A 54,114-nucleotide genomic window follows, 5' to 3' on the forward strand; every position below is an offset into this window, starting at 1 on the left:
CGTCGAAGGCATAGACCAGCCGGGCCACGCCGGTATCCGCTGCGAAGTCGCAGCGGACGAAGCGGAAGCGGGAAACCTGGTGTTTGTCGAAAGCAGTCATGGTGTATCCGGTCAGGCACGGGCCCGCGCGAGGGCGCGGGGCGTGTCGGTGGGCGGGTGCAGGACGCGTGCGGTGGTCATTCGATCACGTCTTCGCGCGGCAGCATCCGCTGGTTGTAGGTGTTGGCCATCACATAGCCGTAGGCACCGGCATCGGCGATCAGCATCACGTCGTCCGGCGCGGTCGACACCGGCAGCTTGCGGCGCTTGCCGAACACATCGCTGGATTCGCAGATCGGCCCGACCACATCGAACGCCGCTTCGGCATAACCGCCCTGGCGGCTGAGATTCTCGATGTCATGCCAGGCGTCGTACAGCGCCGGGCGCATCAGTGCGTTCATGCCGGCGTCCAGGCCCACACGGCGCACACCGTCCTTTTCCACCACCTGGGTGGCATGGGTCAGCAGCACGCCCGATTCGGCCACCAGGTAGCGGCCCGGCTCGATCGCCAGGCGGAATGCCGGGTGCAGTGCCTTGACCTCGGCCAGGCCCTCGGCCCAGGCGTCCAGGTCGAAGGGTTCGTCTTCGTCGCTGTACGGAATCGGCAGGCCGCCCCCGATATCGATGGTCTGTACGCTGCCGATGCGGCGAGCGAAACCGGCCAGCTCATCGCACATCAGGCGCCAGTGCTGCGCGGTTTCCACGCCGCTGCCCAGGTGCGCATGCAGGCCCACCACGCGGCTGCCCAGTTCGGTGGCCGCGCGCACGAACTCGTCGACGCGGGCGATCGGCAGGCCGAACTTGGACTCCTTGCCACCGGTACGGACCTTGGCGTGGTGGCCCTCGCCCCGGCCCAGATCGACGCGCAGCCACAGCTCGCGGTTGCGGAACAGGTCCGGCCAGCGCTGCAGCGCTTCCACGTTGTCGACGGTCACGGTCACGCCCAGCGCGAACGCCGCCTCGTACTCGCTGCGCGGGCAGAAGCTGGGGGTGAACAGCACGCGCTTGGGCGACAGTTCCGGCAGGTGCTGGAACACATGCTTCAGCTCACCGTGCGACACGCACTCCAGGCCGAAGCCCTCCGCTTCCAGCAGCTGCAGGATGGCCGGGTGGCTGTTGGCCTTGATCGCGTAGTAACGCTGGTCGATCGGCTTGATCGCGGCCAGCGCACGGGCGCGGGCACGCACCGTCGGCAGGTGGTAGACGTAGCGCGGCGTACCAGCATCGGCCAGCTGCAGCAGGTGCGCACGCTGGCCGCGCCACCACGGCGTGCCGCGCGGGCGCACGGTGCCGGCAATCTCGCGCCAGCGCGGGCCGAACACTTCGGTCTCTTCCACCGGCATCGCGCCGCTGTCGATCAGCTCTGCGTGCAGGATCGGCAGCAGGCCATCGGCATCGGCCTCGTCGATGACGAAGGTCAGGTTCAGGTCGTTGGACGACTGCGAGATCATGTGTACGCGCTCGCGGCCGAAGGTCGCCCACACGTCCGACAGCTTGTGCAGCAGCGACCGCATGCCGCGGCCCACCAGGGTGATCGCCGCGCACGGCACGATCACCTTCACCTTGCAGATCTGCGACAGGTCGGCCGACAGCGCGGCCAGCACATCGGTGTTGACCAGGTTCTCGGACGGGTCCAGCGACACGGTGACGTTGGTCTCGGCCGAACCGATCAGGTCCACCGACAGGCCGTGCTTCTTGAAAAGGTTGAACACATCGGCCAGGAAGCCGACCTGCTGCCACATGCCGATGCCTTCCATCGACACCAGCACGATGCCATTGCGGCGGCTGATCGCCTTCACCCCCGGCACCGGTGCGGCGCTGCCATCGATGCTGGTGCCCGGCAGTTCCGGGCGCTCGGTATCGAGGATGGCCATCGGCACGCCGGCATCGCGGCACGGCTTGATCGAGCGCGGGTGCAGCACCTTGGCGCCGGTGGTGGCGATTTCCTGCGCCTCGTAATAGTCCAGGCGGGTCAGCAGGCGCGCGTCCGGCACGTCCTTCGGATTGGCGCTGAACATGCCCGGCACATCGGTCCAGATCTCCACCCGGCTGGCGCCGAGCAGCGCACCGAAGTACGCCGCCGAGGTATCCGAGCCACCACGGCCAAGGATGGCGGTACCGCCATCGGCATGCCGCGAAATGAAGCCCTGGGTGATCAGCAGGCGGGTCGGCTGCGCGCGGAAGCGCTGCATCCACTCCGCGTCTGCGCGCCACTGGCAGTTCACTGACAGGCGCTGCGACCAGTCGCTCTGGTTCGGCTGCGGCGGCATCGCGTCCAGCCACTGGCGGGCGTCCATCCAGCCCATGTCCAGGCCCGAGGCGCGCAGATAGGCCGCGCCCAGGGTGGAGGACAGCAGCTCGCCCTGGCCCAGCACTTCGGCCTGCCAATCCAGCGGACGGGTGGCCGCCCGCGCATCGTCGAGCAGGCCCTGCAGCGCCGCCAGCCGTTCGGCCAACACCTCGCGGCCCAGGCCGAGTTCGGCCAGGAAGCCCTCATGGCGCTCGACAAGCGCTGCCACGCGATCACCGCTGTCCGGCGCGCCGTCGGCAATCGCGGTCAGTTCGTTGGTGACCCCGGACAGCGCCGATACCACCACCAGCACGCGCGATCCGGTCTCTTCCGCGCGTTTTTTCGCCAGCTTCCCGATCGTGTCCCAGCGGTGACGACGCGACACCGAAGTGCCGCCGAACTTCAGTACGATCCAACGATCGACAAGGGGGGAAGCTGACATGGATTGGCTATGTAGAATGTGGGGAAGCCGCCCTCGGGGGCGGAACCTTTGATTCTAAGCGCAATATCCCCGTAGATGGCCGTCCTTCGTTACCTGCAGCTCGATGTCTTCGCCCCCCGCCCCGGAACCGGCAATCCACTGGGCGTCATCCTGGACGCCGACGCGCTCTCCAGCAGCCAGATGCAGGCCCTGGCCGCCTGGCTGAACCTGTCCGAGACGGTGTTCTTCCTGCGCCCCACCGCGCCCGGCGCCGACTACCACATCCGCATCTTCACCCCGACCCGTGAGCTGGCCTTCGCCGGCCACCCCAGCGTCGGCGCCGCCTGGGCGGCGGTGACCTGCGGCCTGGCCCAACCGCGCGACGGCGCCCTGCTGCAGCAATGCGCGTCAGGGGTGCTGCCAGTACGGGTGAGCGGCCCGGCCGAGGCAATGGAGATCCAGCTGGCCAGCCCGCCGGCACGGCAACTGGACACGGAGGCAGACGGAGCGCCCGCCGCGCTGTTGGCGCTCGCTGCCGACGGGCAGGTGCCCGAACTCTGGGACAACGGCGCACGCTGGTGGCTGCTGCCACTGCGCGATGCCGCCGCCGTTCGCGAGCTGGCACCGGACATGGCCGCGCTGGCCGACTGGAGCCTCGCCACCGACGCTACAGGCCTGGCAGTCTTCGCCGATGAAGCCGGCACCGGCCACACCCGCGTGGTGCGTGCCTTCTGCCCCGCTGATGCGCCCGCCGTGCCCGAGGATCCCGTGACCGGCAGTGCCAATGCACAGATCGGCGCCTGGCTGCGGCAGCGCAATGCCCTCCCCGGCCGCGAGGGCCGCTACGTGGCCAGCCAGGGCCGCGAAGTCGGTCGCGATGGTCGCGTGCAGGTACAGGTCGATGCGCAGGGCACGGTATGGATCGGCGGCCAGGTGCAGCCGGTCATCGACGGCCAGATCCGTTGGCTGTAAAGCCGAGCGTAGGCTCGGCGCTGCAGCGGCGCGTTAAGCTGCGCGCCACCCGATCCTGGAGTTTCGCCCCGATGACCACCCGCCGTTTCCTGCAGCTGGATGTGTTCTCCCCGCGCGCCGGCGCTGGCAACCCGCTGGCCGTGGTACTCGATGCCGAAGGCCTGGACGAGGCCAGCATGCAGGCCATCGCACGCTGGACGCGCCTGCCCGAGACCACCTTCGTGTTCCCGCCCCAGGCCGCCGGTGCCAGCTACCGGCTGCGCATGTTCAGCCCGCAGAAGGAAGTGCCGTTCGCCGGCCACCCCAGCGTCGGCACGGCGCATGCGGTACTGCAGGCAGGCCTGGCCACACCGATCGATGGCGTGCTGGTGCAGGACGGCATTGCCGGCGCCCTGCCGCTACGCGTCAGCGGTGAGGGCGCGCAGCAGCGCATCGCCATCCGCACCCCGCGCGCGCAGTTGGCGGAGACCGCTGAAGCCACCGATCCGCGCCTGCGGGCAGCACTGAAGGACTGGCCACTGGGCTCGCTGCCGCCGGCGCGCATGCAGGGCGGACGCAGCTGGTGGGTGGTGCAGGTGGCCGATGAAGCAGCGCTACGCGCGCTGCGCCCTGACTGGGACGCGGTGGCTGCGCTGGCCGAGTCCACCGACAGCATGGGCGTGTTCGCCTATGCCTTCAGCGATGGCAGTGAGGGATTCGATCTGGCCGTGCGCGCTTTCGTCGGCAATGGTCGGCGCTTCGAGGACGCCGCCTCGGGGGCCGCCAATGCAGTGCTGGCCGCGTGGCTGGACCTGCGCGACGCGCTGCCACGTGACCGTGCGCCGTTCGAAGTCAGCCAGGGCCGCGAGGTCGGCCACGATGCGCGCCTGACCCTGCGGGTCGACGAGGACGGCGAGGTCTGGTCGGGCGGCCAGGTGCAGACGGTGATCACCGGCACCCTTGATTGGTAAAGGGATACTGTAGAGCCGAGCCCACGCTCGGCTGCTCCTCGGCCAGATCACGGGACCTGCAGAAGCCGAGCGTGGGCTCGGCTCTACAGATGCGCCGGCTCAGCCCAGTTCGGCTTCCAGGCTGATCGGCACCGCGCTCAGCGCCCTGGATACCGGGCAGTTCTGCTTGGCGTCATCGGCAATGGCACGGAACTGCGTCGCATCGATGCCGGGCACCACCGCCCTGACCTTCAGGCGGATCTGCGACAGCTGCGGACCGCCTTCCAGCGACAGGTCGACCTTGGCTTCGGTGTCCAGCGAGGTCGGGGTGAAGCCTGCTTCGCCGAGCTTGGCCGACAGCGCCATGGTGAAACAACCCGCGTGCGCGGCGGCGATCAGCTCTTCCGGATTGGTGCCCTTTTCGTCGCCGAAGCGGCTGTTGAAACCGTAGCGGGTCTTCTCCAGCAGCCCACTCTGCGGCGTGCTCAACTGGCCCTTGCCCGTCTTCAGATCGCCTTCCCAGTGCGCGGTGGCGTGTCGCGAGATTCCCATTGTGCTGCTCCTGCGTGGCGGTGATGAACGGCTACCCTGGCACGCCACGCGTTAGCCCTGCGTCGCTCCGCCGCACGCCGGACGTCGTCCCCGAGCCCGGCGCGTGGACACTTCCTCGCCAGCCCGGAACGCATTTTCCTCTTGTTTTCAGTGGTTTCGCGCACCCCACCGATCGGCGGGCGCCGGCGATCGAACACGCTGGCGTGCCCCCATCCCCCACCGCCGACCATGTACTGAATCGGCCTGGATATGAAAAAACATGCACTTTCCGCGCATGGGGCTATTGGCGGCGCCCAAGAGTTGCCCTACATTGCGCTTGCCGACGGGGTTCGGCGCCGACCAAACAACCAACCGTTCACGGAACAGGAAACCATGGCAAAGACCGCTAAGAAGGCTGCCCCGAAGAAGGCAGCGAAGAAAGTCGCGACGAAGGCAGCCGCCAAGCCGGCCGCTCCGAAGCCGATCAAGGAAGTGCTGACCAAGTCCGGCCTGGTTGCACACATCGCTGAAGCCTCCGGCGTCATCGCCAAGGACGTCCGCGCTGTGCTGGCCTCGCTGGAAAGCGCCGTCGCCTCCTCGGTGCACAAGAAGGGCGCTGGCTCCTTCACCCTGCCGGGCCTGCTGAAGATCACCACCGTCAATGTGCCGGCCAAGCCGAAGCGCAAGGGCATCAACCCGTTCACCAAGGAAGAGCAGTGGTTCGCCGCCAAGCCGGCCACCACCAAGCTGAAGGTGCGTCCGCTGAAGAAGCTGAAGGACGCCGCGCTGTAAGCGCGCGCCCCAACGTGGATTCCGACGGGACGGCTCTGGCCGTCCCGTTTTTTTTGCGTGCCCGGCGGTAGATCCACGCCATGCGTGGACGCGTCGCGCTGCGGCAACCCGCAACACAGCGTTGCCGCCTCCCCGGCAATGCCCGTACAGGCCCGTCGCCACTGGCCGAGCGCGGCTTGGGCAGGTGCTGGAACGTACCGGGTGGAACACTGCGTGCAGCGCCGGCCGTCGCCTCAGGCCGTGGCCTTGCCTATGGTGGGCACATCCTCCACAGCTACGGCGAGCACACCCTCATGGCCAGCCCCTCCACCCGCTACCGGATCTCGGTGACCCCCATCGAAAAGGACGGGCTGCAGTGCACAGGGCGCTGCACCATCGAACTGGAGCATCGCGCCAGCCGCGACCTGATGCGCCTGCTGGAGGCGGCCCCGCGTACCGCCGGTATCAGCGGCGACGAGCGTGCGACCCTGGTGATCGCCACCCAGCTGCTGCGCGATATCGTGCAGCGCCATGCCGAGACCGGCGGCCACGCACTGGCGGCCATCGCCGGCCAGGTCCTGCCAGCGCTGGACGCTCTGGATCAGCTGCCCTCCTCCCGCTGATCCCGGCGCAATCGCTACACTGCCGCCCTCCAGGTTGCCTCGCGGAGGAGGCAGACATGCGCAGGAACCTGTTGCTGATCGCACCCTTGGTGCTGCTGGGCTGTTCACGCCCGGCAGCACAGACGACCGGCGACATCGCGACAGCGTCCGCTCCCGTCGCTGCCACGGCAGCCACGGACACCCGCACCGGCCCCGATCCCGCAGCAGTGCAGGCAAGTGAAATGCCGGTGCTGTCGGCTGTCGCCGACGGTGCCGAGCCGCCATCGACGATGCTCAACCGCTACGTAGCGGCGTTGCTCAACCGCGACCGCGCCGCCAGCGATGCCGCCTGGACGATCCCGCCCAGCGACCCGCGGCATGCGGACGACGCCGCGCTGCGGCAGCTGCAGGACCTGCGCACCCTGCGCCTGCACAGCGAACCCCCGCTCGCCCGCGACGATCGGCAGCCACCGCAGCTGCTTGAAGTGCCGGTGCAGATCCGCGCGGTCACCGCCAACGGTACGTTCCGCTTCGGTGGCTGGTACCGCGTGCAACCCAGCAGCGATGGCAGCGCCTGGCAGATCCAGTCGGCGCAACTGCGTCCGATGCTGGACTGAACCGTTACAGCCGCATGCACGCGCGATTCAGCCTGCACGGCTACTCTTTGATCCATCCATTCCCTGCCATCGGTCACCGCCATGCGCCTGCGTTCCCTGATGACCCGCCTCGCTGCCTCCACCGTACTGATCGCCGCTGCGATCGGCGCGCAGGCGGCTCCCTCCATTTCCGGCCGCGAACTGTCGGTGGGTGCCAGCGACGTGCAGCAGTACCTCGATGGCAGCTTCCCGCGCACCCAGGACGCCCTTGGCGGCCTGATCTCCCTGACCATGAGCCATCCTCAGCTGAGCCTTCCGGCCGGCGAGCGCCTGAACCTTGGCATGGACGTGGCACTGGCCACCGCCGGCGGCAACCCGGCCAAACTGGGTACGGTGAAGCTCAGCAGCGGCCTGCGCTACGACGCGCAGACCCAGGGCTTCCACCTGCAGCAGCCCAGCGTGGATGACTTCACCCCGGCCAACCAGGGCGGCCGCCTCGACTCACGCACCCGCGGCCTGCTCAATGCCTGGCTGAGCGACTACGCCCAGCGCGAACCGATCTACAAGCTGGACCCGGCCGTGGCCGGGGTGCTCGGCGCGCTGCAGGTGCAGGCGGCACAGGTCAAGAACGGCAAGCTGGTGGTCACCTTCAACCAGAACCTGGGCAACCTGGTGCCGGCAGGCCTGCTGGGCAAATAAGGTAGTGCCGGCCGGCGGCCGGCACTACCGGCAAGGCATCACGCGGCAAGTGCCTTGACCACCGCCTCGCTGAAAGCAGGAATGTCATCCGGCTTGCGGCTGGTGATCACGTTGCCGTCGACCACGACCTCGGCATCGCGCCAGTTCGCGCCCGCGTTGGCCAGGTCCTGCTGAAGGGAGGGCCAGGAGGTCAGCTCGCGGCCATCTGCCAGCCCGCTGTTGATCAGCAGCCACGGACCATGGCAGATCGCCGCGACAGGCTTGCCGGCTTCATCCACTGAGCGGATGAAGCTGAGCACCGCGTCGTCGGTGCGCAGTGTGTCCGGGTTGATGACGCCCCCTGGCAGCACCAGGGCATCAAAGCCCGCCGGATCCGCCTCGTCCAGCGGAATGTCGACCGCGACGGCGTCGCCCCAGTTCTTCTCTTTCCAGCCCTTGATGGTCGCCTCCTTTGCGGGCGACACCACGCTGACCCGCGCACCTTCCGCTTCCAGCAGCCGTTTGGGCTCGGTCAATTCGGACTGTTCAAAGCCGTGGGTCGCGAGGATTGCGATCTGTTTGCCCTTCAATCGCTCTGCCATGGGTGCACTCCAGTTGGGGGAGTGCACAGCATGGACGAACGGCCCTTGCACGGCGGTGACCCTGCCGTGCACGGCAGGTGGAGAGCCTCCCGCCAGTGCCGGCTGCTGGCCGGCACTCCCCGTCGCGGGTCAACGCTTGGGCTGCAGCATGGTGCCGGTGCACTTGGGCGAGCCGCAGCGGCATTCCCAGATCTTCTTCAGCTTGGCGGTGTGGCGCTCGGCCAGCGTGATGCCGTAGTTGTAGGTCAGCTCTTCGCCAGCCTTGATATCGCGCAGCGCCTCGATGAACACCTTGTCGCCACGGCTGTCGCCGTCCTCATCCTCCTCGATCACCGCCTCGCAGTTCGGGTCGCAGCTGTGGTTGATCCAGCGCGCATCGTTACCCTTGTAGTTGGCATCGATCACCCAGTCGTCATTGAGGGTGAACAGGAAGGTATGGCCGCTTTCGACGTCGCCGCTGTCATCGGCATCAACGTCGCCATGGCTGCGCAGCAGGCCCTTGTACTGGATCACGCGCTCGCCCTGCTTGATCGGGGCGACGGCGAACACGCCGTTGCCATGGATGGCGGACTTGCGGGCTTGGATCTTCTTCGGCATCGGCACGGGCTGTTTGCAGCGGATGGAACAGGGATTCTCGCCCATTCCGGGTGATTGCGAAAATCACCCGGTTGGCGCAGCATGGCGCCCCCGGCAGCGCCCGCTGGCAAAGCCTCCCGGCCCGGCCCCAGCGCCGGCTGAATGCCCGGGTTGGATGGTGGCGAATAAAAGCGTACAATTTCAGTCCGCTTTAAGAACCACTCGCATCCCCATGTTGCGCGTCACCAAGCTCACCGATTACGCCACCGTCGTGCTGACCGTGCTCGCCGCCCGTCCGGGCGAGGTGCTCAGTGCCACCGAACTGGCCGAATTCACCGGCCTGGAGCCGCCCACCGTCAGCAAGGTACTCAAGCCGCTGGCCCAGGCCGGCCTGGTCGAAGGCCTGCGCGGCGTCCGTGGCGGCTACCGGCTGACCCGCCCGGCCATCGAGATCTCGCTGTTCGAAGTGGTCGAAGCGATGGAAGGGCCGCTTGCCCTGACCGAATGCAGCCACGACCACCACCAGTGCGGCATGGCACCCAAGTGCGGCGCGCGCAGCAGCTGGCGGTTGATCAACGACGTGGTCTCCGAGGCCCTGCGCGACGTCAGTCTTGCGCAGATCCTGCCCCCTCTTCCCCTTGCCGATGACGAACAGCGCCGCACCATCGCTGTCGACGTCGTCTCCTGATCCACAGGCAGCCCCCCCATGGCCACCGAAACCATCGAAAACGTCGCCCACGACGACACCCCCAACCGCGAGATCCACGAGCAGCTCGGCCGCAAGTATTCGGCCGGCTTCATCACCGAGATCGAGTCGGACTCCCTGCCGCCGGGCCTGGACGAGGACACCATCCGTGCCCTGTCGGCCAAGAAGGACGAGCCGGAGTGGATGACGCAGTGGCGCCTGGACGCCTATCGCCACTTCCTGACCCTGCCGATGCCGGACTGGGCCAAGCTGGAGATCGCCCCGATCGACCTGCAGGCGCTCAGCTACTACTCCGCGCCGAAGGGCCCGAAGTACGCCTCGCTGGACGACGTGCCGAAGGAACTGCTCGACACCTACGACAAGCTGGGCGTGCCGCTGCACGAGCGCGCCAAGCTGGCCGGCGTGGCGGTGGATGCGGTGTTCGACTCGGTCTCCGTCGGTACCACCTTCCGGAAGGAACTGGCCGAGAAGGGCATCATCTTTTGCTCGATGTCCGAGGCCATCAAGGAACACCCGGAGCTGGTGCGCCAGTACCTGGGCACCGTGGTGCCGGTGGGTGACAACTACTTCGCCGCACTCAACTCGGCGGTGTTCTCCGATGGCAGCTTCGTGTTCATTCCCAAAGGCGTGCGCTGCCCGATGGAACTGAGCACCTACTTCCGCATCAACGCCGGCCACACCGGCCAGTTCGAGCGCACCCTGATCGTGTGCGAGGACAAGGCCTATGTCTCCTACCTGGAAGGCTGCACCGCACCGATGCGCGATGAGAACCAGCTGCACGCTGCGGTGGTCGAACTGGTGGCACTGGAAGATGCGGAGATCAAGTACTCCACGGTGCAGAACTGGTACCCGGGCGACGAGAACGGTGTCGGCGGCATCTACAACTTCGTCACCAAGCGTGCCGAATGCCGCGGCGCGCGCAGCAAGGTCACCTGGACCCAGGTCGAGACCGGCTCGGCGATCACCTGGAAGTACCCCTCGTGCGTGCTGCTGGGCGACGATTCGGTCGGTGAGTTCCACTCGGTCGCGCTGACCCATCACCGCCAGCAGGCCGACACCGGCACCAAGATGATCCACGTCGGCAAGCGCACCAAGAGCAAGATCGTCAGCAAGGGCATCAGCGCCGGCCGCGGCCAGAACACCTACCGCGGCCTGGTGCGCGTGGACCGCAATGCCGACGGCGCGCGCAACTACACCCAGTGCGATTCGCTGCTGATCGGCAAGCAGTGCGGTGCCCACACCTTCCCCTACATCGAGGTGAAGAACCCGGGCGCCACCGTCGAGCACGAAGCCACCACCTCGAAGATTTCCGACGACCAGCTGTTCTACTGCCGCGCCCGTGGCATCAGCCAGGAAGACGCGGTGTCGATGATCGTCGACGGCTTCTGCAAGCAGGTGTTCCGCGAACTGCCGATGGAGTTCGCAGTGGAAGCCAAGAAGCTGCTGGAAGTCTCGCTGGAAGGTTCGGTGGGCTGACCGCCCGCCCCTGCCCCTCGCAAACGCATTCTCTTTACCGGCGGGCCCAGGCCCGCCCCACGGAAACCCCCACCATGCTGAAGATCGACAATCTCCACGCCCGCATCGGCGACAAGGAAATCCTCAAGGGCCTGTCGCTGGATGTGAAGCCCGGCCAGGTGCACGCCATCATGGGCCCGAACGGCGCAGGCAAGTCCACCCTGGGCAATGTCCTGGCCGGCCGCGACGGCTACGAAGTGACCGAAGGCAGCGTGCAGTTCGACGGTGTCGACCTGCTGGAGCAGGACCCGGAAGCGCGTGCCGCTGCCGGCCTGTTCCTGGCGTTCCAGTACCCGGTGGAGATCCCGGGCGTGAACAACACCTACTTCCTGCGCGCGGCACTGAACGCCCAGCGCAAGGCACGCGGTGAGGACGAACTCGACTCCATGCAGTTCCTCAAGCTGGTGCGCCAGAAGCTGGCCGTGCTGCACCTGAAGGACGAGCTGCTGCATCGTGGCGTCAACGAAGGCTTCTCCGGCGGCGAGAAGAAGCGCAACGAGATCTTCCAGCTGGCCGTGCTGGAACCGAAGCTGGCCATCCTCGACGAGACCGACTCGGGCCTGGACATCGACGCGCTGAAGAGCGTGGCCGACGGCGTCAATGCGCTGCGCGCCGCCGACCGTTCGTTCCTGGTCATCACCCATTACCAGCGCCTGCTGGACTACATCAAGCCGGACGTGGTGCACGTGCTGGCCGATGGCCGCATCGTCAAGAGCGGCGGCCCCGAGCTGGCGCTGGAACTGGAAGCGCACGGCTATGATTTCCTGAAGGACCGGGTCGTGCCCGAGGCGGCGGTCTGATGAGCGCCCTGCTCGACTCGATGGCCCAGGCCTTCTGCGGCAGCGATGCGCGCCGCGAAGTGCTGGATGCGGCCCTGCGCGATGGCCTGCCGGCCGCCCGCAATGAAGCCTGGAAGTACACCTCGCTGCGCCAGCTGGAACGCCGTGCGTTTGCTGCGGCACCGCTGCAGGGCCCGGCGCTGGACGCCGCGCTGCTGGACGACATCCCGGCGCCGCGCCTGGTGTTCGTCAACGGTCGCCTGGATGCTGCGCTGAGCGACGTGCAGGCCCTGCCGTCCGGCGTGCAGCTGCAGCCGCTGTCGGCCGCGCTGGCCGCCGGCGAAGACGCCGTGCGTTTCCTTGGCCGTCGCTACGAACGCAGCGAAGAGATCTTCGCCCGCCTGAATGCCGCGCTGGCCGATGAAGGCGTGGTGCTGCGCGTGGATGAAGGCGTGCAGGTCGAAGCGCCGCTGCAGCTGGTGTTCGCCAGTGTGGCCGGCGAGACCGACCTGGCCTGGCATCACCGCCACCTGATCGAACTGCGTGCCGGCGCCAGCCTCGGCGTGGTCGAGCACCGCTTCAGCGTGGGTGACTCCGCCCACCTGGACAACACCGTGCTGCATGCCCACGTCGCGCGCGACGCCGTGCTCAAGCACGCCCGCGTGCAGGCCGGCAGCGCGCGCCAGACCAGCTTCCTGCGTACCGACGCGGTGCTGGCCCGCGACGCGCAGTACCACCGCGTCGACCTGGAACTGGGCGCCGCGCTCAGCCGCCATGAACTGAACGTGCGACTGGAAGGCGACAACGCCCAGCTGACCGCCAACGGCGTGCTGCTCGGCAATGGCCGCCGCCACGTCGAGACCCGGCTGGGCATCGATCACATCGCGCGCGATACCGCCTGCGAACTGCTGTGGCGCGGCGTTGCCGCCAACCGCAGCCGCGTGGTGTTCCATGGCGGCATCCAGATCCGCGAAGGCGCCGACGGCACCGATGCGAACCTGTCCAACAAGAACCTGCTGCTGTCGGCCGACGCCGAGATCGATACCCAGCCGACGCTGGTGATCGACGCCGATGAAGTGAAGGCCGCGCATGGCGCCACCGTCGGCCAGCTCGATGCCAATGCGCTGTTCTACCTGCGCTCGCGCGGCCTGCCGCAGGCCCAGGCGCAGGCGCTGCTCAGCGCTGCGTTCTGCCATGAGCCGCTGAAGATCCTGCCGGAAGCCCTGCGCGAGCAGCTGGCACGCCGTTTGGACAAGGCCCTGGCCGAGGCGGGTGTGGCATGAACCTGTCCACGCCGCGCCCGATCGAAGAACGCACCGGCGCGCCCGACTGGGACCGCGTCCGCCTCGACTTCCCGCTGCTGATGCGCGAAGTGCACGGCAAGCCGCTGGTCTATTTCGACAATGCCAACACCGGCCAGAAGCCGGTGCAGGTGATCGGCGCGGTGGACGAGTTCTACCGCCGCTACAACGCAAACGTCAGCCGCGCGGTGCACGCGCTCGGCAGCGAAGCTACCGACGCCTACGAAGGCGCACGCAACACGCTGGCCCGCTTCCTCAACGTGCGCCCCAGCGACCTGGTGCTGTGCAGCGGCACCACCTTCGCCATCAACCTGGTGGCGTATTCGTGGGCGCTGCCGCGGCTGAAGGCCGGCGACGTGATCCTGGTGTCGCGCATGGAGCACCACGCCAACATCGTGCCGTGGCAGCTGGTCGCGCAGCGTACCGGCGCCACCATCCGCGTGGCTGAGATCACCCCCGATGGCGCGCTCGACCTGGATGCGCTGCGTGCGGCGATGACCCCCGAAGTCAAGCTGCTGGCGGTCACCCATGTGTCCAACGTGCTGGGCACGGTCAACCCGGTGCGCGAGATCTGCCGTGAAGCGCGCAAGCGCGGCATCATCACCGTGGTCGATGGCTCGCAGGCAGTACCGCACCGCAAGGTCGACGTCGCCGCGATCGGCTGCGACTTCTACGCGATCACCGGCCACAAGATGTGTGGTCCGACCGGCACCGGCGCGCTGTGGGCCCGTCGCGAGCATCTGGACGCGATGCCGCCGTTCCTCGGCGGCGGCGAGATGATCAAGGAAGTCAGCTTCGACGGCACCGTGTTCAACGACGCCCCGCACAAGTTCGAAGCCGGCACCCCGAACATCGCCGGTTTCATCGGCCTGGGCGTGGCCGCCGACTACCTGCAGCAGCTTGGCCAGGACAACGTGGAAGCGCGCGAAGCCGAACTGCTGGCGCACTTCACCGAGGAACTGCGCCGTGTCGACGGCCTGCGCATCATCGGCCAGGCACCGGAGAAGGCGGCCGTGGTCTCGTTCCTGATCGATGGTGCGCATGCGCACGACCTGGCCACCCTGCTCGACCTGGAAGGCGTGGCCGTGCGATCGGGCCAGCACTGCGCACACCCGCTGCTGCAGTACTTCGGCGTCGCCGCCACCTGCCGCGCCTCGCTGGCGTTCTACAACACGCACGCCGAGATCGAGCGGTTCATGACCGCGCTGACCAAGGTACGCAAGCTGCTGGGGTAAGACTCACAGCGCAGCCGGAAGCAACGAGAACGCCGTGGGAAACCGCGGCGTTTTTCATGGCGCCGCCAAGGGCAGGATCGAAGACACGCAGAGCTCCGCAGGCCATTGCCCAAGGTGCCCCTTGCCGTAAGGGAACGCGGGTTGGCCCGCCGATACGATTCCGGTGAGTTCAACCGCCTGCTCCGACGGCAGCGCCGTGACGGGAATTCCATTCACCCACACGCCGTCGGCCGCCCATGGATCCTGCACCGGTGGCCCCGGGTGCAGCGCAGACATTTCGAAGCTCTCAACGTAGGCACCCCGTACGCGCACCAGTCTGCCGTGATAACGCATGGGATCGGCACGCAGCGCCTCCACCGTCACTGGCAACGCACGGGACGCACTGAAACGCGGGCACCCCAGGCCGTTGGGCGCGATGCCGCCACTCTCCTCGTGCGCCGGCAGGCAAGCCAGAAGAGCCACAAGCAGGACAGTTGCGGCCAGCGCGATTCCCTTCGGTATGCCCACCCCTGCACTCCGCCTGGCATTTGAAGAATGCACGAGCATAGCGGTTGCCAGGACCGCCGAGGGTCTCCCCCATTTGCGCCCGCCCACTGCCCACCTAAAATGCCCCCATGAGCACCCTGACCTTCCGCGCCGCCACGCCGGCCGACATCCCCGCCCTGATCACCCTCGTCACCTCGGCCTACCGTGGCGACGCCAGCCGCGTGGGCTGGACTACCGAAGCCGACCTGCTGGATGGCGCCCGCATCGACGCCGAAGGCATCCAGGCCGACCTGGACCGCCCCCGCTCCACCATCCTGCTGGCCGAGCGCGAAGGCGTTCTTGTGGCCTGCGCCCACGTTGCCGACGTTGAGGGCAAGGGCTACTTCGGCATGTTCTCGGTCGACCCCGCACAGCAGGGCGGCGGCGTCGGCAAGCAGCTGATGGACGCCGCCGAAGCCCACGCCGCACGCGAATGGAACGTGCCGGTGATGCAGATGACGGTGATCGACGTACGCGAGGAACTGATCGCCTTCTACGAGCGTCGTGGCTACCAGCGGACCGGCATCAAGAAACCCTTCCCATATGGCGACGAACGCTTCGGCATCCCCAAGCGCGACGACCTGCGCTTCGAGATCCTGGAAAAACCGCTGGCCGGAGCGGCCGCGTGAGCGATACCTGGACCTTCGTGTGCGCCAGCAACGAGCTGCTGCCCGGTGAAATGAAGAGCGTGTTCGACGAGGTGACCGGCACCCCGATCGTGGTGTTCAACCTCGACGGCGAGCTGTACGCGCTGGAAGACCAGTGCACGCACGAGGAATTCGAGCTGTCCTCGGGCGAGTTCAACACTGCCGAAGGCAGCGTGGAGTGCGTGCTGCACGGCGCGCGCTTCGACGTACGCGATGGCCGCGCCCTGTGCGCACCGGCCTATACCCCGGTGCCCAAGTTCCCGGTGAAGCGCGAACACGACGCCGTCTGGACGCGCGACGACCGGGATTGAGGCGGCGCCCCGACCTGGGGGTATCCTCCCTGGGCTGGATCTGCAGGAGGCCCCGCAAGGGCCTTCGCAGGGCGTTCCCCGGCCGCCCCGGCGTCCCGCAGCACCCCGTACATGCGAATCATTATCGTTGATGTTATTCTACGTAACATCTTCGTAACGACTTCGCCCTCGCGCCATGGCTTCGCCCGCGCCCACTGCCACGTTGTGCCAGCTCGCCCGCCAGGGGTGGCCACTGGCCGTGGCCGTGCTGCTGACGCTGCTGCTGGGCTGGTCGGCGCTGCACGAAGGACGCAGCAACGCCCCGACTACCCAAGGCTGGCAGGCACATGCCGAAGGGTTGCGCCAGGTCATGCCATTGCCGGCGCCGTCGGCAGACGAATGCCCGCAACATGCTGCACCTGCACCGGAGCCGCCGCTTGATGGTGAGGGCAACACGCCCTGCACCGGTGTGGCACCCCTGCGCGCGCCCCTGGTCGCACATATCCCGCTATGGCGCTCCGATGCCCTGCGCCGGCAACTGCACGATCCCGCACTGCGCTTGAACCCCGGCCACGCACCGCCCGCACCCCACGCCAGCTGAGGCGCCCTGCGGCTGTTGCCGTGCGCCTGAAGTCGTTCGCCGCATCGCCGGGCATCAGCTCGGCTCTACAGAAGACGCTCCCTCCCTGTCGTCGCGCTGTCTGCGCTTCGGCCTTCGCCGTTTCCCGATCCACGCCACTACCCAAAGCCATGACCCACATCACGTCCCGCAAGCACGCCCCGCGCGTTTCCCTGCTCGCCACCGCCACCCTGGCCGCAGGCTTCGCGCCGCTGGCCGCGCAGGCTGCCGACAGCGCTGATGCCGCATCCAGCAAGGCCACCGACCTGGACAAGGTGCAGGTGCGCGGCAGCTGGTTCAATCCGTCCTCGCCGAAGTTCACCGCCGAACTGCTGGACACCCCCAAGTCAGTGTCGATCGTGTCGGAGAAGCTGATCGCCGAAACCGGTGCGACCAACCTGCAGGATGCGCTGCGCATGGTACCGGGCATCACCTTCGGTGCCGGCGAAGGCGGCAACCCGACCGGCGACCGCCCCTTCATCCGTGGCTTCGATTCGCAGAGCAACGTCTTCGTCGACGGCCTGCGCGACGTCGGCTCGCAGACCCGCGAGATCTTCGACCTGGAGCAGGTGGAAGTGGTCAAGGGCCCGAGCTCGGCCTACGGTGGCCGTGATTCCGGTGGTGGCAGCCTGAACTTGGTGAGCAAGACGCCGAAGCTGAAGAACGAGACCAGCGCCAGCATGGGCATCGGTACCGACAGCTACGCACGCGGCACCGTGGACGCCAACTACGTGCTGGGCGATGGCATCGCCGCGCGCCTGAACCTGATGAAGCACGAATCGGACATCGCTGGCCGCGACGCCGCCAATGTCAGCCGCTGGGGCATCGCGCCGTCGATCGCATTCGGCCTGAACGGCCCGGCGCAGCTGATCGCCAGCCACTACCACATGCAGAGCGATGACCTGCCGGACGCCGGTGGCTTCCCGTATGGCAACCCGAACGGGGCGCCGGCCTCGAAGTGGGTCGATGGCCGCCCGATGGTGCCGGACCGCAACAACTACTACGGCCTGGTCGATCGTGACTTCCAGCGCACCCGCGCCGACATCAGCACCCTGGATGCCAGCTACGATTTCGGCGGCCACAAGCTGCGCAACATCGCGCGCCTGGGCAACACCAGCAACGATTACCTGTGGACCCAGCCGGACGACAGCCAGGGCAACCCGAACAACTACGGCACCCTGTGGCGCCGTACCAACGCCCGCGCCGTCGACGTCAAGAGCTTCGCCGACCAGCTGGGCCTGACCGGTGCCTTCCAGACCGGCGCGCTCAAGCACAGCTACAGCGCTGGCGTCGAATACAGCGACGAGAAGATGACCCGCGGCAGCTACCTGATGACGCCGGGCACCAGCAACCCGCTCACCGGCAACAGCAAGTGCCCGACCACCGGCGCGGCCACCGGTTACAACTGCACCGATTTCGCCAATCCGGATCCGCGCGATCCGTGGGCAGCCACCCATTCGGTGTACCGCAGTGACAAGGCACTGGACGTCGAGCAGCGCACCAGGACCACCTCCGCCTACGTGTTCGACACCATCGAGCTCAATGAGCAGTGGATGATCAACCTCGGCCTGCGCTACGACGACTTCCGCACCACCCTGACCACTCCGGTGGCCGGCAAGGCACCGACCCGCGTGCGCAACAGCAACGACTTCCTGAACTACCAGGCCGGTGTGGTGTTCAAGCCGGCCGCCAACGGCAGCATCTACCTGTCGTGGGGCACCTCCTCGACCCCGCCGGGCATGGACGGTGGTGACGGTTCGGACGGCCTGAGCGCCGCCGTGGCCGACCTCAAGCCGCAGGACACGAAGAACCTCGAACTGGGCACCAAGTGGGACCTGTTCGACCAGCGCCTGAACCTGACCGCAGCGATCTTCCACACCGTGATGAACAACGCACGCGTGACGGTCGACAACGGCACCAGCCAGAACGCCGGCAAGAAGGAAATCAACGGCTTCGAACTGGGCTTCACCGGCCAGCTGACCGACGCCTGGAGCCTATACGGCGGCTACACCTACCTGGACTCGGAACTGAAGGACAACGGTTTCGTCTGTGGCGCACCGGTGGGCCGCACCTGCCCGTCCAACGTGTACGTGCCGTCGCCTTACAACGGCAACGTGTTCCCGAACACTGCCAAGCACAGCGCCAACCTGTGGACCACCTACCGCTTCCCGATCGGCCTGACCCTCGGCGCCGGCGCGTTCTACTCGGACAAGCAGTACGGTGATGTCGCCAACACCAAGTGGATCCCGAGCTACACCCGCTTCGACGCGATGGCCAGCTACGCGATCCAGGACAACATCAGCCTGCAGCTCAACGTGCAGAACCTGACCGACAAGACCTACTTCACCAAGGCCTATGCCTCGCACTACGCGAGCATCGCCCCGGGTCGCTCGGCCACCCTGGCACTGAACGTGAAGTTCTGATGTAGCTTCGCTCCACCACGGCGGCAGGCGCTCCTGCCGCCGTTTTTGTTTCCGGCGATACTCACCCCATGGTTACCCGCACTCCCATCGACAGCGACGCCCTGGCCGAGCTGCTGCAGCACGATCCGCAGGCCGCGTTCGCACGCGTGCGCGACGCCGCGCAGGCCGGACAGGTCGAGGCACAACTGCTGCTCGCGCAGATGCTCATGGAAGGCAAAGGCACCGCACAGGACGCCTCGGCCGCGCTGCTCTGGTACGAAACCGCCGCCAACAACGGCGCGCCGATGGCGATGAACATGCTCGGCCGCTGCCATGAGCTGGGCCAGGGCACCACGGCCAACCCGGCACTGGCGGCGGTGTGGTACCGGCGTGCGGCCGACACCGGGCTGGACTGGGGCCTGTACAACCTGGCCAACCTGCTGGCCACCGGCCGCGGCGTGACCCAGGACCGCGCGCAGGCACTGGCCCTGTACACCCGTGCCGCGCACCTGGGCCATGCCAAATCGATGAACCTGCTGGCCCGCCACCTCGAGGACGGGCTGGATACCGCACCCGATCCGCAGGCGGCGCTGGCCTGGTACCAGCGCGCGGCCGAGGCCGGTGATTTCCGCGGCCAGGCCAACTATGCCTCGATCCTGCTGCAGGCCGGCCAGGTCGAGCAGGCGGTGCACTGGCTGCAGCTTGCACTGGCGCACGGCAGCCCGGCGTTCATGGCGCACATCGTGCCGGAGCTGGCCGCATCGCCGCATCCCCAGGTGCGCGCCCTGATCGCACTGCCGTCCCTCTGAGGAGTCCCGCATGCTGCTGCACATCCCCGACATTCTCAGCGCCGACCAGGTCGCCGACTTCCGCCGCCGACTGGATGCCGCCGACTGGACCGATGGCCGCGAAACCGTGGGGCATCTGGGCGCACAGGCCAAGCACAACCAGCAGCTGCCCGAGGCTTCCCCGCTGCGCCGCGAACTGGGCGAGATCATCCTCGTCGCGCTGGCCCGGCACCCGCTGTTCTTCAGCGCCGCGCTGCCGCTGAAGTACCTGCCGCCGCGCTTCAACCGCTACAGCGGTGGCGGCGCCTATGGCTACCACGTCGATGGTGCGGTGATGAACCTGGCCAATGGCGAGCAGCTGCGCTCGGACATCTCCTGCACCCTGTTCCTGTCCGCGCCCGAGGAGTACGAAGGCGGCGAGCTGATCATCAGCGACACCTACGGCGAGCACGAAGTGAAGCTGCCGGCCGGCGACCTGGTCGTGTACCCGTCCAGCAGCCTGCACCAGGTGCGGCCGGTTACCCGTGGCGCACGCGTGGCTTCTTTCTTCTGGGTGCAGAGCATGATCCGCGACGACGTGCAGCGCCGCCTGTTGTGGGAAATGGATGGCTCGATCGAGCGCCTGCGTCAGACCGGCGGCGACGCCGAGGCGATCCTGCAGCTGACCGGCGTGTACCACAACCTTTTGCGGCGCTGGAGCGAAGTCTGAGCCTTGCCGGGCCGGCCTGCGGCATCTTGGCAATCATTCTCATTTGCAACAGCTAACGGCTCTCATTACAATCACGCCCCGTTGATGCCGGCCGCTGCCGGCAGACCCCTGGGGACCCCTGCTTGCTGCGTCCGCTTCGCCCTCGCCCACTCATCCATCGCAAGATGGGCACTGCCATGCGCGGCCAGCGTCCGGCGCTGGCCAGCCTGCTGGCATGGGTGGCGATGCTGGCGTTGCTGCTGGGCACCCTGCCACTGCTGCCACAGGCCCAGGCCGGAATGACCATGCAGATGCCGCTGGAAGAGCGCGGTGGCGAAAGCCCCCTGCAGGAAGAGGCGCCGGCCAAGCTGCGCCGCTGTGCCGCCACCCCGGTGAAAGCGGCCGAGCAGGCACACCCGCCGTTGCTGCTGGCCAGCCACTGGCTGCGCACTGAACTCGAACTCGTACCCGCCACGCCGGCCATGCCCGGCGTGCGCCCGGACTGGCCGCTGGCCGCTCCGGACACGCCCTGGGCCGATGCGCCCGGGCGCCGCCAGCAACGCGGCCAGGCGCCGCCGCTCGCCTGATCCACGGCCTGGCGTGACCGCCTGCGCGGTCGCGCCTGCACGCCGCTGTCTGCTTCATCCCTGCCGCCCCTGACCGGGCCTTCCGTGCCTGCCGCGCCCTTCGCGCACGGCATCGCGCCATCCTGCATCCTTCGAGGTAACTGCCATGGCCCAGCGCCATCGTGTCCGTTCGTCCCTGTCCCGTACCCTGCTGACCAGCGCCGTGCTGGCGGCTTTCGCCAGCCCCGCCTTCGCCCACGGTGACGCCGCCGGCGCACCGCAGACGCTGGACAAGGTGGTGGTCACTGCCTCCGGCTTCGAACAGAAGGTGATCGATGCCCCGGCCAGCATCAGCGTGGTCAGCCGCGAGGAACTGAGCAAGCGCCCCTATACCAGCCTGGTCGACGCGCTGCGCGACGTCGAAGGCATCGACGTGGGCCTGGAAGCGACCGACAAGAACGGCCGCGCCACCGTGTCGATGCGCGGCCTGCCGTCCGAGTACACCCTGGTGCTGATCGACGGCCGCCGCCAGAGCAATGTCGGCCAGATCTATCCGAACAACTTCGGTGGCGGCCAGTTCGCCTACCTGCCGCCGCTGGAGGCGATCGAACGCATCGAAGTCGTGCGCGGGCCGATGTCCACGCTGTACGGCTCGGACGCGATGGGCGGCGTCATCAACATCATCACCCGCCGCAACCAGGACAGCTGGCACGGCTCGGTCAGCCAGAGCTTCACCGTGCAGCAGGACGACCAGTTCGGCGATGCGCGCACCACCGACCTCTACCTCAGCGGCCCACTGCTGAAGGACCGCCTCAGCCTGGCGGTACGCGGCAGCTACTACGATGCCAAGGCATCCAACCCCGAATGGGATGCATTGTCCCTGCCCGACGGCAGCCTGTGGGAGCGCAGCATCGGCTTCGGCGGTGGCGGCAAGTCGGTCGCCAACACCAACTGGAATACCGGGGTGCGCCTGGACTTCCATGTCAACGATGACCACGAACTGTGGCTGGACTACGACGTGTCTCGGCAGAAGTACGACAACCGCGAAGGCCAGACCGGCACGCTGGACAGCCTGGCCAGCCTGTGGCGCGTCGGCAATGCGGTGATCCCCAACCCGAACGGCAGCGGCACCGTCACCCGCCGTGTGGTGCAGCCGCGCGTGGGCTACACCGCCTACCAGCGCTACGAGCGCGATCAGCTATCGTTGACCCACCAGGGCCGCTACAGCTTCGGCACCTGGCAGACTTCGCTGACCCACAGCAAGAGCAGCAATCTCGGCCGTTCTCTGCCGCTGACCCTGGACGAGCGTGCCAACCTGCAGGCGCTGTGGAATGACGTCTGCCGTCGCACCGGCGCTTCCAACAACTGCGCGGCCGGCCGTGGCAATGCGCTGGCCGCACTCCATCCCAGCGAGATGGCGCGCCTGCAGGCGTTCCTGCCGCGCCCGCTGCGCACCATGGAGCTGGAAGGCTACCTGCTCGACACGATGCTCGACCTGGACTTCGGCGCACACAAGCTGACCGTGGGTGGCCAGTACAACAACACTGACATGGTCGATGGCGTGTTCGGCATGGATGGCGCTGGCTACCGCAGCAACACCAGGCAGAAGCACCGCATGTGGGCGCTGTTCGCCGAGGACAACTGGGCGCTGACCGACACCCTCACCGCCACCTTCGGCCTGCGCTACGACGACCACAACGTGTTCGGCAGCCACGTCAGTCCGCGTGGCTACCTGGTGTGGAACGCCAGCGATGCGTGGACCTTCAAGGGCGGCGTCAGCACCGGCTACAAGACCCCGCGACCGGACCAGCTGTTCCCGGGCATCACCGGCTTCGGTGGCCAGGGCGTGCTGCCGTTGGTGGGTTCGCCGAACCTGAAGCCTGAAACCAGCACCAACTACGAGCTGGCCGCCTACTACGAGGGCCAGCGCTGGGGCTTCAACGTCACCGGCTTCTTCAACACGTTCGAAGACAAGATCGCCAGCGGCGGCACCTTCCCCAACTGCGAAGTGGCGCGCGCCGGCAGCGGCTACTGCGTGGACATCGGCCCGGGTTGGGCGGCACTGGGCTACAGCACCTTCACCCAGAGCGTGAACATCGACAAGGCCGAGACCCGCGGTGCCGAACTGGCCGCGCATGTCGACCTGCTCGACACTCTGCAGCTGCGCGGCAACTACACCTGGACGAAGAGTGAGCAGACCAGTGGCGCACAGAAGGGGTTGCCGATCAGCGGCACCATGCCGGCAACACACATGGCCAACGCCAGCCTCAACTGGCAGATCAATGAAGCGGTCAGCCTGTCGCTGATCGGTGAGGGCCGCTACGACCGCTACCGCGACACGCTGCTGGATGCCAACGGCGCCAGCAACACCCGCTACTACGAGGACTACACGATCTTCCATCTCGGTGGCAGCTGGAAGGCCACGCCCTGGCTGACGGTGAACGCGCGGGTCAACAACCTGCTCGACAAGGATTTCGTCTCGCAGTCGTGCCTGTTGATCAGCCAGAGCGAATTCAACTGCGTGGACGACTATGCGACCAAGGACCAGCGGCGCAGCTACTGGATTTCGCTGAACGCGAAGTTCTGATCGCCGCGCCCTGCTCCCGCTCCACGCATGGCGTGGATCTACCGATCGGTAGTGCCGGCCGCTGGCCGGCACCCCGGAATGCCTGCTCCGGGATACAGAACGACACGCAATTGCGAGCTATTCTCATCAATGATGTAATGGGCAGTCCCCGTCCGCTTCGAACCGTGCCGTGAGCCGTCCTGCCTCTTCCACCGTGCAGCAGCAACAGAACCGTGGCTTCTGGCTGCGGACGCTGCACCAGTGGCACTGGATCAGCTCGGCGGTGTGCCTGATCGGCATGCTGCTGTTCGCGGTGACCGGCCTGACTCTCAACCATGCCGCGAAGATCGAGGCCAAGCCCGAGGTGCAGAACCAGCATCTGGAACTGCCGGCCGCGCTGCTGGGCCAGCTGGGCACGCGCGAGGACGGCAACGCGCCGATTCCGCGCCCGGCTCGGCACTGGCTGGACACGCAGCTGGGCATCGCCATCGGTGGACGCCCGGCCGAGTGGTCGGCCGAGGAGATCTACCTGTCGCTGCCGCGCCCCGGTGGCGACGCCTGGCTGAGCATCGACCGCGAAACCGGCGCGGTGGAGTACGAATCGACCTCGCGCGGCGTGGTCTCCTACCTCAACGACCTGCACAAGGGCCGCAACGCAGGCCCCGCATGGGGCTGGTTCCTGGACCTGTTCGCCGTGGCCTGCCTGGTGTTCTGCATCACCGGCCTGTTCCTGCTGCACCTGCATGCGCGGCAACGGCGCATGACCTGGCCGCTGGTCGGCCTCGGCCTGATGATCCCGCTGTTGATCGCCCTGCTGCTGATCCACTGACTTCCACCGTGAATTCCATCCGTTCCTCCGGAGCCGCCCCATGCGCGTCACCCTGACCATCGCCCTCAGCGGCCTGCTGGCCACCTCGCCGGCCTATGCCACCACCCTCGACATCAACGTCGAAGTGCCCAAGCTCAACGTGGCCGAGTACCACCGCCCGTATGTGGCGGTGTGGCTGGAAGGCGCCGACCAGAAGGTCGCGGCCAACCTGTCGGTCTGGTACCAGCAGACCAGCAACAGCGAGGGCCACGGCACCAAGTGGCTGCCCGACCTGCGCCAGTGGTGGCGCAAGAGTGGCCGTACCCTGCAGGTGCCGGTGGACGGCGTGACCGGCCCGACCCGCCCGGCCGGCAGGCACGCACTGTCGTTCAGCGACAGGCAGCCGGCACTGAAGCAGCTGGCCCCGGGCAACTACACCCTGGTGGTGGAGGCGGTGCGCGAAGTCGGCGGCCGCGAACTGCTGAAGATCCCCTTCACCTGGCCGGCCACCGCCGCGCAGAACGGCAAGGCGCAGGGCGCCACCGAACTGGGGCAGGTCACCCTGTCCGTCAAACCGTAATTGTCTGAGCCGGGGTCGGATCCCTTCCACAGGAAGGGCTCTGACCCCATCGCCACATCCCCGGGATCAGAGCCCTTTCCGTTGGAAAGGGATCCGACCCCTTCCAACTGGAGTCTTCCGCATGAAGCGCACGCTCGTCCTCGCCGCCGCCCTGGCCGCTGCCCTTCCCTTCTCCGCCCTGGCCCACAAGGCCTGGCTGCTGCCCTCGCAGACCGTGATCGCCGGCAATGCACCGTGGATCACCGTCGACGGTGCGGTCTCCAACGACCTGTTCTACTTCAACCACGTGCCGCTGCGGCTGGAATCGCTGGTGATCACCGCGCCGGACGGCAGCACCGTGCAGCCGCAGAATGCCTCGACCGGCAAGTACCGCAGCGTGTTCGACATCGAACTGAAGCAGCCCGGCACCTACCGCATCGCCTCGGTCAATGACGGCCTGTTCGCCACCTACGAGCAGAACGGCGAGCGCAAGCGCTGGCGTGGCAGCGTGGCGACCCTTGGCGAACTGCCCAAGGACGCGAAGAAGCTCGAACTGAGCCAGTCGGTGGGCCGCGTGGAGACCTTCGTCACCAACGGTGCGCCGAACGACACCGCGCTGAAGCCGACCAACCGGGGGATCGAGCTGGTCGCTGTTGGCCACCCGAACGACCTGTTCGCCGGCGAGGAAGCCACCTTCCGCGTGCTGGTCGATGGCAAGCCGACCGCTGGCCTGGAGTTCGAGATCGTGCGGGGTGCCACCCGCTACCGCAACGCACAGGACGAACTGAAGCTCACCAGCGACGCCAGGGGCGAGATCAAGGTGACCTGGCCGGAAGCCGGCATGTACTGGCTGGAAACCGGCACCGAAGACAACAAGACCTCGGTGAAGCAGGCCACCAAGCGCCGCCTGAGCTACGTCGCCACGCTGGAAGTGCTGCCGCAGTGATGTGGACCACGATGCCGGGCACACCCCGGCATCGCCGCCACGACGCATCACCATGACTGATCCCCAGCTCGACATCGCCCGCCTCGGCGGCACCACCATGGGCACCACCTGGAGCGTGTCGCTGGTCGCGCCGCGCCAGCGCGACCTGCACCCACTGCATGCCGGCATCCAGGCGCGGCTGGATGCGGTGGTGGCGCAGATGAGCACCTGGGAGCCCGGCTCGAACCTGAGTCGCTACAACCGCGCCAACGCGGGCCAATGGTGCGTGCTGCCGGCCGAGACCCGCCACGTTCTGGCCTGCGCACAGGCCATCGCTGCCGCCAGTGACGGCGCCTTTGATCCCACCATCGGTCCGCTGGTTGCGCTGTGGGGCTTCGGTGCACACGCCGGCGAACGCCGCCCGCCCGACGACGCTACCCTGCAGGCCACGCGTGAGCGCTGCGGTTGGCAGCGCCTGCAATGGCGCGGCGATGCGCTGCTGCAGCCGGGTGGACTGGAACTGGATCTCTCTGCGATCGCCAAGGGCTTCGGCGTCGATCACGTGGCTGCCTGGCTGCGAGGGCAAGGCATTGCGGCAGCGCTGATCGAGGTCGGCGGCGAGCTGGCCGGCTACGGCCGCAAACCGGATGGCCATCCCTGGCGCGTGCTGGTGGAATCCGCACCCGAAGAAGACGCGCACACCGAAACACCACTGCGGGTGCTGGCGCTGGATGGCAAGGCGGTCGCCACCTCCGGCGATCGCTGGCATCAGTACCAGGCCGATGGCGAGGCCTACAGCCACAGCCTCGACCCGCGCAGCGGCAGGCCGGTTCGCCAGGTTGCAGCGGCGGTGACGGTGGTCGCCGACGACGCGATGCATGCTGATGCCTGGGCCACCGCACTGACCGTACTCGGCCGCGAGCACGGCATGGCGCTGGCCGAACGCGAAGGACTGGCCGCGCGCTACCTGCATCGCGCAGCGGATGGCCCACTCGAATTTCTCAGCAGCGCCTTCCAGCGCCTGCTCGACGAGCAAGGCGCATGAGCACCCGTCCGTCGCGCGCGTGGCTCGGCAACGCTCTGGTGCTGTTCCTGCTGGCAGTGATCGGCTGGGCGCTGCTGCGGCTGCATCTGGGCGAAGCCTGGTGGCAGGGCGCGCCACCGGCGCGGCAGTCGCAGATCGCGGTGCTCGCTACGGCGTTGTATGCGCTGGCCTGCGCCGCACTGTGGTGGCGTGGGCGACCGCGCGACCATGCTGCCTTCGGCGATGCCGCACCGATCCTGCTGGTCTGGTCCAGCCAGACCGGCTTCGCCCGCGAACTGGCCGAACGCAGTGGCGAGGCATTGCGTGGTGCCGGCGTGCCGGTGCGCGTGCGCGGTCTGCATGAGGTCGACGCCGCCTTGCTGGCCGGCAGCCAGCGTGCATTGTTCATCGCCAGCACCACCGGTGAGGGCGATCCGCCTGACCACGCGCTGCCGTTCCTGCGCGATGTCATGGTCTCGTCGCCTTCACTGCCGCACCTGCACTACGGCGTGCTCGCGCTGGGCGACCGCAGCTACGGCCACTTCTGCGGATTCGGCCACCAGCTTGACCAATGGCTGCGGCAGCACGGCGCGCATCCGCTGTTCGATGCGATCGAGGTCGACAACGCCGATCCGGCAGCGCTGCGTCATTGGCAACAGCTGCTGGGACAACTCGGTGGTGGCGCCAGTGAACTGCCCGACTGGAGCCCGGCCGAATACCAGCCGTGGACGCTGCTGCAGCGCGAACATCTGAACCCGGGCAGCCCCGGCGGTCCAGTGTACTGGTTGCGCCTGCGGCCACCGGCCGGCGCAGATGTGCAGTGGCAGGCCGGCGACATCGCCGAGATCGGCCCGCAGCATGCGTCGCACACCGTGCGTGCCTGGCTGGACGCACAGCGCTTCGATGCGGACAGGGTGCTGGATGACGGACAGACGTTGCTGGCACGCGTCGCGCACTCGCACCTGCCTTCATTGGTCCCCCCGGGCGATCTGCCCGCGCTGCTGGCGACCCTGCAGCCGCTGCCGCATCGCGAGTACTCCATCGCCTCAGTGATGGCCGACGGCGCGGTGGAGCTGCTGCTGCGTCGCCAGCTACGCGCCGATGGAACACCCGGCATCGGCAGCGGCTGGCTGTGCGACCACGCCGCACTTGGCGAACCGGTGCAACTGCGCCTGCGCCGCAACGACAATTTCCATGGCGTCGCCGCCGAGGTACCGCTGCTGCTGATCGGCAACGGCACCGGCATCGCCGGCCTGCGCGCACACCTGCACGAACGCGTACGCAGTGGCGCGCGCCGTACCTGGCTGCTGTTCGGCGAGCGCACCGCCGCGCATGACTTCCATTTCGGCGAAGAGCTGCAGGCGATGCTGGCCGACGGCACGCTGGCGCGGCTGGATGCTGTGTTCAGCCGCGATGGCGGTGTGCATCGCTATGTGCAGGACCGCCTGCTGGCCGAAGCAGCAACACTGCGGCAGTGGGTGGATGAAGGCGCGACGATCCTGGTCTGTGGCAGCCTGCAGGGCATGGCCCCGGCGGTGGATGCGGTGATCGAGCAGGTGCTGGGGACTGCGGACAAGGAAGCGCTACTGCTGGCCGGTCGTTACCGGCGCGATGTGTATTGAGGTCGCCGCATCCACGCATGGCGTGGATCTACAGCGGGTTCGAGCTGCCTCCTGGTGGGTGCGAACCTTGGTTCGCACCATGACGCGACATTGGCGGCCCCATCCACGCATGGCGTGGATCTACTGAACGGCGTCGACGCGTGCGAACTGCCTCCTGGTAGGTGCGAACCTTGGTTCGCACCATGACGCGGTGTCGGTCGCCCCATCCACGCATGGCGTGGATCTACTGAACGGCATCGACGCGTGCGAACCGCTTTCTGGTGGGTGCGAACCTTGGTTCGCATCATGACGCGGTGTCGGTGGCCCCATCCACGCATGGCGTGGATCTACTGGACGGCGCGTCCAGGCAGGGTGGCAACCGCATGTGCAGTAGATCCACGCCATGCGTGGATATCGCCAACAGGCGCCCAGGAATCATCCCTCTGCCGCACTCACCCGGATCGCCAACAACTCGCCCCCGCCCTGCAACGCGTGCCGCTGCCGTTCACCCGCTGACAGCCACGCGGTATCGCCGGCCTGCAGCGGCGGCAGGCCACTGTCGGCACCGAACTCGGCATGACCGGCCAACAGGTAAAGCGCCCAGGCAACACCTGGTTCGCAGAAGAAGAACATGCTGCCCACCAGTGGCCGGTGCAGGAGTTCGGCCTGCAGCAGGTCGCGCTTCCACATCAGGTTGAAGTCGTGCGTGGTGCCGTCGACCAGTTCGCCGTGCAGCGTTTCCTCGCCGGCAAAGCGCACGCGCCCGTGCGGCGGCAGGACGTCCGCCACACGGCCATCCTCGAAGCGAAGACACACGCCATTGCCCTGCAGCAGCACCAGTTCGCGCTCCACGCCGGGGAAGGCGGAGAACGCCGCGTCCTGCTCGATCTCGGCCACCGACAGGCGCAGCGCCCAGTCGTCGCCCTGCGCGGGCAGGCGCAGGATCTCGCGGGTCCAGCCCAGGCCGTTGCGCCAGCGTTCGCGGCGGTAGTCCAGGCGTGAGATGACCTGGCTCGGAGTGTGCAGCAGGGAGTCGACGTTCATCGGCGCATTGCATCACGCCGCGCGCCATCGTGCATCACCGCGTGGCGAGCGTGCCCTGGCCGCCGCACCCGCCGGCCAGCAGCTGCGAGTGTTTCAACCAGTCCTGGTCGGGGTAATAGGCGAACACCATCGTGCCGCCACGCAACGCATCGATCAGTGGCTTGGCCACCGACAGGCGCACCGCCGGGCAGCCCAGGCTGCGGCCCAGCCGCCCCTGCAGCTGCGCGGTGGCCGGGTTCACATACGGCGCGCCGTGGATGACGATCGCGCGATCGCGCGCGCGGTCATTGAAGCCCGGCTCCAGCCCGGCCAGGCGCAGCGAATAGCCGTTGCCGCCCATGTAGGTCTCCTGCGCGGTGAACGCGCCGAGGCTGGACATGAAACTGCCATCGCGGTTGGAGAAGTGCTCGGTGCGGTTCTCGCCGCTGTTGCGGCCATGCGCCACCCATTCCTCGAACAGCAGGCGCTGGTGGGCCAGGTCGAACACCCACAGGCGCGGCTCGGTGGACGGTCGCGAGTAATCGATAACGCTCAGTCGATCACCGTTGATGCCAAGCTCCGGCCGCTGCAACGCACAGCGCATGGCGTGCGCCGCCAGCTGCAACACGTGGCGGTCGGCCTTGGGCGCACTGCGCGACAGCAGGGCAGCCAGATCATCGGCACTGGTGGCGAGGGCGGGCGTCTGTGCCAGCGCCGGGGCGCTGGCGGAGGTCGCCAGCAGGCCGAACGCGGCCAGCCGGCACAGGCGGGATGCAGTCATGGGCACAACGAAGGGACTCAGTTGCCCTTGAGGGTGGACCCTGGCGGCTCGGATTCCAAGACCGGCTGCATTCCGGATTCAGCCGGGCTTGGGCGGACCGCCGGCAGCGAGGTGACCAGCAGGGTCGTGCCCGGCACCAGTACCTGGTACAGCTGGCGGGCGAACTCGGCCGGCAGCGCCATCGGCAGCGAGGGCGTGGCCAGCAGGTCCGGGGTGGCCCGGGCGCGGTCCTGGCCCAGCAACGGGTAGGCCGTCCACTGGTGCAGGCGCTGGTTCGCGTCCAGCGGGCTGGGCGTATCGCTGAAACCCTGCCCCATCACGAACAGGGTGGTGCCCTGGAAGGCCGGCAGCGCGTCGGCCTTCAGCGGCGACTCGCCGATCATCACGCCATCGCGCAGCACGTACAGGCGCTGGTCGTGCAGGCTGACCAGGATGCCGACCTGCCCGGTCGGCGCCGCGTTGTCGTTCCACCAGGCCTGTGCCGGCGCCCCACCCTCCGTCTCCGGCAGGACCTGGCCGCGTGCATTGACCGGTGCCAGCACCGACGGATAGGCCAGGGTCATCGGCGAGCTCTTGGCATCGGCCACCACGACGGTATCGCCGCGCTGGGTTTCGCTGAACAGCTTCTGCGCGAAGGCCTGCGGCAGGCGCACGCAGCCGTGCGAGGCCGGATGCCCGGGCAGGCTGCCGCCATGCAGGGCGATGCCGTCCCAGGTCAGCCGCTGCATGTACGGCATCGGCGCGCTGTTGTAGAGGTTGGACTTGTGGTCCTTGTCCTTCTGCAGGATGGTGAACACACCGGTCGGTGTCTCGTGCCCGGCCTTGCCCGAGCTGATCGTGGTCAGGCCGATGGCAATACCGTTGCGGTAGACGTAGGCACGCTGCTCATCGAGGCTGACCACCAGCACGATCGGGCCGGTCGGCGAGATTTCCGGATGCCACAGGTATTCGCCCGGCTTCAGGTCGGTCGGCCCGCGCACTTCGGCGGTGCCGGCAGTGGCAGCTGCGGGCTTGGCAGCCGGTGCCGGCGCAGCGGCATGGGCCAGCAGCGGCAGGGCCAGTGCCAGGGCGAGCATCAGGGTGGTGGGGCGGTGCGGAAGCATCCAGCGGGGGTCCTTTCCATGCGGTGCAGCCACCGTACACCATCGGCCCGTGGTGGCCGCGGCAAAACCAGGCGCCGGAAATGAAACTGCCCGGCGACACAGCCATGTGTCGTACCGGGCAATCGTTACGTCCTTGTCGGCCTGCTGCCGCCCCCTCGCATCCTGCGCTGTGGGGGCAGCGTTGCATCCTGCACGCGGCCGCGTCTGTCCTGTTTGTATCTCAGCCCCTTCCACAGGTCTGTGATGCCACCATCCTGGTGATTGGTGCCGCGTCCTGCGGCGGTCGGTGGTCACGGCCTTCCTGTCCGCGACCGCTGAACCAGCCTCCTGCCGGTTCCGACGATTCCTGCTGTCAGCGCCTGGGTACGGTCCGCACCGGTACCGATCCGGGTACCGGATCCGCCGGCAACAACCTGTTGCCTACGGTGATCCGCTGTCGATTCCGTTCGACGATCGCTTTCCCTATCCCCTTCACCTGCGCCAGGTCCTCGACGCGATGAAACGGGCCGTGTCTGCGCCGGTGCTCGACGATCGCCTCGGCCTTGGCGGCTCCGACCATCGTCAATCCCTGCTGCAGCGCCTGGGCATCGGCGCGGTTGATGTCGATCGGTTCGGCGGCATGCGCCCCAGCGATCCCCACTACCAGCACCAGTGCCCTCAACACGACACTCCAAGGCACGACGTGTATCTCCCTGTGATTCTGGCCGCCCCGACCGGCAATCCCGTCGGCAGGAACAGTGTCCGTCACCACATGTGCACAGCCTATCGGTTTCCCGGATTTCCGTAAGCCAGCCAAATACCCGACGTGATGTAGGAAAAACCCTACCCATGGCACAGGCGTAGAATGGCCGGATCAGCCCATGCAACCGGAGTTTCAGATGGACAGCGCCAAGCTCGGCCAATTCGTCAATGACAAGTGGGACAGCGAAATCGTCCCGCAGTTGGTCGACTACATCCGCATTCCCAACAAGTCGCCGATGTTCGACGCCAATTGGGTGCAGAACGGCTATATGGAACAGGCGGTCACCCTGATGGAGAACTGGGCCAGGGCCCAGCAGCTGCCCGGCCTGAAGGTTGAAGTGGTGCGCCTGGAAGGCCGCACGCCGCTGATCTTCCTGGAAATTCCAGCGACCGGCGCCGAAACCGGCGACGACACCATCCTGCTCTACGGCCATCTGGACAAGCAGCCGGAAATGACTGGCTGGGATGACGATCTCGGCCCGTGGACGCCGGTCCTTCGCGGCGACAAGCTGTATGGCCGCGGCGGTGCGGACGACGGCTACGCCATCTTCGGCTCGCTGGCCGCGGTGCTGGCGCTGCAGGCCCAGGGCCTGCCGCACGCCCGCTGCGTGGTGCTGATCGAGGCCTGCGAAGAGTCCGGCAGCTACGACCTGCCGGCCTACGTCGACCACCTGGCCGAGCGCATCGGCAAGCCCTCGCTGGTGGTCTGCCTGGATTCGGGCTGCGCCAACTACGACCAGCTGTGGTGCACCACCTCGCTGCGCGGCCTGACCGGCGGCAACTTCACCGTGAAGGTGCTCAACGAAGGCGTGCATTCCGGCGATGCCTCCGGCGTTGTGCCGTCCAGCTTCCGCCTGCTGCGCCAACTGCTGTCGCGCATCGAGGACCAGGACACCGGCCGTATCCTGATCGACGGCATGAACGTCGAAATCCCCGCCGAGCGCCAGGAACAGGCCAGGCGCGCTGCCGAAGTGGTCGATACCGAGATCTTCGAGAAGTTCCCCATGGTCGACGGCCTGCGTCCGATGAACGAGGACCTGACCGAGCTGGTGCTCAACCGCACCTGGCGCCCGGCGCTGTCGGTCACCGGCGTGGGCGGCATGCCGCCGCTGGAATCGGCCGGCAACGTGCTGCGCCCGCAGACCTCGGTGAAGCTGTCGCTGCGCCTGCCACCAACCGCCGATGGCAAGACCTGCGGCGAGCTGCTGAAGGAAGCGCTGCTGCGCGACCCGCCGAACGGCGCGCAGGTCACCCTGGACCTGGAAAAGGCCTCCACCGGCTGGAACGCCCCGGCCATGGCGCCTTGGCTGACCCAGGCCATCGACGATGCCAGCCAGGCCTTCTTCGGCAAGCCGGCAATGTACATGGGCGAAGGCGGCTCGATCCCGTTCATGGGCATGCTCGGTGAGAAGTTCCCGGGTGCGCAGTTCATGATTACCGGCGTGCTCGGGCCACACTCCAATGCGCACGGCCCGAATGAGTTCCTGCACATCCCGATGGGCAAGAAGGTCACCGCCTGCGTGTCCAAGGTGATCAGCGAGCACTACGCCGCCAGCCTGCGTGGCGAGACCAGCGGTTCGCCGGTGGCTGCCGACAGCGGCACCCGTCACGGCGACCACGGCTGCTGCTGATCCGGCACCGGTGACGGACGCAGCCTGGCCTTGCTAGGCTGCGTCCACACTCAAGCGGAATCCGCGCGCATGAATGGTCTGTTCGGCAGCAGCAGCTGGTTGTACATCCTGCTGGTCGGCTTCTTCGTCGGCCTGCTCGGGCGTTTCTTCATGCCCGGCAACAACCGCATGGGCTGCCTGCTGACCATCGTGCTGGGCATCCTCGGTGCGCTGCTGGCCGGTTGGTTCGGCCAGTACATGGGCTGGTACGCCCCCGGCGAACCGGCCGGTTTCCTCGGTGCGGTGGTGGGCGCGGTGGCCGTGCTGGCCGTCCTGCGCCTGTTCAGCGGTCGCCGCTGACCCCGTCCCCCTTCCCTTCCTGTTCCCGACGTTGGCGCGCCCGGCGCGCCCGGATATGCCCGCATGACCGAACCCGCCTCCGATCCCCAGCGCAGCGCGCGGCGCCTGCAGTGGGCCCGTACCCAGCTCGACGATGCCAGCGCGGTGGTGGAGCGCGCTTCGGTCGATGCCGGCATGCGCAGCTACTGGCGCACCACCAGCACCCGTGGCAGCCACATCGTGATGGACGCCCCACCGGGGCTGGAAGATCCGCGGCCGTGGCTGCGCATGCGCGGCCTGCTGCACGACCACGGCCTGCGCGTGCCCGCGCTGTTGGCACAGGACCTGGAGGCCGGCTTTCTGCTGCTGGAAGATCTCGGCGGTCCGACCCTGGCCAGGATCCTCGACGCGCGCAATGCCGATGAATGGTTTGGCCGCTCGATCGAACAGCTGCTGCGCCTGCAGGCGATTGCGGTGCCAGCCGACTTCGGCCAGTTCGGCGAGGCGCTGCTGCAACGCGATGCCGGGCTGTTCGACGAATGGTTCCTGCAGCGGCACCTGAACCTGGAACTGGACTGCGGTGAGCTCGAGGGGCTGCAGCTGGTGCATCGCCGGTTGATGGACAACGCGCTGGGCCAGGCCCAGCTGATGACCCACCGCGATTACATGCCGCGCAACCTGATGCCGGTCGACGACGGCCCCGCGGTGCTGGATTTCCAGGACCTGGTGCGTGGCCCGATCGCCTACGACGCGGTGAGCCTGTTCAAGGACGCCTTCCTGAGCTGGCCGCTGCAGCGCGTTGACGAGTGGCTGGCGCAGTACCACGAACGCGCGCGCGACGCCGGCCTGCCGGTGCCCGACCGCGCCACCTTCCTGCGCGATGCCGACTGGATGGGCATCCAGCGCCACGTGAAGATCCTCGGCCTGTTCTGCCGCCTGCGCTACCGCGACAACAAGGGCCATTACCTGGACGACGCACCGCGCTTCATCGGCTATCTGGATGAAGTGCTGCCACGCTATCGCGAGCTGGCCCCCCTGCAGCAGTTGCTGGAAAACCGCATCAAGCCGGCGCTGGCCGACCTGGGCGCACCAATGCGCGTGGCCCGATGAAGGCGCTGGTGTTTGCCGCCGGGCTCGGCGAGCGCATGCGCCCGCTGACCCTGCACACACCCAAGCCGCTGCTGGAAGTGGCCGGCAAGCCGTTGATCGTCTGGCACCTGGAACGCCTGGCGGCGCTCGGCGTGCGCGAGGTAGTGGTCAACACCGCGTGGCTGGCCGAGCAGTTCCCGGCGACGCTGGGTGATGGCAGCCAGTGGGGCCTGCGTCTGCATTTCCTTTACGAAGGGCAGACCCCGCTGGAAACCGGCGGCGGCATCCTCAACGCATTGCCGGTGCTGGGCGATGCCCCGTTCCTGGTGGTGAACGGCGATATCTGGACCGATTTCGATTTCGCCACGCTGCCGCGCGAGCCGCAGGGCCAGGCACACCTGGTGCTGGTCGACAATCCGGCGCAACACCCCGACGGTGACTACCGACTCGATGCGCAGGGCCTGCTGCACCACGACCGCGCAGGGCCGTGCCTGACCTATGCCGGCATCGGCGTGTATCGCCCCTCCATCGTGGCCGACTGGCGCACGGTGATCGGCGATGCGCCGGGTAGCGAGCGGCTGCCACCGAGGTTCTCGGTGGTGCCGCTGCAGAAGCATTTCATGGCGCAGGGGTTGATGACGGGGCAGCACCATCGCGGGCGTTGGACCGATGTCGGGACCGTGGATCGGCTGCGCGCGCTGGATGTGGAGTTGGCAGCGAACGGCTGAGCCCCTCGTGGCTGGATGTTTTGAGAGCAGAAGCCTTGCTTGGCCGGGCGGGGTGGATTCGCGGGGGACGCCATGAACCCGTCCCTGGGGGCTTGGCCGCGGCATCCATGCCGCGGACACCCCCGCGAACCCACCCCGCCCGGCCTCTGACAGTTTCCGTGCGCGTCCAGCCACGGAAGAAAGGAAAGAAAAGCAAAAGCGGGTCGCTTCGCTGCGCTTGCTCTGATGTCGACCAAGGTCGACACCCACCACAAGCAAGACACGTGTCGACCATGGTCGACACCCACCAACAGCAGTGCAGTACGCAGTCCCGGCAGATCGCGGGAACCTGTCGAAGGCGGGGTGGCTCAGGTTGCGGGGGCGTGAGCGCCATGGATGGCGCGATCGAGGCTACATGGACGTACTTGCGCCGTCCCCCGCAACCTGAGCCACCCTGCCTCCCCTCAGGAAGCCAGCTTTTGACGTTGCTGTTGAAGCTGCCGGCCAGCGGCCGGCACTACCGCGGGTGCAGGGCGCAGCCCTGAAAACAAACCCCACCCTCAGTAACGAGGCCGGCCTTCTTCCAGCACCTGGCGCAGGAACGGCACGGTGATCCGCCGCTTCGCCGCCAGCGATTCGCGGTCCAGCCAGTCCAGCAGGGTGATCAATCCACCCAGTTCGCGACCGGTGTGCGACAGCAGCCACTCGATGGCCGCTTCGTCGATGGCCAGGCCACGTCGCAGTGCACGCTCGCGCAGCACCGCAGCACGACCTTCCTCATCCAGCGGCTGCAGCAGCACGCGCACGCACTGGCCCAGGCGCGAACGCAGGTCCGGCAGCACCAGGCCCAGCTCGCCCGGTGCCTTCTGCGCCGTGTACAGCACGGTCACACCTGCAGCGCGCGCGCGGTTGTGGAAATCAAACAGCGCGATCTCGTCCTCGCGATTGCCGGCAACCTCGTCCAGTCCGTCCAGCGCCACCAGTTCGCGTGCGTCCAGCCCATCCAGCGCTGCACGGACACGGCCTGCTGCGCTGGCCAGTGGCACGTACGTCGGCAGGCGCCCGGCCTGCTCGGCGCTGGAGCACATCGCCAGCGCCTGGTGGGTCTTGCCGGTTCCCGCCGCACCTTCCAGGTAGACCCAGTCGTGGCTGGCACCAACCGCGATCGCGCGCAGCTGCGCCAGCGCGCCGTCCGGCGCGCCGATGAAGGTCTCCAGGCGCTGGTCCCGCGGGTAATGCAGGGCCAGCGGCAGTTGCGGCACACCCATCACTTCAGGTCGGGGCCCTTGTCGTTCGGAACGATGATATGGGGGGCGTCCACTACGCCATCAAGCACGATCGCCGGCTTCTCACCCACGTACAGCTCGCTCTGGCGGTAGCGCTGATGCGCATAGCGCAGCAGCACGTTGGTCACCGCCGCCACCGGCAGCGCCAGCAGCATGCCGAGGAAGCCGAACAGCTGGCCGCCGGCCATCACCGCAAAGATCACTGCCACCGGGTGCAGGCCGATCTTGTCGCCGACGATACGCGGGGTCAGCACGTAGCTTTCCAGCAGCTGGCCCACGGTGAACACCACGCCCACCAGGATCAGCAGCTTCAGGTCGAAGCCCTGCGCCTGCACCAGTGCCGCGATCACCGCCATCAGCACGCCAGTGGTCGCGCCCAGGTATGGGATGAAGCTGATGAGGCCGGCAATCAGGCCGATCAGCAGGCCCAGCTTGAGGCCGACCAGCGACAGGCCGCCGGCATAGATCACGCCCAGCGCCAGCATCACCAGGAACTGTCCGCGGATGAACGCCCCCAGCACTTCGTTGGACTCACGCGCCAACGCGCTGATGGTGCCGATGTGGTTGCGCGGAATCACCGACGCCACCCGCTCGACCAGCTTGTCCCAGTCGCGCAGGAAGTAGAACGCCAGGATCGGCAGCAGCAGGATGTTGACCACCCAGGTCACCATCGCAAAGCCCGAACGCGAGACGTAGCCCATGAATGTGGTGGCGAAGCCGCCGGCCTGCTGCCAGTGGCTGCGCACCCATTCGATCAGGCGGTCCGGATCCAGCCACTGCATCACTTCCAGGCCGGTCTTCTGCTCGAACCAGGGGATCCCCTTCTCCATCAGCCACGCCTGTGCCTGCGGCGCGACCGCAATCAGGGTGGTGATCTGGCGCTCGATCATCGGCACCAGTACCAGCAGCAGCGCCACGATCACCAGCACCATCGCAGCGAACACCAGCACCACGCCGGTCATGCGCGAACGGCCGGTGGCCTCGATGCGGTCCACCAGCGGATCGCCCAGCCACGCCAGCGCCAGCGCCAGCACGAACGGGGTCAGGATCGGTGCCAGCAGCCACACCACCCAGCCGACCAGGCCGGCGAACAGGATGTACTTCAGGCGGCGCAGGAACTGCGCGATTTCGGCTTCCGGGGTCAGGGTCATCGCAAGCGGTACTCGTTGCTGACCGGCGCGGCCACCGGGGCACCGGTGGTGTCATCGATCGGGGTCGGCAGGGCCGGCAGCGTCGCGCTGGGCACCAGCACGCCATTGTCGCCCAGCATGCGGTTGAAGCCGGCCAGGCCGGTGGTCATCTCCAGGCTCAGCTCCAGCTGGCCGGCCGAAGCGTGCAGCGGGGTGACGTTGCGCACCACCGGCACCTCGCGCAGGCCGGCGGCAAGGCGCAGGTAATCGTCGGCACTGTTGATGCCGGTGACCACCACGCGGTAGGTCCCGGCCTGACCGACGGCGGCACCCGCCTTGGCATAGCGCTTGACCAGCGCGTCGGCGGCGCCATCGGCACCGGCGGCCATCGCACGCATGGCGTTGGCGTCCTTGCTGGTCCACTTGTTCAGCTCGCGGCCGTTGTCGACGAACACCCAGTCCGCCTGCCAGCCGCCGTTGGCGCGGTAGAGCTTGCCGATCAGCTGCATCGGCGGCGAGTAGCGCGACGAGGCGCGGGCCACGGCGGCACTGTCCTGGCGCCAGATGGCACCGGCCAGCGCCTGTTCGGCGGCACCGCCGCTGGGCAGGCCCAGCTTGTAACCCCGCTCGATGGCGCGGTTCAGCAGCGGGCGGGCGGCGTTGGCCTGCTGCACGCTGACCAGGCGCGGGCCACTGCCGTCGTCGACGGCCAACCACACCACCGGTTTCGGCCGCGGCTGCGGCCACAGCGGCAGGCCCAGCGCCGAGACCAGCGAGTCGACGTCATCCTCGCGGAAGCGGGCCACCAGCAGGGTCCTGAAGCTCGGCGCGCCGCTGGCGCCCACGCTCTGGTCCTGCTTGTAGTCGTAGCTGGCCACGTAGTCCTTGGCGTTGCGCAGCGCCTGCACCACGCCGGGGCGGGACATCACGTTGCGGTCGCCGGACAGTTTGCCCAGCACCACGCTCAGGGCACGGGCCAGGGCGCCGTTGCGATCAGCTTCGGCCTGGCTATTGACGGGCACTTCGGCCTCGTACGCACCCGAGGCGGTGGCAACATCTCCCTCGGTGCGCAGGCCGCTCTGGGCCATCGTGGCCACCGGCAGGCTCAGTGCAAGGAGCAGGGTCAGAATCAGGCTGCGGCGCATCAGGACATCCATTGGCTCGACGAATCCGGGGGAATTGTTGCCCGAATACGGCCTTTGCGCCAATGCGGCCTGTTAAAATCGCCCGTTCAACCCCTGCCAGCGCCGACGCCCGTGACCAACACCCCGTCTTCCGCCCCCTCCCCCCTCACCTACCGTGACGCGGGTGTCGACATCGACGCCGGCAACGCGCTGGTCGAGCGGATCAAGCCCCTGGTCAAGCGCAGCTTCCGCCCGGAAGTGATGGGCGGCCTGGGCGGCTTCGGCGCCCTGTTCGACCTGTCCAACAAGTACCGCGAGCCGGTGCTGGTGTCGGGTACCGACGGCGTGGGCACCAAGCTGAAGCTGGCCCATCAGCTGAACCGCCACGATACGATCGGCATCGACCTGGTCGCGATGTGCGTGAACGACGTGCTGGTGCAGGGCGCCGAGCCGCTGTTCTTCCTGGACTACTTCGCCACCGGCAAGCTGGACGTCGATACCGCCGCGGCGGTGGTGGGCGGCATCGCCAACGGCTGCACCGAGGCCGGCTGCGCGCTGATCGGCGGTGAAACCGCTGAAATGCCCGACATGTACGCCCCGGGCGAGTACGATCTGGCCGGCTTCACGGTGGCTGCGGTCGAGAAGAGCGAGCTGAAGGACGGCGCCAGCGTGGCCGCCGGCGACGTGCTGATCGGCATCGCCTCGTCCGGCCCGCATTCCAACGGCTACTCGCTGGTGCGCCGCATCTACGACCGCGCCGGCCGCCCGGCCGATCTGGAACTGGAAGGTGGCGTGAAGCTGGTCGACGCGCTGATGGCACCGACCCGCCTGTACGTGAAGCCGATCCTGTCGCTGCTGAAGTCGCACGGCGATGCCATCCACGGCATGGCCCACATCACCGGTGGCGGCCTGACCGAGAACATCATCCGCGTGGTGCCCGATGGCCTAGGCCTGGACATCCAGGCCTCGTCCTGGACCCTGCCGCCAGTGTTCCAGTGGCTGCAGAAGGAAGGCGCGGTCGCCGACAGCGAGATGTGGCGCACCTTCAACTGCGGCATCGGCTTCGTGCTGATCGTGGCAGCGGACCAGGTCGCTGCCGTGTCCGAGGCGGTCCAAGCCCAGGGCCTGGACCACTGGACCATCGGCCAGGTGGTCACCGCCGAAGGCGCCGAACGCGTCCGCATCGGCTGAACCCGACCCCGAGGAGCCCGCATGGACGCAACGCCCCCCCTGGCACCCACCCCGGTACCGCCGCCGTTGGCGGCCGCGCCGGTCTTCAGCAGGCAGGACGCCGACCACCTACGCGCGCTGTCCATCGCGCACTATGTGTTCGGTGGCCTGATCGCGCTGCTCTCGCTGTTTTTCATTCTGTACATCGTGCTCGGCATCAGTGCGCTGAGCGGCCATCTGCCGATGAACTCCGGGGGCCAGCCCTCGTCGCCGGCCGAACAGCGCCTGTTCGGCTGGGTGTTCACGGTGCTGGGGACCGTGTTCGTCGCCGGTGGCCTGGGCATGGCCGCATTCGTCATCCAGGCCGGACGCTGCCTGGCCCAGCGTCGTCGCCACCTGCTGTGCCTGATCGTGGCCGGCCTGCTCTGCCTGTGCGCGCCGCTGGGCACCGTTCTGGGGGTATTCACCCTGGTTACGCTGCTGCGCCCGCAGGTCAAGGCCGCCTTCGATGCAAGTGGTGCAACGACATGACGACACCTGGCGCACCACCGCCGCTACCACAGCAGACCCTGGCGCAGCTGCAGCTGGCCAGCCACCTGCAGACGCTGAAGGTGCTGTTCTACGCGCTGGCGGTTTTCCACTGGATGGCCGCGCTGGCGTTCCTCGGTTTCATCGGCCTGGTCGCCAGCTCACGCGGGCTGGCCGATGGCGCGGTACTGGCCACGGTGTACGGGGTCATTTCGCTGCTGGCGGCCGCGCTTGGCGTCGTGCAGCTGCACACCGCTCGCCTGCTGTCGCGCCGCACCGGGCTGGCCTGGTGCCAGCGCGCGGCCTGGCTGGCGGTACTGGCTGGCCCGCTGGGCATGGCCCTGGCCGCCTATGCCTGGGTGTTCCTGTCCAAGCCTGACATGGCCGCACTGTTCGACCGCGGCGACCATCTCAGCGTCTGAGCTTGCCGGCAGACGCCCCCCTTCCTGATTGACTCCCCATGTCCGCGCCTGCCCTCTCCACGACCGCCTCGCCTGCCGCTTCCCGTTTCACGGGCCCCAAGAAGCTGGCCTTCGCCGCCGTGCTGGCGGTGTTCGCGATCAGCTGGATCCACCCGCTGTGGCCCACCGAGCAGGCCCTGCACAGCACCCTGACAGTGATCGGGCTGGCCGCACTGCTATGGGTCGATCGCCGGGGTGGCTGGCTGGGCAACGGTGCCTTCATCGCGATCTGCGGCTTCATTGCACTGCACTGCGTGGCTGCGCGCTGGCTGTACTCGAACGTGCCCTACGACGCATGGGCGCAGGCGCTGACCGGCTGGTCGCCGAATGCGGCGTTTGGCTGGCAGCGTAATCATTTCGACCGGCTTATCCACTTCCTGTTCGGCGTCTGCTTCACGCCTGCGCTGCTGCAGCTGGCACGCCATGCCTGGCCGGCGCTGCGCCGCGGCCAGGCTTTCACCCTGGCGGTGATGGCAGTGATGTGCGCCAGCCTGGTCTACGAGTGGTTCGAGTGGGCCATCGCGCTGGCCCTGTCGCCGGACGCCGCCGAGGCCTACAACGGGCAGCAGGGCGACATGTGGGACGCCCATGCCGACATGCTGCTGGCGACCGTGGGCAGCCTGCTGAGCTGGCCGTTGATCCGCCGGAGTGCCGCGCAATGACCGCGCCCACCCGCATCGCGGTGCTCGCCTCTGGGCGCGGCAGCAACCTGCAGGCCATCCTCGATGCCATCGCGGCCGGGCGCCTGCCCGCCGAGGTCGTCGGCGTGTTCTCCGACCGCCCGGCCGCCGCCGCGCTGCAACGGGTCGGCGCCAGCCTGCGCTGGGCACATGCGCCGAAGGAATTCGACGACCGCGCCGCCTACGAGCAGGCCTTGGGCGATGCACTGGCCGCGGCCGCGCCGGACTGGATCGTCTGCGCCGGCTACATGCGCATTCTCGGCGCCGCCTTCGTGCAGCGCTTCAATGGCCGCCTGGTCAACATCCACCCCTCCCTGCTGCCACTGCACAAAGGGTTGGATACGCATGCGCGGGCTTTGGACGCCGGCGATGCCGAGCACGGGGCCAGCGTGCATCTGGTCGTTCCCGAACTGGATGCCGGCGCCGTGCTGGCCCAGGTACGGGTACCGGTGATGCCCGGCGATGACGCCGACAGCCTGGCCGCGCGCGTGCTGGCGGTGGAGCATCCCCTGTTGATCGCCACCCTCCAGCTGCTGTGCGCCGGCCGCCTGACTGAACGGGAGGGGCAGCCGCACCTGGACGGTCACCCCCTGTTTAGCCCACTGGCCCTAGATTCCGCCGGGAACCTGAACCGGTAACGCCCACGCACACGCCCCGCTGACTGCGGGGCTGGCATCCTGCCCCCCTCCTGCAGCTCCTGTCCTCCATGAAGACCACGACCCTGCTGTCCACTTCATTGCTGCTGTCGCTTGTCGTGCTTCCCAGCGTGGGTTGGGGCCAGGTGCAAGCGCCTGCGGCCCCTGCGCAGCCGGCGCCTGCAGTCCAACCGCCTGCGGAACCGGCCGTGCCGATGCCGCCGGCGCTGGCCTGGGAGCCGCCGCCGCTGCAGCCGTTCACCGCGACCTACCAGGCCTTCTACAAAGGCAAGGAGGCCGGCGACGCCAGCATGCAGGTCACCCACACCGGCGGCAACCAGTGGCGGGTGGACATGCAGGTGGTGGGCCGCCGCGGCTTTGCCAGCGTGCTGGGCCTGAACATCGAACAGAGCACGGTGTTCGAAGAGCGCAGCGGCGTCTATGCGCCGCTCAGCCAGAGCACGGTACGCAAGGGCCTGTTCCTGGGCAAGAAGGCGGTCGGCACGTACAACTGGCAGGCCGGCACCGCGCAGTGGAGCGGCGACGTCAAGAAGGAACGTGCGCAACCGATCCCGCTGCAGCCGGGCGACCAGAGCGCGCTGCTGATCAATCTGGCGATCATGCGTGATGCCCGCCCGGGCGCCACCATGCATTACCGCTACGTGGACATGGGCAAGGTCCGCCAGCACGACTACCAGGCCGCGCCGCAGACCGAGAACGTCGAGGTCGGCGACCTGTCCTACAACGCGCTGCGGGTCTACCGGACCAACGGCGGCAACAACGAAACCATCCTCTGGATCGCCAACGGTGTCCCCACCCCGGTGCGCATCCTGCAACGCGAAGACGGCGAAGACCGCGTCGATCTGCGCCTGATCGAATACCAAGGAGTCTGAGCATGAGCACCCTGACCCGCCCCCTCACCTGGATCGCTGCAGCCGCACTGTCGGTGGCCAGCCTGCCGGCCATGGCCCTGCAGCCATTCAAGGCCGATTACCTGGCCAGCTACATGGGCATGCAGGCCAATGGCAGCATGACGCTGAGCAGCGAGGGAGCCAACAAGTGGCGCTACACGCTGCAGGTGAAGAACCAGCTGGCCGACCTGAGCCAGAGCACCGTGTTCGAAGAGGTGCGCGGCCAGTTGCGCCCGCTCAGCAGCCAGGACCGTTCGGCACTGCTGGTGAAGAAGCGCAATGTGCAGGCCAACTACAACTGGACCAGCAACCAGGCCACCTGGACCGGCGACATCAAGCCGGACCGTGCGGGCCCCATCGCGTTGAAGTCGGGCGACATGGACGCGCTGCTGATCAATCTGGCGATCGCCCGCGACCTGGCCGCCGGCAAGCCGCTGACCTATCGCATGGTCGACGAAGGCCGCATCAAGAACATGACCTACCGCGTGATCGGCAAGGAATCGATCACCGTGGGCGGCAAGAGCTACGAGGCCACCAAGGTCTCGCGTGCCGACGGCAACAAGGAGCTGATCGCCTGGATCGTGCCGGAATTCCCGGTGCCGGCGCGCATGCTGCAGCGTGAGAGCGGCCGCGATGCGCTGGACCTGACCATCAAGGCGATGAACTGAGCGCCCGGGGTCGGATCCCTTCCCAACGGGAAGGGCTCTGACCCCGACAGCGACCCGCCGCCTTCATCCACGCATGGCGTGGATCTCCCGTAAAAAAACGCCCGCTTTCGCGGGCGTTGTTCTTACTTCTTTTGCTCGGCCGCGGCCGGCTTGAACTCGGTGCGGCAGTCCACGCGGATCTGCTCGCCGGTGCTGCGCCAGACGAAGGTGCGGCAATGGCGGTTGCCGTCCTGGCTGTCGTTCACCGCGACCGCGTAGAACGATTCGATGATCTCGTCACGCGAGACCGTGCCGTCGCCATTCCAGTCCATGTCCTTCTGCTCGATGCCCTGGGTGATGGCGATGTTGGCGTACCAGGCATAGCCCAGCCACGCCAGCACGATCAGCACCAGGGCCAGCAGCGCCTTGCGGCGCGGGCTGAACTTGCCGCGCAGGATCATGGCACGCGCCGGATGGTGGCGCCGAGCGAAGACAGCTTCTCTTCGATGTTCTCGTAGCCACGATCAAGGTGGTAGATGCGGTCGATGGTGGTCTCGCCGCTGGCCATCAGGCCGGCCAGGATCAGCGAGGCCGAGGCACGCAGGTCGGTGGCCATTACCGGCGCACCGCTCAGGGTCTCGCTGCCACGCACGATGGCGGTGTGGCCTTCGACCTGGATGTCCGCGCCCAGGCGCAGCAGTTCGTTGACGTGCATGAAACGGTTCTCGAAGATCGTTTCGTTGATCACGCCGACGCCGTCGGCCACGCAGTTGAGCGCCATGAACTGCGCCTGCATGTCGGTCGGGAATGCGGGGTACGGCGCGGTGGTCAGGTTGACCGCCTTCGGCCGCTTGCCCTGCATGTCCAGGGTGATGGTGTCTTCGGTGGTCTCGATCTTCGCACCGGCCTCGACCAGCTTGGACAGCACCGCGTCCATGGTGTTCGGGCGCGCACGGTTGACCGTGACCTTGCCGCCGGTCATCGCCGCAGCGACCAGGAAGGTACCGGTTTCGATGCGGTCGGGCAGCACTTCGTGGCGGCCGCCGGACAGGCGCTCGACGCCTTCAATGACCAGGCGGGCAGTGCCCAGGCCTTCGATCTTCGCGCCCAGCGCGATCAGGCAATGCGCCAGATCGGTCACTTCCGGTTCCATCGCGCAGTTGTCGAGGATGGTGGTGCCTTCGGCCAGCACCGCGCCCATCAGCACGTTCTCGGTGCCGGTGACGCTGACCATGTCGAAGGTGAAATGGCCGCCCTTCAGCCGCTTGGCAGTGGCCTTGATGAAGCCGTTCTCGACCACGATCTCGGCACCCAGCGCCTGCAGGCCCTTGATGTGCTGGTCGACCGGACGCGAACCGATCGCGCAGCCGCCGGGCAGCGACACTTCCGCCGCGCCGAAGCGGGCCAGCAGCGGGCCCAGCACCAGGATCGAAGCGCGCATGGTCTTGACCAGCTCGTACGGTGCCACGTGCTGGTTGACCGAACGCGGGTCGACCACGATCGCGCTGCCACGCGACAGCGTGCCCTGGTCGATGGTGACCTTGGCGCCCAGCTCGCCCAGCAGCTTCACCGTGGTGACCACGTCGTGCAGGTGCGGCACGTTGGTGATCTCCACCGGCTCATCGGCCAGCAGGGTCGCGCAGAGGATGGGGAGGACGGCGTTCTTGGCGCCGGAGATGCTCACTTCACCGTGCAGCGCAGCGCCGCCGGTCACAACGATCTTGGCCATGTATTCGGGATCTTCTGCGGTTCAGCCGGCTTCGGCCGGGGTCACGGTTTTCAGCGCCAGCGCGTGGATCGCGCCGCCCATCAGGTCGCCCAGCGTGGCATAGACCATGCGGTGGCGGGCCAGCGGCATCTTGCCGGCGAACGCCTCGCAGACCACGGTCGCTTCGAAATGCACGCCATCATCGCCCTGCACGTCGGCGCGGGCGCCAGGCAGGCCGGTTTCGATCAGATTGCGGATGGTGTCGGCGTCCAACGGGCTTTCCTAATAAAATGTGCCTCCATTCTACTTCCGCTGCGTGGCGTCCGCATGGCCGAATCCCTGTTGCCCCCCCGTTCCGTCGACCCTGCCGGCCTGGTCGCCAGTGGCCGCCGCGTGTTCGAGATCGAGCGGCAGGCGCTGGATGCCGTCGCCGACCGCCTTGGCGAGGCCTTCCAGCAGGCCTGCGAGGCGATCCTGGCCAGCCGCGGCCGGGTGGTCGCCACCGGCATGGGCAAATCCGGCCACATTGCCCGCAAGATCGCCGCCACCCTGGCCTCCACCGGCACACCGGCGTTCTACGTGCATCCCGGCGAAGCCGGCCACGGCGACCTGGGCATGATCACCGAAGCCGACGTGGTGCTGGCCCTGTCCTATTCGGGCGAGTCCGATGAGGTGCTGATGCTGCTGCCTGTGCTCAAGCGCCAGGGCAACGTGCTGATTTCCATGACCGGCCGCCCGCAGTCGAGCCTGGCCACGGCCGCCGACATCCATCTGGATGTGAGCGTGCCGGCCGAGGCCTGCCCGCTGGCGCTGGCGCCGACCTCCAGCACCACCGCCTCGCTGGCGATGGGCGATGCGCTGGCCGTAGCCCTGCTTGACGCGCGCGGCTTCACCGCCGACGACTTCGCCCGCTCGCACCCGGCCGGCAGTCTCGGCCGTCGCCTGCTGCTGCACATCACCGATGTCATGCACACCGGCGAGGACCTGCCCAGCGTGGGCGCCGATGCCAGCCTCAGCGAGGCGCTGGTGGAAATGAGCCGCAAGCGGCTCGGCATGACCGCCGTGGTCGACGCCGATGGCGTGCTGATCGGCCTGTTCACCGACGGCGACCTGCGCCGGGCGCTGGACAGCGCGCTGGACGTGCGCACCGCGAAGATCGCCGATGTGATGACCCGCAACCCGCGCACCATCGGTGCCGACCAGCTGGCCGTAGAGGCCGCGCGGCAGATGGAGACCCAGAAAATCAACGGCCTGATCGTGGTCGATGGCCAGGGCCGTGCGGTCGGCGCCCTGAACATTCATGACCTGTTGCGGGCCCGGGTGGTTTAACCGACAGTCCGTAGACCCCATTCAGTCTGTAATGCCCCACCCGCCCCCACCGAGCCTGATCGCCTGATGCCCTGGTCCCCGCTGCCCGCGTTCCCCGCCCACCTGCATGCCGCTGCGGCCCGCGTCCGCCTGGCCTGCTTCGACGTGGACGGTACCCTCACCGACGGTCGGCTGTACTACGACAAGGACGGCAACGAGAGCAAGGCGTACTTCGTGCAGGACGGTCTGGGCCTGAAACTGCTGCAGCAGCACGGCATCCATCCCGTGCTGATCACCGCGCGCAACAGCCAGTCCGCGCTCAAGCGCGGCGCCGACCTCGGCATCGACACCCAGATCGCCGTGGGCGACAAGCTGGCCAGCGTGCAGACGCTGTGCGCACAGCATGGCATCGGCCTGGAGCAGGTGGCCTTCATGGGCGACGACCTGCCGGACCTGGCGCCGCTGGGCGCGGTCGGCCTGGCGGTGGCGCCAGCCAACGCCCACCCGTGGATCGCCGAGCGCGTGCACTGGCAGACCCGCGCCGATGGCGGACGTGGCGCCGCCCGTGAACTGTGCGACATCCTGCTGGCCGCCCAGGGCCATGTGGACGCGGTGCTGGCGAGGTTCGGCGCATGAACCTGCCCACCCTGAACTGGCGCACCGTGCTCGGCATCGGCCTGCTGCTGGCGGCCCTGCTCAGCAGCTGGGCGGCCCTGCGCAACCGCGACAAGGGCCCGGCCACTGCCGGCCAGGACGCCGGCGTGGACTACATCCTGCACGACTTCCAGATCGTCGCGCTGGATGAGCAGGGCAAGGAATCGACCACCCTGCGCGCACCGCGGCTGGAACGCCAGCGTGGCGACCAGACCATCAACATCGCCACCCCACTGTTCGAGATGCCGGACAAGGATGGCAAGCACTGGACCCTGCGCGCCGACACCGGCTGGCTCAGCGCCAAGGGCGACGAAATGAAGCTGCGCGGCAATGTCGCTGGCGACAGCCCGGCCGATCCGGGCGTGGTGCCGACCACTTTCCGCACCGACCACCTGGACGTGTTCCCGAAGGAGAACCGTGCCCGCACCGATGCGCGGGTCACCATGACCCGCCCCGGCATGGAACAGTCCGGCGTTGGCTTCGAGGTGGATTCCAAGAACAACACGTATCATTTCCTCAGCCAGTCCAAGGGCCGCTACACGCCCCGACGCTGATTCCGCCGCCCTCCTGCGACGTCCCCGGACCGGCGCAAGGACGGCAGCCCACCCACCCGCCGCCGGTTTTCCGGACGGCCCCACCGGTAGAACGGACCCCGATGAAGATTCCCTTTGCAGCCGTACTCGCGCTCGGTCTCCTTGTTCCCAGCGCTGCCTTTGCCAAGTCCACCGACCGCAACGAGAACATGAACATCGAATCCGGCGCCCAGTCGGGCGTGCTGACCGGCGACGGCAAGACCGTGCTGTCGCAGGGGGTGACCGTCACCCAGGGCACGCTGGACCTCCGCTCGTCCGAAGCCGAGATCTACCTGAAGGATGGCGAAGCCGTGCGTGCGGTGTTCACCGGCAAGCAGGCCACGATGAAGCAGCAGCTCGACGATGGCACCTGGATGGACGCGGTGGCCGATCGCATCGACTACGACATCAAGACCGAGATCATCACCCTGACCGGCAACTACAAGGTCACCAGCGCGCGCGGCACCAACGCCGGCCAGCGCATGGTCTACAACACCCGCACCGGGGAGATGAACTCCGGTGGTGATGGCAGCCGTGTGCGCACCGTCATTCCGCCGAAGAACAAGAACGCGGCAGCACAGCCGGCCGCCGCACCCAAGGCAGCGGCTCCGGCCAGCACGCCGGCCAAGCCGGCGGGGAGCAAGAAGTAATGCTCGTCGCCAAGGGCCTGCGCAAGCGCTACAAGCAGCGCGAAGTCGTCAAGGACTTCGGGCTGACCCTCGACGCCGGTGAAGTGGTCGGTTTGCTCGGCCCCAACGGTGCCGGCAAGACCACCTGTTTCTACATGATCGTCGGCCTGGTCGCCGCCGATGCAGGCAGCATCGTGCTCGACGGCAAGGACATCACCAGCGACCCGATGTACACCCGTGCCAAGCAGGGCGTGGGCTACCTGCCGCAGGAGCCGTCGGTGTTCCGCAAGCTGACCGTGGCCGACAACCTCCGCCTGGTGCTTGAACTGCGCGAAGACCTGGATTCGGCCGGCCGCGAACGCGAATTGAACAGCCTGCTCGACGAGCTGCAGCTGGGCCATGTCGCCGACCAGCTCGGTGCCAGCCTGTCCGGTGGCGAACGTCGTCGCTGCGAGATCGCCCGCGCACTGGCCGCGCAGCCGCGCCTGATCCTGCTCGACGAACCGTTTGCCGGTGTCGACCCGATCTCGGTGGGCGAAATCCAGCGCATCGTCACCCATCTCAAGCAGCGTGGCATCGGCGTGCTGATCACCGACCACAACGTGCGCGAGACCTTGGGAATCTGCGACCGCGCGTATATCCTCGCCGAGGGCACCGTGCTGGCCCAGGGTTCGCCGGAGGCGATCCTGGACAACGCTGACGTACGTCGCGTCTACCTTGGGGATTCCTTCAAGCTGTGACCGCAGGTGCTGGGTCCCTTTCCTTCCGTTCGGCACAGGCATGAAGACTCGGCTGCAGACATCGTTGGGACAGCAGCTGGTGCTCACCCCCCAGCTGCAGCAGGCGATCAAGCTGCTGCAGATGTCCACGACCGAGCTGGAGCTTGAAATCGCCCAGGCCGTGGAAAGCAATCCGCTGCTGGACTGGGCCGACAGCAACGACAGCAGTGCCGCCAATGAAGGCGGCGACAACACGGACGCCGATACGCCGGCCGAACGCGCCGACAATGGCGACGACTGGGCACCGGCCGAGCTCGACTGGAGCGCTGCCGGCAGTGGCGGCAGCTTCGACGATGATGATGACACCGGCAGCGCCGCCGAACGCGTGGCCGAAACCGAGACGCTGGCCGACCACCTGCTGTGGCAGCTGCACCTGTCGCATCTTTCCATGCATGACCGCAGCATCGGCGCTGCGCTGATCGATGCGTTGGACGATGACGGTTACCTGCGCGAACCGCTGGCCACCATCGCCGAAACCCTGCTGCCGTCGGTCCATGCCGATGAGGATGAAATCCTTGCGGTGCTGCATCGCATCCAGCGCTTCGACCCGGTCGGCGTTGCCGCGCGCACGCTCGGCGAATGCCTGCAGCTGCAGCTGGATGTGTTGCCTGGCGACACCGCGGGCCTGGCGCTGGCGCGGCAGATCGCCGCAGGCCCGCTGGAACGGCTGCCACGCAGTGGCGTCGCCGGTCTGGCCCATGAACTGAAACAGCCGCTGGACGAGGTCGAGGCAGCGGTCGCCCTGCTGCGCTCGCTGGACCCGCGTCCAGGGACTCAGATCGCGCCGCTTTCGCAGGATACCTACGTGGTGCCCGACGTGGTGGTGTGGCGGCAGAACGGCATCTGGCGCGCGGCGCTGGCCGCCCATGCCGGGCCAAAGGTGGTGATCCACCGTGGCTACGAACAGCTGATCCGCCGCTGTGGCGAGGCCGACGCCGGCTACCTGCGTGGCCAGCTGCAGGAGGCGCGCTGGCTGCTGAAGGGCCTGCAGCAGCGCGGTGAAACCCTGCTGCGGGTGGTGCGCAGCCTGATCCACCAGCAGGCCGGTTTCCTCGAGTTCGGCGAACAGGCGCTGCGCCCGCTGACCCTGCGCGAGATCGCCGCCGAACTGGGCCTGCACGAGTCGACGGTGTCGCGCGCGATCGCCCGCAAGCATGTGCGCACGCCGCGCGGCACGCTGCCGCTGCGTGCCTTCTTTGCCTCGGGCATCGATACCGAAGGCGGTGGCGAGGCGTCCAGCACCGCCATCCAGGCGATGATCCGGCGCCTGATCGACGACGAAAACCCGCGCAAGCCGCTTTCTGACGCCAAGCTGGCTGACCTGCTCAAATCGTCGGGAATTCCAGTAGCGCGACGCACCGTGGCGAAGTATCGTGAAGCCATGAACATCTCCGCCTCGCACGAAAGGGTCAGAATCGCTTGACGCGCCGCCGCGCCCGGCGGAGAGGTTCATTGGCACATCCGAACACAGGAGAAACCCGATGCGCATCGAAACGTTTGGCAAAGACGTCGAAGTCACCCCGGCCCTGCAGTCCTATGTGGAGGAGAAGCTGGCCCGGATCGGAAAACACTTCGACCAGCACTGCGAAGCGCGGGTGACCCTCAAGCTGCAGAAGACCGAACACCACGTCGACGCCAGCCTCAACATCCCGGGGCAGACCCTGCACGCCGAGGCCGGCGGCCAGACCATGTATGCCGCGATCGACCTGCTTGCGGACAAGCTTGACCGCCTGGTCATCAAGCACAAGGAGAAAAAACAGCAGCACGCACCGCTGCCGGTGGGTGACAATGGTGGCTGATCGCCACCGTTCCCCGCAGACATGCCCCTGACTGACCTCCTGGCGGCCGTGCAGACCCAGCTCTGCGCGGCCACCGACCGTGACAGCGTCCTGCAGGCCGCCGCCGGGTTGCTGGCCTGCCGCCAGGCCAATGCCGAACAGATCTATCTGAACCTGTGCCAGCGCGAGGCCCTGGGCAGCACCGCGATCGGCCACGGTATCGCCATCCCCCACGGCCGCGCGCCGACCCTGGACCGCCCTCGTGGCGCCCTGCTGCGTCTGGCGACCCCGGTCGACTTCGGCGGCGATGAGCCGGTGGACCTGGTGTTCGCGATGGCCGTCCCCGCCCACTACACCCACCAGCACCTGATGCTGCTGTCCGAGCTGGCCGAGCTGTTTTCCGCGCCGGATATCCGCCAGGCCCTGCGTGCGGCCGGCGATGCCCGGGCCCTGCGCGAGGCGCTGGACATGACCCCACCTGCGAGCGCCGCATGAATACCAGCATCACCGCCCGTGAACTGTTCGAACAGCAGCGCGAGCGGCTGGGGCTGCGCTGGGCCGCCGGCAAATCCGGTGAGAAGCGCGAGCTGGAGGCCGGCAACACGGTCTCGCGGCGTCCCTCGCTGGCCGGCTACCTCAACGCCATCTATCCCAACAAGGTGCAGATTCTGGGCACCGAGGAACTGTCCTGGCTGGATGCGCTGGAACCGCGCCAGCGCTGGGAGACCATCGAAAAGATCATGCAGTCGCACCCGCTTGCGCTGGTGCTGACCCGCAACCAGGCCTGCCCCGAAGACCTGCGCGCCGCCGCCGATGAATCCGGCACGCCGCTGTGGTTGTCGCCCAAGCGCGGCCACGAACTGCTGAACCACCTGTCCTACCACCTGGCGCGCACGCTCGCGCCGAGGGTGATCCTGCACGGCGTGTTCATGGAGATCTATTCCATTGGCGTGCTGATCACCGGTGAGGCCGGGTCGGGCAAGAGCGAGCTGGCACTGGAACTGCTCAGCCGTGGTCACCGCCTGGTCGCCGACGACGCCCCCGAGTTCACCCAGATCGCCCCGGACGTGCTCGACGGCACCTGCCCCGAACTGCTGCAGGACCTGCTGGAAGTGCGCGGCCTGGGCGTGCTGAACGTGCGCGAGATGTTCGGCGACACGGCTGTAAAGAAGAACAAGTACCTTCGGCTGATCGTCCACCTGACCAAGCCGATGACCGAACCCACCCCGCATGGCTACGAGCGCCTGACCGGCGACTCGGGCACCCGCCATGTGCTGGATCTGGACGTTCCGCTGATCACCCTGCCGGTGATGCCCGGCCGCAACCTGGCCGTGCTGACCGAAGCCGCCACCCGCCTGCACATCCTGCGCACCAAGGGCATTGACCCGGCGGCCATGTTCATCGCCCGCCACAGCAACCTGTTGGAACGGCGAACTCCCTGATCCTCCTGCCCCTCGAAGAGCCTGTCCATGAGCACCGCAATCCCCACCGCCCCGACCCTGATCATCGTCAGCGGCCTGTCCGGCTCGGGTAAATCCGTCGCCCTGAAGACCTTCGAGGACCAGGACTACTACTGCTCGGACAACCTGCCGATCCACCTGCTGCCGGATTTCGTGCGCAGCCTGCTGGCCAACCACGACGGCAGCGCACCGCGCCGCTTGGCCGTAGGCATCGATGTCCGCGGCCAGGCTGACCTGAGCCAGCTGGGCGACTGGCGGCAGCTGGCCACTGACGCCGGCGTGGAAGTGAAGGTACTGTTCTTCGAGGCCAGCGACGAAACGGTGCTCAAGCGCTACGCCGACACCCGTCGTCGCCATCCGCTGAGCCAGCTGGGCCTGTCGCTGCCCGAAGCGATCGCCCGCGAGCGCGAGCTGACCGCACCGTTGCGCCGCGAGGCCGATGCGGTGATCGATACCAGCACCCTCAACGTGCACCAGCTTCGGCGGCGGATCATCACCGAGTTCGCGATGGACCATGCCACTGGCCTGTCGCTGCTGTTCGAATCATTCGCCTACAAGCGCGGCGTACCGGCCGAGGCGGACTTCGTGTTCGATGCGCGGGTGCTGCCCAATCCACACTGGGACCCGGACCTGCGCGCGCTGAGCGGCCGCGAACCCGGCGTGCGCGACTACCTGGAAGCGCAGCCGGACGTGCAGCGCTACCTGGCCCA

Annotated in this window: 61 protein-coding genes (2 of these 61 running past the window's edge); 45 read left to right on the forward strand and 16 right to left on the reverse strand. The window is 67.7% G+C overall.

From position 1 onward, the window contains the following. Both murL and AC5P74_RS15010 read right to left on the reverse strand, forming a co-directional pair. A protein-coding gene (gene murL / locus AC5P74_RS15005) for a UDP-N-acetyl-alpha-D-muramoyl-L-alanyl-L-glutamate epimerase (RefSeq protein WP_329841454.1) crosses the window boundary here: on the reverse strand, positions 1 to 100 show its beginning. 1,253 nt of this gene lie to the left of the window's left edge; only the first 100 of its 1,353 coding nucleotides appear in the window; it begins with the start codon at positions 98 to 100; its stop codon lies off the left edge, out of view. A 76-nt stretch (positions 101 to 176) separates the two neighbouring features. Next, positions 177 to 2,771: a bifunctional aspartate kinase/diaminopimelate decarboxylase gene (locus AC5P74_RS15010; protein WP_061479209.1), complete on the reverse strand. Its 2,595-nt coding sequence runs from the start codon at positions 2,769 to 2,771 to the stop codon at positions 177 to 179. A gap of 75 nt (positions 2,772 to 2,846) precedes the next feature. On the opposite strand from AC5P74_RS15010, the gene AC5P74_RS15015 reads away from it, so the two are divergent. Together AC5P74_RS15015 and AC5P74_RS15020 are read left to right on the forward strand one after the other, a co-directional pair. Next, the gene (locus AC5P74_RS15015; RefSeq protein WP_346607325.1) at positions 2,847 to 3,722 is read left to right on the forward strand and encodes a PhzF family phenazine biosynthesis protein; all 876 of its coding nucleotides are present in this window, start codon (positions 2,847 to 2,849) and stop codon (positions 3,720 to 3,722) included. A gap of 71 nt (positions 3,723 to 3,793) precedes the next feature. Then, entirely contained in the window at positions 3,794 to 4,672 is an 879-nt protein-coding gene (locus tag AC5P74_RS15020) for a PhzF family phenazine biosynthesis protein (RefSeq protein WP_346607324.1), read from the forward strand. Positions 4,673 to 4,771: 99 nt separating this feature from the next. Here the strand turns inward: AC5P74_RS15020 and AC5P74_RS15025 are convergent, their stop codons facing one another. Beyond that, complete coding sequence (locus AC5P74_RS15025; RefSeq protein WP_206620589.1) at positions 4,772 to 5,203, reverse strand: OsmC family protein; 432 nt, start codon at positions 5,201 to 5,203, stop codon at positions 4,772 to 4,774. Between the two features lie 372 nt (positions 5,204 to 5,575). On the opposite strand from AC5P74_RS15025, the gene AC5P74_RS15030 reads away from it, so the two are divergent. The 4 genes from AC5P74_RS15030 to AC5P74_RS15045 all read left to right on the forward strand — a co-directional run bounded on the left by AC5P74_RS15030 (position 5,576) and on the right by AC5P74_RS15045 (position 7,850). Beyond that, the gene (locus AC5P74_RS15030) at positions 5,576 to 5,974 is read left to right on the forward strand and encodes an HU family DNA-binding protein (protein WP_005415606.1); all 399 of its coding nucleotides are present in this window, start codon (positions 5,576 to 5,578) and stop codon (positions 5,972 to 5,974) included. Between the two features lie 293 nt (positions 5,975 to 6,267). Continuing rightward, on the forward strand, positions 6,268 to 6,576 hold the full coding sequence (locus tag AC5P74_RS15035; RefSeq protein ID WP_005415605.1) for a DUF3861 family protein: 309 nt from the start codon (positions 6,268 to 6,270) through the stop codon (positions 6,574 to 6,576). A gap of 56 nt (positions 6,577 to 6,632) precedes the next feature. Further along, positions 6,633 to 7,172 (forward strand): hypothetical protein, encoded by a 540-nt coding sequence (locus AC5P74_RS15040; RefSeq protein ID WP_495204997.1) that lies wholly within the window; start codon positions 6,633 to 6,635, stop codon positions 7,170 to 7,172. Positions 7,173 to 7,253: 81 nt separating this feature from the next. Then, a complete protein-coding gene (locus tag AC5P74_RS15045) occupies positions 7,254 to 7,850 on the forward strand; it encodes a YceB family lipoprotein (protein ID WP_005415603.1) in 597 nt (198 codons plus the stop codon). Between the two features lie 38 nt (positions 7,851 to 7,888). On the opposite strand, the gene AC5P74_RS15050 is transcribed toward AC5P74_RS15045, so the two are convergent. Further along, positions 7,889 to 8,431 carry a type 1 glutamine amidotransferase domain-containing protein gene (locus AC5P74_RS15050; RefSeq protein WP_005415602.1) on the reverse strand — a complete coding sequence of 181 codons (543 nt, stop codon included), beginning with the start codon at positions 8,429 to 8,431 and terminating at the stop codon, positions 7,889 to 7,891. Between the two features lie 129 nt (positions 8,432 to 8,560). Beyond that, the gene (locus AC5P74_RS15055) at positions 8,561 to 9,028 is read right to left on the reverse strand and encodes an SET domain-containing protein (RefSeq protein WP_012479369.1); all 468 of its coding nucleotides are present in this window, start codon (positions 9,026 to 9,028) and stop codon (positions 8,561 to 8,563) included. 211 nt (positions 9,029 to 9,239) lie between these two features. Between AC5P74_RS15055 and AC5P74_RS15060 the strand changes: the two genes are divergently transcribed. The 5 genes from AC5P74_RS15060 (at position 9,240) to AC5P74_RS15080 (ending at position 14,543) form a co-directional block, all read left to right on the forward strand. Continuing rightward, positions 9,240 to 9,695 (forward strand): SUF system Fe-S cluster assembly regulator, encoded by a 456-nt coding sequence (locus AC5P74_RS15060; protein ID WP_049414161.1) that lies wholly within the window; start codon positions 9,240 to 9,242, stop codon positions 9,693 to 9,695. An 18-nt stretch (positions 9,696 to 9,713) separates the two neighbouring features. Beyond that, a complete protein-coding gene (gene sufB, locus AC5P74_RS15065; protein ID WP_019659402.1) occupies positions 9,714 to 11,189 on the forward strand; it encodes a Fe-S cluster assembly protein SufB in 1,476 nt (491 codons plus the stop codon). 74 nt (positions 11,190 to 11,263) lie between these two features. Continuing rightward, positions 11,264 to 12,028: a Fe-S cluster assembly ATPase SufC gene (gene sufC, locus AC5P74_RS15070; RefSeq protein ID WP_049414163.1), complete on the forward strand. Its 765-nt coding sequence runs from the start codon at positions 11,264 to 11,266 to the stop codon at positions 12,026 to 12,028. Continuing rightward, a complete protein-coding gene (gene sufD / locus AC5P74_RS15075) occupies positions 12,028 to 13,290 on the forward strand; it encodes a Fe-S cluster assembly protein SufD (protein ID WP_171957790.1) in 1,263 nt (420 codons plus the stop codon). Before sufC ends, sufD begins: the two co-directional genes overlap by 1 nt. Further along, complete coding sequence (locus AC5P74_RS15080) at positions 13,287 to 14,543, forward strand: cysteine desulfurase (RefSeq protein ID WP_005415596.1); 1,257 nt, start codon at positions 13,287 to 13,289, stop codon at positions 14,541 to 14,543. The genes sufD and AC5P74_RS15080 overlap by 4 nt, the downstream gene beginning before the upstream one ends. A 54-nt stretch (positions 14,544 to 14,597) precedes the next feature. On the opposite strand, the gene AC5P74_RS15085 is transcribed toward AC5P74_RS15080, so the two are convergent. Continuing rightward, a complete protein-coding gene (locus AC5P74_RS15085; RefSeq protein WP_065196581.1) occupies positions 14,598 to 15,089 on the reverse strand; it encodes a hypothetical protein in 492 nt (163 codons plus the stop codon). Positions 15,090 to 15,157: 68 nt separating this feature from the next. Here AC5P74_RS15085 and AC5P74_RS15090 point away from each other — a divergent pair, with 68 nt between their 5' ends. The 13 genes from AC5P74_RS15090 (at position 15,158) to AC5P74_RS15150 (ending at position 28,572) form a co-directional block, all read left to right on the forward strand. Beyond that, the gene (locus AC5P74_RS15090; RefSeq protein ID WP_495204998.1) at positions 15,158 to 15,697 is read left to right on the forward strand and encodes a GNAT family N-acetyltransferase; all 540 of its coding nucleotides are present in this window, start codon (positions 15,158 to 15,160) and stop codon (positions 15,695 to 15,697) included. Next, positions 15,694 to 16,026: a non-heme iron oxygenase ferredoxin subunit gene (locus tag AC5P74_RS15095; protein WP_005415593.1), complete on the forward strand. Its 333-nt coding sequence runs from the start codon at positions 15,694 to 15,696 to the stop codon at positions 16,024 to 16,026. The genes AC5P74_RS15090 and AC5P74_RS15095 overlap by 4 nt, the downstream gene beginning before the upstream one ends. 175 nt (positions 16,027 to 16,201) lie before the next feature. Further along, the gene (locus AC5P74_RS15100; protein ID WP_053496854.1) at positions 16,202 to 16,606 is read left to right on the forward strand and encodes a hypothetical protein; all 405 of its coding nucleotides are present in this window, start codon (positions 16,202 to 16,204) and stop codon (positions 16,604 to 16,606) included. Positions 16,607 to 16,755: 149 nt separating this feature from the next. Further along, positions 16,756 to 19,047, forward strand: coding sequence for a TonB-dependent receptor (locus AC5P74_RS15105; protein ID WP_111007887.1), 2,292 nt, complete (start codon positions 16,756 to 16,758; stop codon positions 19,045 to 19,047). Positions 19,048 to 19,115: 68 nt separating this feature from the next. Next, positions 19,116 to 19,835, forward strand: coding sequence for a tetratricopeptide repeat protein (locus AC5P74_RS15110; RefSeq protein WP_346607321.1), 720 nt, complete (start codon positions 19,116 to 19,118; stop codon positions 19,833 to 19,835). 10 nt (positions 19,836 to 19,845) lie between these two features. After that, positions 19,846 to 20,523 (forward strand): Fe2+-dependent dioxygenase, encoded by a 678-nt coding sequence (locus AC5P74_RS15115; protein WP_005415589.1) that lies wholly within the window; start codon positions 19,846 to 19,848, stop codon positions 20,521 to 20,523. Between the two features lie 164 nt (positions 20,524 to 20,687). After that, positions 20,688 to 21,089: a hypothetical protein gene (locus tag AC5P74_RS15120; protein ID WP_329915649.1), complete on the forward strand. Its 402-nt coding sequence runs from the start codon at positions 20,688 to 20,690 to the stop codon at positions 21,087 to 21,089. Positions 21,090 to 21,234: 145 nt separating this feature from the next. Then, a complete protein-coding gene (locus AC5P74_RS15125; protein ID WP_346607319.1) occupies positions 21,235 to 23,655 on the forward strand; it encodes a TonB-dependent receptor domain-containing protein in 2,421 nt (806 codons plus the stop codon). Positions 23,656 to 23,824: 169 nt separating this feature from the next. Then, positions 23,825 to 24,463: a PepSY-associated TM helix domain-containing protein gene (locus AC5P74_RS15130; RefSeq protein WP_032953986.1), complete on the forward strand. Its 639-nt coding sequence runs from the start codon at positions 23,825 to 23,827 to the stop codon at positions 24,461 to 24,463. Positions 24,464 to 24,503: 40 nt separating this feature from the next. After that, positions 24,504 to 25,022 carry a DUF2271 domain-containing protein gene (locus AC5P74_RS15135; RefSeq protein WP_065177931.1) on the forward strand — a complete coding sequence of 173 codons (519 nt, stop codon included), beginning with the start codon at positions 24,504 to 24,506 and terminating at the stop codon, positions 25,020 to 25,022. A 121-nt stretch (positions 25,023 to 25,143) separates the two neighbouring features. Beyond that, positions 25,144 to 25,947, forward strand: a complete 804-nt coding sequence (locus AC5P74_RS15140) for a DUF4198 domain-containing protein (RefSeq protein ID WP_329845378.1) — start codon at positions 25,144 to 25,146, stop codon at positions 25,945 to 25,947. Between the two features lie 52 nt (positions 25,948 to 25,999). Further along, positions 26,000 to 26,971, forward strand: coding sequence for an FAD:protein FMN transferase (locus AC5P74_RS15145; RefSeq protein ID WP_346607318.1), 972 nt, complete (start codon positions 26,000 to 26,002; stop codon positions 26,969 to 26,971). After that, positions 26,968 to 28,572 (forward strand): sulfite reductase subunit alpha, encoded by a 1,605-nt coding sequence (locus tag AC5P74_RS15150; protein ID WP_053496837.1) that lies wholly within the window; start codon positions 26,968 to 26,970, stop codon positions 28,570 to 28,572. Before AC5P74_RS15145 ends, AC5P74_RS15150 begins: the two co-directional genes overlap by 4 nt. A gap of 414 nt (positions 28,573 to 28,986) precedes the next feature. Here the strand turns inward: AC5P74_RS15150 and AC5P74_RS15155 are convergent, their stop codons facing one another. From AC5P74_RS15155 to AC5P74_RS15170, 4 genes are all read right to left on the reverse strand, one after another. Beyond that, positions 28,987 to 29,595 carry a HutD/Ves family protein gene (locus tag AC5P74_RS15155; RefSeq protein ID WP_206620582.1) on the reverse strand — a complete coding sequence of 203 codons (609 nt, stop codon included), beginning with the start codon at positions 29,593 to 29,595 and terminating at the stop codon, positions 28,987 to 28,989. Between the two features lie 34 nt (positions 29,596 to 29,629). Continuing rightward, complete coding sequence (locus AC5P74_RS15160; RefSeq protein WP_010483599.1) at positions 29,630 to 30,355, reverse strand: murein L,D-transpeptidase catalytic domain family protein; 726 nt, start codon at positions 30,353 to 30,355, stop codon at positions 29,630 to 29,632. Between the two features lie 17 nt (positions 30,356 to 30,372). Beyond that, positions 30,373 to 31,458 carry a L,D-transpeptidase gene (locus AC5P74_RS15165; RefSeq protein WP_053496834.1) on the reverse strand — a complete coding sequence of 362 codons (1,086 nt, stop codon included), beginning with the start codon at positions 31,456 to 31,458 and terminating at the stop codon, positions 30,373 to 30,375. A 352-nt stretch (positions 31,459 to 31,810) separates the two neighbouring features. After that, positions 31,811 to 32,137 carry a ComEA family DNA-binding protein gene (locus AC5P74_RS15170; RefSeq protein WP_032953992.1) on the reverse strand — a complete coding sequence of 109 codons (327 nt, stop codon included), beginning with the start codon at positions 32,135 to 32,137 and terminating at the stop codon, positions 31,811 to 31,813. Positions 32,138 to 32,336: 199 nt separating this feature from the next. Here AC5P74_RS15170 and AC5P74_RS15175 point away from each other — a divergent pair, with 199 nt between their 5' ends. The 4 genes from AC5P74_RS15175 to murU all read left to right on the forward strand — a co-directional run bounded on the left by AC5P74_RS15175 (position 32,337) and on the right by murU (position 35,965). Beyond that, positions 32,337 to 33,830 (forward strand): M20 family metallopeptidase, encoded by a 1,494-nt coding sequence (locus AC5P74_RS15175; RefSeq protein WP_053496832.1) that lies wholly within the window; start codon positions 32,337 to 32,339, stop codon positions 33,828 to 33,830. Between the two features lie 69 nt (positions 33,831 to 33,899). Beyond that, positions 33,900 to 34,169 (forward strand): GlsB/YeaQ/YmgE family stress response membrane protein, encoded by a 270-nt coding sequence (locus AC5P74_RS15180; protein ID WP_005415577.1) that lies wholly within the window; start codon positions 33,900 to 33,902, stop codon positions 34,167 to 34,169. 63 nt (positions 34,170 to 34,232) lie between these two features. Further along, a complete protein-coding gene (locus tag AC5P74_RS15185; RefSeq protein ID WP_065177936.1) occupies positions 34,233 to 35,258 on the forward strand; it encodes an aminoglycoside phosphotransferase family protein in 1,026 nt (341 codons plus the stop codon). Next, the gene (gene murU, locus AC5P74_RS15190; RefSeq protein ID WP_346607317.1) at positions 35,255 to 35,965 is read left to right on the forward strand and encodes an N-acetylmuramate alpha-1-phosphate uridylyltransferase MurU; all 711 of its coding nucleotides are present in this window, start codon (positions 35,255 to 35,257) and stop codon (positions 35,963 to 35,965) included. Before AC5P74_RS15185 ends, murU begins: the two co-directional genes overlap by 4 nt. 539 nt (positions 35,966 to 36,504) lie before the next feature. Here murU and hda read toward each other — a convergent pair. The 3 genes from hda to AC5P74_RS15205 are packed head-to-tail and all read right to left on the reverse strand — an operon-like array spanning position 36,505 to position 39,517. After that, complete coding sequence (hda, locus tag AC5P74_RS15195; RefSeq protein WP_053500213.1) at positions 36,505 to 37,212, reverse strand: DnaA regulatory inactivator Hda; 708 nt, start codon at positions 37,210 to 37,212, stop codon at positions 36,505 to 36,507. Then, positions 37,212 to 38,381 carry an AI-2E family transporter gene (locus tag AC5P74_RS15200; RefSeq protein WP_053500214.1) on the reverse strand — a complete coding sequence of 390 codons (1,170 nt, stop codon included), beginning with the start codon at positions 38,379 to 38,381 and terminating at the stop codon, positions 37,212 to 37,214. The genes hda and AC5P74_RS15200 overlap by 1 nt, the downstream gene beginning before the upstream one ends. Beyond that, complete coding sequence (locus tag AC5P74_RS15205; protein WP_032953985.1) at positions 38,378 to 39,517, reverse strand: DUF2066 domain-containing protein; 1,140 nt, start codon at positions 39,515 to 39,517, stop codon at positions 38,378 to 38,380. Before AC5P74_RS15205 ends, AC5P74_RS15200 begins: the two co-directional genes overlap by 4 nt. Positions 39,518 to 39,616: 99 nt before the next feature. Here AC5P74_RS15205 and purM point away from each other — a divergent pair, with 99 nt between their 5' ends. From purM to AC5P74_RS15240, 7 genes are all read left to right on the forward strand, one after another. Next, a complete protein-coding gene (purM, locus tag AC5P74_RS15210) occupies positions 39,617 to 40,675 on the forward strand; it encodes a phosphoribosylformylglycinamidine cyclo-ligase (protein ID WP_111175579.1) in 1,059 nt (352 codons plus the stop codon). Positions 40,676 to 40,696: 21 nt separating this feature from the next. Continuing rightward, positions 40,697 to 41,185, forward strand: coding sequence for a hypothetical protein (locus AC5P74_RS15215; protein ID WP_053500217.1), 489 nt, complete (start codon positions 40,697 to 40,699; stop codon positions 41,183 to 41,185). After that, positions 41,182 to 41,604, forward strand: a complete 423-nt coding sequence (locus tag AC5P74_RS15220; protein ID WP_329841429.1) for a hypothetical protein — start codon at positions 41,182 to 41,184, stop codon at positions 41,602 to 41,604. Before AC5P74_RS15215 ends, AC5P74_RS15220 begins: the two co-directional genes overlap by 4 nt. A gap of 38 nt (positions 41,605 to 41,642) precedes the next feature. Then, positions 41,643 to 42,305 carry a DUF2238 domain-containing protein gene (locus AC5P74_RS15225; RefSeq protein ID WP_005415568.1) on the forward strand — a complete coding sequence of 221 codons (663 nt, stop codon included), beginning with the start codon at positions 41,643 to 41,645 and terminating at the stop codon, positions 42,303 to 42,305. After that, entirely contained in the window at positions 42,302 to 42,961 is a 660-nt protein-coding gene (gene purN / locus AC5P74_RS15230; protein ID WP_065185831.1) for a phosphoribosylglycinamide formyltransferase, read from the forward strand. Before AC5P74_RS15225 ends, purN begins: the two co-directional genes overlap by 4 nt. A 68-nt stretch (positions 42,962 to 43,029) precedes the next feature. Then, a complete protein-coding gene (locus tag AC5P74_RS15235; protein ID WP_346607316.1) occupies positions 43,030 to 43,851 on the forward strand; it encodes a DUF3108 domain-containing protein in 822 nt (273 codons plus the stop codon). 2 nt (positions 43,852 to 43,853) lie between these two features. After that, the gene (locus tag AC5P74_RS15240) at positions 43,854 to 44,537 is read left to right on the forward strand and encodes a DUF3108 domain-containing protein (protein ID WP_346607315.1); all 684 of its coding nucleotides are present in this window, start codon (positions 43,854 to 43,856) and stop codon (positions 44,535 to 44,537) included. Between the two features lie 122 nt (positions 44,538 to 44,659). Here the strand turns inward: AC5P74_RS15240 and AC5P74_RS15245 are convergent, their stop codons facing one another. The 3 genes from AC5P74_RS15245 to AC5P74_RS15255 are packed head-to-tail and all read right to left on the reverse strand — an operon-like array spanning position 44,660 to position 46,497. Continuing rightward, entirely contained in the window at positions 44,660 to 44,977 is a 318-nt protein-coding gene (locus AC5P74_RS15245) for a hypothetical protein (RefSeq protein WP_053500219.1), read from the reverse strand. Next, positions 44,974 to 46,245: a UDP-N-acetylglucosamine 1-carboxyvinyltransferase gene (gene murA, locus AC5P74_RS15250; protein ID WP_005415563.1), complete on the reverse strand. Its 1,272-nt coding sequence runs from the start codon at positions 46,243 to 46,245 to the stop codon at positions 44,974 to 44,976. Before murA ends, AC5P74_RS15245 begins: the two co-directional genes overlap by 4 nt. A gap of 21 nt (positions 46,246 to 46,266) precedes the next feature. Further along, the gene (locus tag AC5P74_RS15255) at positions 46,267 to 46,497 is read right to left on the reverse strand and encodes a BolA family protein (RefSeq protein ID WP_005408396.1); all 231 of its coding nucleotides are present in this window, start codon (positions 46,495 to 46,497) and stop codon (positions 46,267 to 46,269) included. A 54-nt stretch (positions 46,498 to 46,551) separates the two neighbouring features. Between AC5P74_RS15255 and AC5P74_RS15260 the strand changes: the two genes are divergently transcribed. From AC5P74_RS15260 to rapZ, 10 genes are all read left to right on the forward strand, one after another. Further along, positions 46,552 to 47,553 carry a KpsF/GutQ family sugar-phosphate isomerase gene (locus AC5P74_RS15260; protein ID WP_005415562.1) on the forward strand — a complete coding sequence of 334 codons (1,002 nt, stop codon included), beginning with the start codon at positions 46,552 to 46,554 and terminating at the stop codon, positions 47,551 to 47,553. Positions 47,554 to 47,619: 66 nt separating this feature from the next. Beyond that, positions 47,620 to 48,168, forward strand: coding sequence for a KdsC family phosphatase (locus AC5P74_RS15265; protein WP_065177942.1), 549 nt, complete (start codon positions 47,620 to 47,622; stop codon positions 48,166 to 48,168). Next, positions 48,165 to 48,740: an LPS export ABC transporter periplasmic protein LptC gene (gene lptC / locus AC5P74_RS15270; protein ID WP_253136488.1), complete on the forward strand. Its 576-nt coding sequence runs from the start codon at positions 48,165 to 48,167 to the stop codon at positions 48,738 to 48,740. The genes AC5P74_RS15265 and lptC overlap by 4 nt, the downstream gene beginning before the upstream one ends. A gap of 101 nt (positions 48,741 to 48,841) precedes the next feature. Then, positions 48,842 to 49,408, forward strand: coding sequence for a lipopolysaccharide transport periplasmic protein LptA (lptA, locus tag AC5P74_RS15275; RefSeq protein WP_005415559.1), 567 nt, complete (start codon positions 48,842 to 48,844; stop codon positions 49,406 to 49,408). Continuing rightward, the gene (lptB, locus tag AC5P74_RS15280) at positions 49,408 to 50,127 is read left to right on the forward strand and encodes an LPS export ABC transporter ATP-binding protein (RefSeq protein WP_005415558.1); all 720 of its coding nucleotides are present in this window, start codon (positions 49,408 to 49,410) and stop codon (positions 50,125 to 50,127) included. Before lptA ends, lptB begins: the two co-directional genes overlap by 1 nt. Positions 50,128 to 50,167: 40 nt before the next feature. Further along, positions 50,168 to 51,589 carry an RNA polymerase factor sigma-54 gene (locus tag AC5P74_RS15285; protein ID WP_053500221.1) on the forward strand — a complete coding sequence of 474 codons (1,422 nt, stop codon included), beginning with the start codon at positions 50,168 to 50,170 and terminating at the stop codon, positions 51,587 to 51,589. Between the two features lie 58 nt (positions 51,590 to 51,647). Then, positions 51,648 to 51,965: a ribosome hibernation-promoting factor, HPF/YfiA family gene (gene hpf, locus AC5P74_RS15290; RefSeq protein ID WP_005415556.1), complete on the forward strand. Its 318-nt coding sequence runs from the start codon at positions 51,648 to 51,650 to the stop codon at positions 51,963 to 51,965. A 21-nt stretch (positions 51,966 to 51,986) separates the two neighbouring features. Further along, entirely contained in the window at positions 51,987 to 52,439 is a 453-nt protein-coding gene (locus AC5P74_RS15295) for a PTS sugar transporter subunit IIA (protein ID WP_053500223.1), read from the forward strand. Beyond that, positions 52,436 to 53,386 (forward strand): HPr(Ser) kinase/phosphatase, encoded by a 951-nt coding sequence (gene hprK, locus AC5P74_RS15300; protein WP_005408388.1) that lies wholly within the window; start codon positions 52,436 to 52,438, stop codon positions 53,384 to 53,386. Before AC5P74_RS15295 ends, hprK begins: the two co-directional genes overlap by 4 nt. 27 nt (positions 53,387 to 53,413) lie before the next feature. Continuing rightward, positions 53,414 to 54,114, forward strand: the 5' portion of a protein-coding gene (gene rapZ, locus AC5P74_RS15305) for an RNase adapter RapZ (RefSeq protein WP_005415554.1). Its footprint extends 184 nt past the window's final position; the window shows 701 of its 885 coding nt (coding positions 1–701); its start codon is at positions 53,414 to 53,416; the stop codon falls past the right edge of the window.

The sequence above is a fragment of the Stenotrophomonas sp. YJH_SMC_94-11 genome (assembly GCF_059370435.1).

Bases quoted from the DNA above. Each gene is read 5' to 3' on its own strand.
- AC5P74_RS15155 (WP_206620582.1), bottom strand. From the start codon at position 29,595: ATGAACGTCGACTCCCTGCTGCACACTCCGAGCCAGGTCATCTCACGC.
- AC5P74_RS15020 (WP_346607324.1), top strand. From the start codon at position 3,794: ATGACCACCCGCCGTTTCCTGCAGCTGGATGTGTTCTCCCCGCGCGCC.
- hda (WP_053500213.1), bottom strand. From the start codon at position 37,212: ATGGGTGTGCCGCAACTGCCGCTGGCCCTGCATTACCCGCGGGACCAG.
- sufC (WP_049414163.1), top strand. From the start codon at position 11,264: ATGCTGAAGATCGACAATCTCCACGCCCGCATCGGCGACAAGGAAATC.
- AC5P74_RS15080 (WP_005415596.1), top strand. From the start codon at position 13,287: ATGAACCTGTCCACGCCGCGCCCGATCGAAGAACGCACCGGCGCGCCC.
- AC5P74_RS15105 (WP_111007887.1), top strand. From the start codon at position 16,756: ATGACCCACATCACGTCCCGCAAGCACGCCCCGCGCGTTTCCCTGCTC.
- AC5P74_RS15035 (WP_005415605.1), top strand. From the start codon at position 6,268: ATGGCCAGCCCCTCCACCCGCTACCGGATCTCGGTGACCCCCATCGAA.
- AC5P74_RS15185 (WP_065177936.1), top strand. From the start codon at position 34,233: ATGACCGAACCCGCCTCCGATCCCCAGCGCAGCGCGCGGCGCCTGCAG.
- AC5P74_RS15140 (WP_329845378.1), top strand. From the start codon at position 25,144: ATGAAGCGCACGCTCGTCCTCGCCGCCGCCCTGGCCGCTGCCCTTCCC.
- AC5P74_RS15260 (WP_005415562.1), top strand. From the start codon at position 46,552: ATGGCCGAATCCCTGTTGCCCCCCCGTTCCGTCGACCCTGCCGGCCTG.
- AC5P74_RS15050 (WP_005415602.1), bottom strand. From the start codon at position 8,431: ATGGCAGAGCGATTGAAGGGCAAACAGATCGCAATCCTCGCGACCCAC.
- AC5P74_RS15245 (WP_053500219.1), bottom strand. From the start codon at position 44,977: ATGATCCTGCGCGGCAAGTTCAGCCCGCGCCGCAAGGCGCTGCTGGCC.
- AC5P74_RS15175 (WP_053496832.1), top strand. From the start codon at position 32,337: ATGGACAGCGCCAAGCTCGGCCAATTCGTCAATGACAAGTGGGACAGC.
- AC5P74_RS15265 (WP_065177942.1), top strand. From the start codon at position 47,620: ATGCCCTGGTCCCCGCTGCCCGCGTTCCCCGCCCACCTGCATGCCGCT.
- AC5P74_RS15100 (WP_053496854.1), top strand. From the start codon at position 16,202: ATGGCTTCGCCCGCGCCCACTGCCACGTTGTGCCAGCTCGCCCGCCAG.
- AC5P74_RS15040 (WP_495204997.1), top strand. From the start codon at position 6,633: ATGCGCAGGAACCTGTTGCTGATCGCACCCTTGGTGCTGCTGGGCTGT.
- AC5P74_RS15060 (WP_049414161.1), top strand. From the start codon at position 9,240: ATGTTGCGCGTCACCAAGCTCACCGATTACGCCACCGTCGTGCTGACC.
- AC5P74_RS15200 (WP_053500214.1), bottom strand. From the start codon at position 38,381: ATGACCCTGACCCCGGAAGCCGAAATCGCGCAGTTCCTGCGCCGCCTG.
- AC5P74_RS15150 (WP_053496837.1), top strand. From the start codon at position 26,968: ATGAGCACCCGTCCGTCGCGCGCGTGGCTCGGCAACGCTCTGGTGCTG.
- murU (WP_346607317.1), top strand. From the start codon at position 35,255: ATGAAGGCGCTGGTGTTTGCCGCCGGGCTCGGCGAGCGCATGCGCCCG.
- AC5P74_RS15110 (WP_346607321.1), top strand. From the start codon at position 19,116: ATGGTTACCCGCACTCCCATCGACAGCGACGCCCTGGCCGAGCTGCTG.
- AC5P74_RS15295 (WP_053500223.1), top strand. From the start codon at position 51,987: ATGCCCCTGACTGACCTCCTGGCGGCCGTGCAGACCCAGCTCTGCGCG.
- AC5P74_RS15055 (WP_012479369.1), bottom strand. From the start codon at position 9,028: ATGCCGAAGAAGATCCAAGCCCGCAAGTCCGCCATCCATGGCAACGGC.
- AC5P74_RS15145 (WP_346607318.1), top strand. From the start codon at position 26,000: ATGACTGATCCCCAGCTCGACATCGCCCGCCTCGGCGGCACCACCATG.
- AC5P74_RS15045 (WP_005415603.1), top strand. From the start codon at position 7,254: ATGCGCCTGCGTTCCCTGATGACCCGCCTCGCTGCCTCCACCGTACTG.
- AC5P74_RS15115 (WP_005415589.1), top strand. From the start codon at position 19,846: ATGCTGCTGCACATCCCCGACATTCTCAGCGCCGACCAGGTCGCCGAC.
- AC5P74_RS15235 (WP_346607316.1), top strand. From the start codon at position 43,030: ATGAAGACCACGACCCTGCTGTCCACTTCATTGCTGCTGTCGCTTGTC.
- AC5P74_RS15180 (WP_005415577.1), top strand. From the start codon at position 33,900: ATGAATGGTCTGTTCGGCAGCAGCAGCTGGTTGTACATCCTGCTGGTC.
- AC5P74_RS15165 (WP_053496834.1), bottom strand. From the start codon at position 31,458: ATGCTTCCGCACCGCCCCACCACCCTGATGCTCGCCCTGGCACTGGCC.
- lptB (WP_005415558.1), top strand. From the start codon at position 49,408: ATGCTCGTCGCCAAGGGCCTGCGCAAGCGCTACAAGCAGCGCGAAGTC.
- lptC (WP_253136488.1), top strand. From the start codon at position 48,165: ATGAACCTGCCCACCCTGAACTGGCGCACCGTGCTCGGCATCGGCCTG.
- AC5P74_RS15025 (WP_206620589.1), bottom strand. From the start codon at position 5,203: ATGGGAATCTCGCGACACGCCACCGCGCACTGGGAAGGCGATCTGAAG.
- sufB (WP_019659402.1), top strand. From the start codon at position 9,714: ATGGCCACCGAAACCATCGAAAACGTCGCCCACGACGACACCCCCAAC.
- AC5P74_RS15125 (WP_346607319.1), top strand. From the start codon at position 21,235: ATGGCCCAGCGCCATCGTGTCCGTTCGTCCCTGTCCCGTACCCTGCTG.
- AC5P74_RS15220 (WP_329841429.1), top strand. From the start codon at position 41,182: ATGACGACACCTGGCGCACCACCGCCGCTACCACAGCAGACCCTGGCG.
- AC5P74_RS15215 (WP_053500217.1), top strand. From the start codon at position 40,697: ATGGACGCAACGCCCCCCCTGGCACCCACCCCGGTACCGCCGCCGTTG.
- AC5P74_RS15160 (WP_010483599.1), bottom strand. From the start codon at position 30,355: ATGACTGCATCCCGCCTGTGCCGGCTGGCCGCGTTCGGCCTGCTGGCG.
- sufD (WP_171957790.1), top strand. From the start codon at position 12,028: ATGAGCGCCCTGCTCGACTCGATGGCCCAGGCCTTCTGCGGCAGCGAT.
- AC5P74_RS15015 (WP_346607325.1), top strand. From the start codon at position 2,847: ATGGCCGTCCTTCGTTACCTGCAGCTCGATGTCTTCGCCCCCCGCCCC.
- hpf (WP_005415556.1), top strand. From the start codon at position 51,648: ATGCGCATCGAAACGTTTGGCAAAGACGTCGAAGTCACCCCGGCCCTG.
- murA (WP_005415563.1), bottom strand. From the start codon at position 46,245: ATGGCCAAGATCGTTGTGACCGGCGGCGCTGCGCTGCACGGTGAAGTG.
- AC5P74_RS15225 (WP_005415568.1), top strand. From the start codon at position 41,643: ATGTCCGCGCCTGCCCTCTCCACGACCGCCTCGCCTGCCGCTTCCCGT.
- AC5P74_RS15120 (WP_329915649.1), top strand. From the start codon at position 20,688: ATGGGCACTGCCATGCGCGGCCAGCGTCCGGCGCTGGCCAGCCTGCTG.
- AC5P74_RS15085 (WP_065196581.1), bottom strand. From the start codon at position 15,089: ATGCTCGTGCATTCTTCAAATGCCAGGCGGAGTGCAGGGGTGGGCATA.
- purN (WP_065185831.1), top strand. From the start codon at position 42,302: ATGACCGCGCCCACCCGCATCGCGGTGCTCGCCTCTGGGCGCGGCAGC.
- lptA (WP_005415559.1), top strand. From the start codon at position 48,842: ATGAAGATTCCCTTTGCAGCCGTACTCGCGCTCGGTCTCCTTGTTCCC.
- AC5P74_RS15090 (WP_495204998.1), top strand. From the start codon at position 15,158: ATGAGCACCCTGACCTTCCGCGCCGCCACGCCGGCCGACATCCCCGCC.
- AC5P74_RS15205 (WP_032953985.1), bottom strand. From the start codon at position 39,517: ATGGATGTCCTGATGCGCCGCAGCCTGATTCTGACCCTGCTCCTTGCA.
- AC5P74_RS15135 (WP_065177931.1), top strand. From the start codon at position 24,504: ATGCGCGTCACCCTGACCATCGCCCTCAGCGGCCTGCTGGCCACCTCG.
- hprK (WP_005408388.1), top strand. From the start codon at position 52,436: ATGAATACCAGCATCACCGCCCGTGAACTGTTCGAACAGCAGCGCGAG.
- AC5P74_RS15010 (WP_061479209.1), bottom strand. From the start codon at position 2,771: ATGTCAGCTTCCCCCCTTGTCGATCGTTGGATCGTACTGAAGTTCGGC.
- AC5P74_RS15240 (WP_346607315.1), top strand. From the start codon at position 43,854: ATGAGCACCCTGACCCGCCCCCTCACCTGGATCGCTGCAGCCGCACTG.
- AC5P74_RS15285 (WP_053500221.1), top strand. From the start codon at position 50,168: ATGAAGACTCGGCTGCAGACATCGTTGGGACAGCAGCTGGTGCTCACC.
- AC5P74_RS15030 (WP_005415606.1), top strand. From the start codon at position 5,576: ATGGCAAAGACCGCTAAGAAGGCTGCCCCGAAGAAGGCAGCGAAGAAA.